This is a genomic window from Microbacterium sp. AR7-10 (genome assembly GCF_001878835.1).
In the GTDB taxonomy this organism is placed as follows: domain Bacteria; phylum Actinomycetota; class Actinomycetes; order Actinomycetales; family Microbacteriaceae; genus Microbacterium; species Microbacterium commune.
Map to the genome: position 1 here is coordinate 1 of NZ_MJIR01000036.1, position 53,988 is coordinate 53,988.

Here is a 53,988-nt window from a genome sequence, read left to right on the forward strand (position 1 = left end):
TGGCTCGACGGCCAGCGCCGACGCGGCGCGCGTGCGCCCGTTCAGGTTCAGCGCTTCGCCGCCTCGACGCACGGCGACCACCTCGACGTCGGATCGCGCGAGCAGCGCGGCGACCTCGCGGCTGAGGGTGGGATGCCCGAACACCACGACCCGCTGGATGCGGCCCCCGAGCGTCTCGTCTCGCAGCAGCTCTCGATACCCGTGCACGAGCAGGCGGCCGAAGCGCGACCCGCTGACGATCTCCGCGATGAGGGGCCAGCCTCCCGCGTGCGACAGCTCCTCGGCATCCGGCCCGGCGTCCGCCCCCGCGACGACCACCGTTCGGGGCCCGCGCGACAGCAGCACCGGCTCGACAGCGCCCGGGGTCGGCATCTCACCGGGTGTCGCCGCGACGTCGGCGGCCGCGGAGAGCGGCTCGCGACTGGGCAGGTTCAGGTGCACGGGGCCGTGGACTCCTGCCAGGCCGTCACCCTCGAGACCGAGCGCGGCGCGCACGGCTCGCTCGCCGAGCCCGGACCATGCCGTCGGCGAGGGCAGATCGGCTCTCCCTCCGCGGGCGTGTCCGGGCACGGCGGCATCGATGTGCAGGCGCACGAACGGGCCGAAGATCCCCGGCTGGATGGTCGCCTGGTTCGCGCCGACGCCCCGCAGCTCGGGCGGGCGGTCGGCGGTCAGCAGCAGCAGAGGCACCCCGGAGTGGAAGGCCTCCATGGTCGCCGGCAGCAGATTGCCCGCTGCCGTGCCCGACGTGCACACCACGGCCGCCGGAGCACCTGTCTCGCGCGCCAGCCCGAGGGCCGTGAATCCGGCCGCCCGCTCGTCGATGCGCACATGCACGCGCAGTGCCCCGCTCCGGGCGAGCGCGGTCGCCGCGAGGGCGAGGGCCTGGGAGCGCGAGCCGGGTGAGAGCACCAGGTCGCGCACACCGTGCGCGATGAGCTCGGCGATCAGATCAGCCGCCGCGTCGCTCGCCGGCGAGGCCGTCACGAGCGCGGGTCCGTGCCGTCGGTCTCATCGTCGAGGCGCGCGAGCTCCTCTTCCAGCTGACGGATGCGGGCATCCTGCTCGGCCGTGCTCATGTGCTGCAGAGCCACCGGATCGTCGTCGGGGCCCATCACGAAATCGCTGACCCGTTCTCCGCGACGACGCCGCCCGATCCAGAACCAGAGGATGCCGCCGATGACCGGCAGCAGCACGACGATCAGGATCCAGGTGCCCTTCGACACTCCGCGATGCCGGTCGGCGGGCTGCGCCGCCACGTCGACGATGCTGAACACCCAGAAGATGACAGCCAGAAAACCGCCGACGATCAGGAGACGAGCCATACTCCCAGTGTAGATCTCCCAGAGCGCGCGGGTTCGGCCGGTCGCCGTACAGCGGGTGCCTAGACCCCGCTCGTAGACTGACGGCGTGAAGTTGCCACCCCTCCTCGTGTACACCGTGCTGCGGCTGCTCGCGTTCATCGTGCCGCTGGGGATCCTGTGGCTGTTCCCCGTCTTCCGCGAGTACTGGTGGCTCGCGGCGCTGTTCGCGGCGCTGATCGGCATGAGCATCTCGCTGCTGTTCCTGCGGGCGCCGCTGTCGCGGGCATCCCGAGAGATCTACGCCAAGCGCAACCGCGATCAGGACCGGAGTCAGAGCGACGAAGACGCGGAGGACTCGGCCTCCGGCGCCTGACGTGGGCGAGGACCTGGCGGATGCCGGATCACCGGCCGTGCCGTCCGTCCGGCGTCAGCCGACCAGTGCCCAGTAGACGACCCCCGCGTAGGCGAGCGCCGTGAGCGATGTGAGTCCGAGCGCGGCGACGAGTTCGCGCGGGTCGCGGTGGAACCAGACGATCACGATCGCCACCAGCCCGGAGAGCAGCGCGAGCATCGCCAGCCAGGCGATCGGATAGAGCAGCGCGATCCACGCGGCCAGCACGAACGGGATCAGCACGAACAGGGTGAACAGCACCTGCGTGGCGCGCCTGCCGATCAGCACCGACAGGGTGCGCTTGCCGACAGCTCGATCCTGATCGATGTCGCGCAGGTTGTTGGCGAGCAGCACGGCGCACGCGAACAGTCCGGCGGCGACCGCGACGACCCAGGCGACGGTCGGCAGGTACTGCACCTGCACCCACGTCGTGCCGAGCGTTGCGACCAGCCCGAAGAACACGAAGACGAACAGTTCACCCATCGCGTTGTAGCCGTAGGGGCGCTTGCCCCCGGTGTAGAACCAGGCGGCGACGATGCACAGCGCGCCGACCGCGAGCATCCACCACTGCTGGGATCGGACGATCACGGCAAGCCCCGCCACGGCGGCGAGCGCGAAGAAGACGAGGGCGACCAGCAGCACCCGTTTGGCCGGGACGCGACCCGAGGCGGTCAGGCGGGCGGGGCCGATGCGCTCCGCGTCGGTACCGCGGATGCCGTCGCTGTAGTCGTTCGCGAAGTTGACGCCGATCTGCAGCAGCACGGCGACGGCGAGGCAGGCGAGCGCGATGGCCCAGTGGAAGAGGTGGTCGACGGTCTGCGCCGCACCCGTGCCGAGCACCACCGGGGCGATCGCGAGCGGCAGGGTGCGCAGGCGCGCGGCGCCGATCCAGTCCCGAGCGGTCACCGGCTCGAGGGCGAGCACGGGACGCTTCGCCGGGTTGCCGGTGCTGCGACGCCGCTGCGGAGCGCGCTTCTTGGTCTTCTTGGAGGAACCTGCCACGGCAGAGATCCTACTGTTCGCGTCTCTGCGCGCTGCCGCCTCGCTCAGGCGGTGGTGACGATCGGCCGGCGCTCGTAGAAGGTCTGCAGCACGACGGTCGTCCGGGTGCGGACGTTCGCCGCGCTCCTGATGTCACGCACGAGCTGCTCGAGGGCACGCGGTGACGCGACGCGCACGAAGAGCATGTAGGCGGCGTCGCCCGCGATCGAATGGCACGCCTCGATCGCACTGAGATGCTCGAGCAGCTCGGGGGCGTTGTCGGGCTGGGCCGGGTCGAGGGGCGTGGTCTCGATGAACGCCGACAGGGGCGCCCCCACCTGCTCGGGATCGAGCACCGCCTGATAGCCGACGATCACTCCGCGCGACTCGAGTCGCTTCAGCCTCGACTGCACGGCGGAGGTGGACAGGCCGACGGTCGCGGAGAGCTGCGCGAGGGTGGCTCGCCCGTCGCGGGATATGGCGGCGAGGAGCGCATGATCGACAGAGTCATCCATAGATGGAATAATAGAGGTGAAACATGTCTATCGCCGGAAATTTTCCGGTCTGTCACCCGATCGGAGGGTTCGATGTCCATCGTCACCAGCGCCACTCAGAGCCTCATCGGCGAGCCCGAGCGCCGCGCTGAGCGCGTCGAGGACGCCTCCACCGCCGAGCACAGCGCAGCGTGGGCGCTGCTCAAGGACGCCGCGATCGCGATCCGTCCGCTGCAGATCAAGGACGGCTCCATCCCGAACCCCGACGACCGCGACGCTGCGGCCGGTCACGTGGCGTCGATCGTCGCGGGCATCCGGGCTCTCGCCCCCGCCTTCCCGCACGACGCGGCCTACCTCGACGCCCTGGTCGTCGACTTCGAGCGCTGGGCCGACGACGGCTTCGGCGTGCCCGACTTCCTCGACTCGCTGATGGCGTTCCAGCCCCAGCAGCACCGCGTCGACGGCATCCGTCACCTCGTCGTCTTCCCGATGTACACGCAGAACGGCTCGAGCGACCGTCTGGTCGAGGCGCTGATCGTCGAGACCATCTGGCCCGAGTTCATCGCCGAGCTCGAGGCCGGCGATTACGGCAACAAGCTGTTCGTCTCGCTGCGCCTGATCGACTTCACCCCCGGCTACGACACCAACTCCGCGGTGCTCTTCCCCGAGACCGTCGCCATGCGCGAGATCCCCTCGTTCACGTGGGGCGCGATCTTCCAGGATCGGGAGGCGGCGCGCTACCGCCGGGTCGTGCGCGCGGCATCGGAGATCACCAACCTCGATCTGCCCGAGCGCGCGAAGGCGATGCTCGACGACCAGCAGATGACCGAGAAGACGTTCGTGATGTGGGACATCATCCACGACCGCACCCACATGCGCGGCGACCTGCCGTTCGACCCGTTCATGATCAAGCAGCGCATGCCGTTCTTCCTCTACTCGCTCGAGGAGATGCGCTGCGACATGACCGCCTTCCGCGAGTCGGTGCAGATCGAGCGCGCGTTCGACGCCCGCGTCGCGGCCGGCGAGACCCTCACCGAGACCGAGCAGGAGATGCACGACTACGCGCACCTCGTGCAGTACGCGGTCATCTTCGACCGCATCTTCCGCTTCGCGATCACCGGCACCCGGGTGCGCAACTACGACGCGGTCGGCGGGCAGCTGCTGTTCGCCTGGCTGCACCAGCGCGGCGTGCTGCACTGGACCGACACCGCTCTCGCCTTCGACTGGGACAACGTGCCCGACGCGGTCGTCGCCCTGGGAGACGCGATCGACGACCTGTACTGGCACTCGATCGACCGTCCGAAGGTGGCGCACTGGCTCGCCGCGTACGAGCTCGTGCGCGGCACGCTCACCCCGCATCCGGCATCGCAGTGGGCCCGGGGCCTGCCCGACGAGATCCTCGCCGGGGCGCCGAAGGGGTACACCGACGCCGTGCTGGATGACGAGTTCCCGCTGTCGATGTTCTTCGAGACGCTCGACAAGAAGATGAAGCCGGTCATCGAGTCGACCGTCGGCATCCGCGGCACCGACGACTGACACGCATCGGAGGGGGCGGGAGCAGATGGCCTCCCGCCCCCTCTCGCACCGAGGAGCGAACCATGACCGCGACCCGCACCGTCGTCCTCGCCGGCGCCACCAGCGACGCCGGCCTGGCCACCGCGACCGCGCTGATCGCCGCCGGAGCGCGGGTGATCGCGACGGGTCGCGCGGCGGATCGCCTGACACCGTTGCGGGATGCCGGGGCGCAGACCGAGATCGCCGACGCCACCTCCTTCGTCGAGATGACCGCGCTGGCGGCGCGGCTGGGCACCGTCGACGCGGTGATCCCGCTGGTCGGCGGCTGGCGCGGAGGCGGGGGCCTCGCAGGGCAGAGCGACGAGGACTTCGACGCGCTGCTGCCAGCCCTGCAGGCGGTGCGCGCCACGAGCCGCGCCTTCGACGCGCCACTCAGAGCGTCGGATGCCGGTCGCTTCGCGATCGTGTCGTCCACCGTCGTCACCCGACCGCTCGCCGGCGGAGCGAACTACGCGGCGATGAAAGCCGCGAGTGAGGCGTGGACGCGGGCCGTCGCACAGGGCTACGCCAAGGCCGCGCGGGATGCCGGCGCCGAGCTGCGGGCGGCATCCGCCGTCTTCCGCGCTGAGGGGGCTCTGCAACCCGATGCTCTGGCACGCGCCGTCGTCGCCCTGTGGGATCGCGATGCCGCGGAGCTGAACGACACGGTCATCGCGCTGAGCTGAGCGTGCGCGGCCTCAGCACGCCGGTCACGTCGGCTCGTCGGCATCGATCGGCGCCGGCGCCAGGGCGTACAGCTCGGTGAGCCGGCGATAGGAGCGCGTGAGGAACGCCAGCCCCGCCGCGACCACCATGACCAGGCCGGCGAACAGGCAGATCAGGGCGATGCCGCGCGTCTCTCCCTCCCCGAGCAGCCAGCCCCACCGCATCCGCCCCTCATCGCCACGCATGTACGGGATGATCAGGAACTCCGCCAGCGGCGCGATCAGGAAGGCGGTCACCGGCGCGGCGGCGGCTTCCATCGCCTGTGCGACGCCGAAGACGCGGCCCTGCCTGGTGTACGGGACGACCTTCTGGATCACGGTCTGCTCGGCCGCCTCGACCGGCGGGATCATCATCATGTACACCCACATGCCGACCACGAACAGCGGCCACCACTCACGCAGCATGAACACGGCGCCGAGCACGCCCATGCCCGCGACGACGAGCAGCATCGTGCGCACGGGGCGTCTGCCGAGTCCGAACCTCGCGACCAGCGCGCCGCCGATGAGGAATCCGGTGGATGCGAACGCCAGCGCGATGCCCCACATCTGTGCCGAGAACAGCGTGAGCCCGTATGGATCCATCAACGCCATGTAGACGCCGCCGATGAGGTTGTTGAACGTCGAGAACACGATCAGCGCGAACAGCCCCGGCGCCTCGCGGATCGCCCGCACGCTGCCGCGGAAGTCGAGCGCGCTCGGCGCATCGGGATCGCGCTGCGGCGTCTGCTCGGGGATGCGCACGAACAGCAGGTGCACGAAGGTCGCCGCCATCGCGACGATGGCGATGATCAGCGTCCACCCCATGCCGAGGAAGCCGATCGACAGCCCCGAGAACACGCTCGTCACGAGGAAGGCGATGCCCTGCACCGTGCCGAGCAGACCGTTCGCGTTGGCGTGCTTCTCCACGGGGATCAGCAGCGTCACCGTGGTCGACAGCGCGATGCTGCGCAGCTGCTCGATGACCCCGCCCAACAGGATGATCAGCGCGAACGCCCAGAACCACGGACGACCGATGTCGAGCAGCGCCGACTAGGGCTGCCACAGGTACAGCACGCCGGCCGCGGCGAACGCGACGGCGGACACGACGCTCGAGACGAGCATCACGGTGTGCTTGCGGTAGCGATCGACGATGGTGCCGAACACCATCGAGAAGAAGGCGATGAGCAGCATGTACGCACCGCCGATGATGCCGGTGGCGAGCACGGACCGGGTCTCGATGTACACCCAGAAGGTGAGCGCGAACCACAGGAAGCTGGTCGTCACATTGGCGATCAGCGTGTTCACGAGGACATTCGCGAACGCCCTCGTCTTCGCGGCTGCGGTCACGGATCGAGGGTAGTCCTGGCCGCCGACATCCGACAGGTGCGGGTCCCGGACCCGTGCATCCGCCAACGACTACAGTCGGATGGTGAGCACTCTGCATGACACGGCCGTCCGCGGCTTCGCATCCGACAACTACTCCGGCATCCACCCCGAGGTGCTGGCGGCGATCGCGGCAGCGAACGACGGACATCAGATCGCGTACGGCGAAGACCAGTACACCGAGCGTCTGCAGGAGGTGTTCCGCTCGCACTTCGGCGAGCGGACGCGGGCGTTCCCCGTCTTCAACGGCACCGGCGCCAACGTCACCGGCCTGCAGGCGATGCTTCCGCGCTGGGGCGCGGTGATCTCCGCATCCACGGCGCACATCAACGTCGACGAGGGCGGTGCCCCCGAGCGCATCGGCGGCTTCAAGCTGCTCACCGTGCCCACCGACGACGGCAAGCTCACCCCCGAGCTCGTCGACCGCGAGGCCTGGGGCTGGGGCGACGAGCACCGCGCGCAGCCGCTGGTGGTGTCGATCACCCAGTCGACCGAGCTCGGCACCCTCTACACGGTCGACGAGATCAAGGCCCTCGCCGACCACGCGCACGAGCGCGGGATGAAGCTGCACCTCGACGGCGCACGCATCTCGAACGCGGCTGCGGCCCTCGACGTGCCGCTGCGCGCCTTCACCACCGACGCCGGCGTCGACGTGCTCAGCTTCGGCGGTACGAAGAACGGGGCGATGCTCGGTGAGGCGATCGTGGTGCTGAATCCGGATGCCGCCGACGGCCTGCTGTACAGCCGCAAGTTCAACATGCAGCTGTCGTCGAAGATGCGCTTCGTGTCGGCGCAGCTGATCGCCCTGCTCGAGGGGGATCTGTGGCTGCGCAACGCCCGGCACTCGAACGCGATGGCTCAGCGGCTGCGCACCGAGGTCGAGCAGGGCATCGCCGACGGAAGCATCAAGGGCGTCGGCTTCACGCAGCCCACGCAGTCGAACGGCGTGTTCGCGACGCTGCCCGACGGCGTCGCCGACCGTCTGCGCGAGAAGTTCCGCTTCTACGACTGGGATGCCGCGCGCAACGAGGTGCGCTGGATGTGCTCGTTCGACACCCAGGAGTCCGACGTCGACGCGTTCGTCGCCGAGCTGTCGCGCCTGACCTCGGCCTGACCGTCCGGGCGGGTCAGCGCAGCAGACCGAGGTGAGCGAGGGCCTGGCGGATCAGCGTGCCGCGACCGCCCTCGAGATCCGCCGCGAGCGCATCGGAGGCGGCTTCCTCGGGTGAGAACCAGGTGACCTCGAGGGCATCCTGCCTCGGTTCGCACGTACCGGTCACCGGCACCACGAAGGCGAGCGAGACGGCGTGCTGGCGGTCGTCGTGGAAGGCGCTCACGCCGGGGATCGGGAAGTACTCGGCCACGGCGAACGGCGCAGGCGACGCGGGCAGCAGCGGGAACGCCATCGGGCCGAGATCGTTCTCGACGTGCCGGAACAGCGCGTCGCGGATGGTCTCTCCGTACCGCACGCGACCGGACACGATGGTGCGAGTGATCTCACCGAGCGGCGTGGAGCGCAGCAGCACGCCGATCGAGGTGACCTGTCCCGACCCGTCGGTGATGACGGGGACCGCCTCGACGTACAGCATGGGCAGGCGCCGACGGGCCTCCTCGAGCTCGATGTCGGAGAGCCAGCCCGGGTTCGCGTCGACCGGCCGCGCGCCGTCGAAGCCGAAGTCGTCGTCGGGCTCGGGGCCGGGATCAGGAGTGCGCACCGCCATGGCTCATTTCTACCAGCGTCGAGGCGATCGACCGCACGTCGACGCGATCCATTCCGCCGGCGTCCGAGGCGGCTGGCAGGATGGCCTCGTGACAGTCTCGATCGATCCGTCCGTGACCCTGTGGTCACCCGAACCGCGCGAGGGCAAGCCTCTTCTCGTGCTGCTGCACGGCTACGGGGCCGACGAACGCGACCTGTTCGGGCTGATCCCCTACCTGCCCGAGGGCATCGCGGTCGCGGCCGTCGGCGCTCCGCTCACACCGTCCTGGCCGATGCCGGGCCGGTCGTGGTACGCGATCGATTCGCTGACCACTCGGGATGCCGTGGGCATCACCACGGCGGCCGAGGCGCTGCTCGCATGGCTCGCCGAGGCTGCGGCCGACGCGAGCTCGGTGGCGCTGCTCGGGTTCTCCCAGGGCGCGGCCGTCTCGCTGCAGGCGCTGCGTCTGCAGCCGTCGCGGATCGACGCGGTCGTGGCGTTGAGCGGGTACGCCGCCGTGGGCGAGCTGCCGAAGGACGCTGTGCTGCAGGAGCAGCGTCCACCGGTGTTCTGGGGACGCGGAACACACGACGATGTGATTCCGGCCGGCCTGGTCGAGCACACCGCCCAGTGGCTGCCGGCGCACTCCGAGCTCTCCGGACGCGTCTACCAGGGACTCACCCACTCCATCTCGGAGCAGGAGCTCACCGACGTGCACGTCTTCCTGTCGCAGTGGAAGGACTCGGTCGAGAAGAAGACCGCGTGAGCGCGACACGCCCGGGTTGCGCTTCTTCGCGAGGCGGGGGTAATGTCGCAGAGTCCTGTCCGCCGTGTCTGGAAGTCCCTTGATCTGATTCGTCGCCTCTCCGCGTAACTCATCCACGCGCTGATCCGACGAACCCGCCTTCCGGCAGGACCCGCTCCGAATTCGAGCCCCTCTACGGGCTCTTCGATCCGACGTCGTCCGACGTCTCTCGCGAAGCCCTCTTCGTCGGCATCCGCGCACCCCACTTCCGGGAGTCGCTCATGTCATCACCGAACATCTTCACCACCGCCGCCGTCACGCTCGACCGGGTCTCCTTCGCCTGGCCAGACGGCTCCATCGCTCTCGACGCCGTCAGCGGCTCGTTCGGATCCGGTCGCACCGGGCTCGTCGGGCGCAACGGTGCCGGCAAGTCGACGCTGCTGCGCCTGATCGCGGGCGAGCTGACCCCGGCATCCGGGCAGATCCTGCGCTCCGACGAGGTCGCCCACCTGCCGCAGCGTCTCACCCTCGAGACGGATCGACGGGTCGCCGACCTGCTCGGGATCGCCGCTCCGCTCGACGCGGTGCGCGCGATCACCGCGGGCGACGTCGACCGCGCGCACTTCGATGCCGTCGGCGACGACTGGGACATCGAGGCTCGAGCCGAGGCATCCCTCGCCGAAGCCGGACTCGACCCGTCGTTCCTCGACCGCACCGTCGGAGAGCTGTCGGGCGGCGAGGCCGTGCTCGTCGCGGTCGCGGGCATCCGGCTTCGTCGTGCCGCGATCACGCTGCTCGACGAACCCACCAACAATCTCGACCGCGAGGCGCGGCTGCGACTCGCCGACATGGTGCGCACGTGGAAGGGCGCGCTCATCGTGGTCAGCCACGACGTGTCGCTGCTCGAGCTCATGGACGACACCGCGGAGATCTACGGCAGCGAGCTGAGCGTGTTCGGCGGACCTTACTCGCAGTGGCGAGCGTGGCTGGATGCCGAGCAGCGCGCAGCTCGCCAGGCCGAGCGCGACGCGGCGCAGGCGTATCGGAAGGAGAAGCGGCAGCGCATCGAGGCCGAGGCGAAGCTCGCCACCCGTGCGCAGATGGGCCGCAAGGCGTTCGATGAGAAGCGCGTGCCGAAGATCATCGCGAACGGCCGCAAGATGGCCGCGCAGGTGTCGGCCGGCAGGCTGCGCAACGAGGTGCGCGGCAAGGAAGACGCCGCTCATCAGGCCCTCGACGCGGCCGGTCGTCGCGTGCGCGATGACGACACCATGAGGATCGACCTGCCCGATCCCGAGCTGTCGGCGTCGCGGCGCGTCGCCACCATCGGCGACGGGGAGCGGTCGTGGATCGTGCAGGGGCCGGAGCGGGTGGCCCTGGTCGGCCGCAACGGGGTCGGCAAGACCACGCTGCTGCGCCGGCTGGTGGCATCCGGGGCTGACAACTCCGGAGATCGGGGCGGATCTGACCAGGAATCAGCTGTCCCGGCGCAGATCCGGCCGATTCTCCGGAGTTCCGACGCGCACACCGACCGCATCGGGTACCTATCGCAGCGGGTCGACGGGCTCGACGATCGGGCCTCGGTGGTGCAGAACATCGCGGCGGCGGCGCCGCACGTGCCGGACAGGGAGCTGCGCAACCGGCTGGCACGGTTCCTGATCCGCGGAGCGACCATGGACCGGGCCGTCGGCGATCTCTCAGGTGGCGAGCGGTTCCGGGTCGCGCTGGCGAAGGTGCTGCTCGCCGAGCCGGCGCCGCACCTGGTCATGCTCGACGAGCCGACCAACAACCTCGACCTCGACACCGTCGACCAGCTGGTCGAGGCACTGCGTGCCTACCGCGGAGCCGTGCTGATCGTCAGCCATGACGATCAGTTCCTGGAACGGCTGGGACTGGATCTCACCCTCGAGCTGGATGCCGAGGGCCGGCTCAGCGAGGTCGGCTGAGGAGCCGGCCTGCGGCGCGGTGCGCGGCCGGGCACTCCCGGCCGCCCTTCCGCCCTCCGCTCAGCTGCGCCGGCTCGAGCGCATCGCCCGCTTGTGCTCGATCGACGGATCCGCGGCGAGCGCCGCATACTCCTCGGAGTCGCGCCGGAACATCGCGACGCGGCCCTGCTCGTCGTGGTGCGTGCCCCAGCCGTAGCGCTTGCTCAGCGGCGACGCGCGCAGGCAGGCCTGACCCTTCGAGAAGAACTCGGCCCTGGCATCCGCATCAGCCGGGTCGATGCCCTTGCGCAGCGCGTGCGTCTCGAACAGCAGGTCGTCTGAGGTGCGCGTGTACGGCTCGTCGCTGAGCAGCCGGTAGTGCAGGGCGGCGATCGAGAGGTTCTCGGCGATCGGAGGCTCGACGCCGTACTCGACTGGGCAGTCGTCGCTGACCTCGATGAACGTGTTGACGTAGTTCGTCGTGTGCGTCATGCGGCCAGCATCCCCTACCCCTCCGACCTTGTCGAGAGCAAGGCAGGGCTCGATGTCGGAAGGTGGCGTCAAGATGGAGGGATGAGCGATGTGCTCGACAGATTCACGCCCGCGACGCAGGACTGGTTCCGCGGGGCGTTCGACGCGCCCACTCCCGCGCAGGCGGGTGCGTGGGACGCGATCTCCGCCGGGCGCAACGCCCTCGTCGTCGCGCCGACCGGGTCGGGGAAGACGCTGTCGGCCTTCCTGTGGGCGATCGACAGCGTGTTCCGCGAGCGGACGTCCGGTTCGGGCGAGACTCCGGATGCCACTGAGCGGGCCTCGCGCACCCGCGTGCTCTACATCTCTCCCCTGAAGGCGCTGGGCGTCGACGTCGAGCGCAACCTGCGCTCACCGCTGATCGGGATCGGGCAGTCGGCGCGGCGCCTCGGCGTCGCAGCACCCGAGATCACCGTCGGCGTGCGCTCGGGCGACACCACCTCGAGCGACCGGCGGAAGCTCGTCAGCGACCCGCCCGACATCCTCATCACCACCCCCGAGTCGCTGTACCTCATGCTCACCAGCCGGGCCGGCGAGACCCTGCAGAACGTGCACACGGTGATCATCGACGAGGTGCACGCGGTCGCGGCGACCAAGCGCGGCGCGCACCTCGCCGTCAGCCTCGAACGGCTCGACGCGCTGCGCACCGCGCGTGGTGCCGAAGGCCCGGCACAGCGGATCGGCCTGTCGGCGACCGTGCGGCCCATCGATGAGGTGGCGCGATTCCTGGGCGGATCCGCGCCGGTCGACATCGTCGCGCCGCGCGCGGTGAAGACGTTCGAGCTCGGCGTGGTCGTGCCGATCGACGACATGCGCAACCCTCCTCCGCCGCCCGGCGCGGCGGCGATGCCCGACGAGCCGGCCGAGTACACCGAGATCACCGGATCGGTGTGGCCGCACGTCGAGGAGGCGATCGTCGACAAGGTGCTCGAGAACCGCTCGACCATCGTGTTCGCCAACTCCCGCCGCCTCGCCGAGCGGCTCACCGGTCGGCTGAACGAGATCTACGCCGAGCGGATCGGGACGCCCGTGCCCGAGGCGGCAGGGCCTCCCGCGGCGAGGGCCCACGGAGCAGAGGCTCCGGGCGGCGCGCATGCGCCGGCTGGACGGGCGAACGGCGCGGCACAGGCGGGCGCCACGGCCGGCGCCGAGCCGGTGCTCGCCAAGGCCCACCATGGCTCGGTGTCGAAGGAGCAGCGGGCGATCGTCGAAGACGAGCTGAAGTCGGGCGCGTTGCGCTGCGTGGTCGCGACGAGCAGCCTCGAGCTCGGCATCGACATGGGCGCGGTCGACATGGTCATCCAGGTGGAGGCGCCGCCGTCGGCGGCCTCCGGCCTGCAGCGCGTCGGACGCGCCGGTCACCAGGTCGGCGAGATCAGCAGGGCATCCCTCTTCCCCAAGCACCGCGGCGACGTGCTGCACACCGCGATCGTCACCGAGCGGATGCTCGCCGGGCAGATCGAGGCGATCGCCGTGCCTCGGAATCCGCTCGACATCCTCGCGCAGCAGACCGTCGCGGCATGCGCGCTCGACGCCATCTCGGTCGAGGAGTGGTTCGATACCGTGCGGCGCAGCGCGCCGTTCCAGACACTCCCCCGCTCGGCGTACGAGGCGACCCTCGACCTGCTCGCCGGCAAATACCCGTCGGACGAGTTCGCCGAGCTGCGCCCGCGCGTGGTCTGGGATCGTGATGCCGGGACGCTGACCGGCCGGCCCGGGGCGCAGCGCATCGCCGTGACCAGCGGTGGGACCATCCCCGACCGCGGCCTGTTCGGGGTCTTCGTCGCCGGCGAGACCACCGGCGCCCGCGTCGGAGAGCTCGATGAGGAGATGGTCTACGAGTCGCGGGTCGGCGATGTCTTCACCCTCGGCACCACGAGCTGGCGCATCGCCGAGATCACCCACGATCGCGTGAACGTGCTGCCCGCGTACGGGCAGCCGGGCAAGGTGCCGTTCTGGCACGGCGACGGCATCGGCCGCCCGTTTGAGCTGGGTGAGGCCCTCGGCCGGTTCTCACGCGAGGTGTCGACCGCCGAGCCCGCGAAGGCGCAGCAGCGTCTCATCGACGCGGGACTCGACGAGCGGGCCCGGGACAACCTGATGGGCTACCTCACCGAGCAGCGTGAGGCCACCGGCACACTGCCCACCGATCGCACGCTCACGGTCGAGCGCGGCCGCGACGAAGTCGGCGACTGGCGGATCATCCTGCATTCCCCGTACGGCATGAAGGTGCACGCACCGTGGGCGCTGGCGTTGAACGCGCGGGTGCGGGAGCGGCTCGGCGTCGAGGGCTCGGCTGTGGCGAGCGACGACGGCATCATCGTGCGGATCCCGGATGCCGACGCGCAGCCGCCCGGAGCGGATCTGTTCGTCTTCGACGCCGACGAGCTCGAGCAGATCGTCACCGCTGAGGTGGGCGGATCGGCGCTGTTCGCCTCGCGCTTCCGCGAGTGCGCAGCCCGCGCGCTGCTGATGCCGCGGATGAATCCGAACAAGCGCACACCGCTGTGGCAGCAGCGGCAGCGCTCGGCGCAGCTGCTCGAGGTCGCGCGGCGGCATCCGACCTTCCCGGTGATCCTCGAGACGCTGCGCGAGGTGCTGCAGGACGTCTACGACCTGCCCTCGCTGCGCCGCCTCATCACCGACATCGCCGAGCGCCGCGTCCGGCTCGTCGAGACCGAGCCGGCGCAGCCCTCGCCGTACGCGCGCGACCTGCTGTTCGGCTATGTCGGCGCCTTCATGTACGAGGGGGACTCTCCCCTCGCTGAACGACGTGCCGCCGCGCTGTCGGTCGACCCGGCGCTGCTGGGCGAGCTGCTCGGCACGGTCGAGATGCGCGAGCTGCTCGACCCCGACGTCATCGCCCAGTTCGAACGAGAGGCCCAGCGCCTCGACCCGCAGCGCCGCGTGCGCGGGGTGGAGGGTGTCGCCGACCTGCTGCGGATGCTCGGGCCGCTGGACGCCGAGGAGGTGGCGCTCAGGCTCGAGGGCGTCGCGACAGCCGCCGGAGACGGTGCCGGGCACGAGACGTCGTCCGCGGCGCCCGACGATGCCGCCGCCCTCCTCGCCGAGCTGATCACCGCTCGCCGCGCCATTCCGGTCACCATCGCCGGCCGGTCACGGGTCGCCGTGATCGAAGATGCCGGTCGGCTGCGCGATGCGCTGGGTGTGGCGCTGCCCACGGGCATCCCGGTCGCGTTCCTCGACCCGGTGGCCGACCCGCTCGGCGATCTCGTCTCGCGTCACGCGCGCACGCACGGGCCGTTCACGACCGAGGACGTCGCGGGTCGCTTCGGTATCGGTGCCGCGGTCGCCAGGCACACCCTGCAGCGTCTGGAGTCGGCCGGACGGCTGACGAGCGGCTTCTTCCTACCGGCGGCGACCGCGGCCGTCGACGGGTCGAAGGAGTGGTGCGACGTCGAGGTGCTGCGCCGCCTGCGGATGCGCTCCCTCGCCGCGATCCGCGGCAGCGTCGAGCCGGTCAGCCCGCAGGCCTACGCGCGCTTCCTGCCCGACTGGCAGCACCTTACGCGCCCGACGGAGGGCGTCGACGGTGTGCTCAGCGTGATCGAGCAGTTCGCCGGCGTGCCGATCCCCGCCAGCGCATGGGAGTCGCTCGTGCTACCCGGCCGCGTGCGCGACTACTCCCCCGCGCTGCTCGACGAGCTCACGGCCTCCGGCGAGGTCGTGTGGTCGGGGCACGGCTCGCTGCCGGGTCGCGACGGGTGGATCTCGCTGCACCCGGCCGATCTCGCCCCCTTCACCCTCCCCGTGCCCGAGGAGTCGCCCGCCGCGGGATCACTGGAGGAGAGGGTGCTCGACGTGCTGAGGTTGAGCGGCGCGTCGTTCGCCGGCGCGCTCAAGGCGATGACGGGCGCCGAGAACCAGCAGTCGGTGCTCGAGGCGCTCTGGTCGCTGGCCTGGCAGGGGCACATCACCAACGACACGTTCGCGCCTGTCCGCGCCCTCATCGCCGGAGGCTCGCAGGCGCACAAGACCGCACGCCGCGCCCCGCGCACTCGCACCTATCGGGGCATCTCGCTCGCCCGGCCGTCGACTCAGCCGTCCACGGCCGGAGCGGGCGGCCGCTGGGCGGTGCTTCCGGAGACAGACCCGGATGCCGCACGGCGCGCGACCGTCACGGCGGGGCTGCTGCTCGACCGGTACGGCGTCGTCACCCGCGGCGCGGTGCAGGCCGAGGGCGTTCCCGGCGGCTTCGCGCAGGTGTATCGCGTGCTCGCCGGGTTCGAGGAGGCCGGGCACTGCCGCCGCGGGTACGTGATCGAGAAGCTGGGTGCGGCGCAGTTCGCGGCGTCCACCACCGTCGACCGGCTGCGCACCTTCGCCGGCCTGTCCGACCCGCCCCCGCTCAAGGCCGTCACCCTGGCCGCCACCGACCCGGCCAATCCCTACGGCGCCGCCCTGGCCTGGCCGCGTCTCGAAGCCGTCTCGCACCGTCCCGGCCGCAAGGCCGGCGGTCTGGTCGTGCTCGTCGACGGCGAGCTCGTGCTCTACCTCGAGCGGGGCGGTCGAACCGTGCTCGCGTTCGACGATGACCCCGACGTGCTGAAAGCCGCAGCGGCCGACCTGGGCGCGACGTCGCGAGCACGGCGACTGGAGACGCTCACCGTCGAGAAGATCAACGGCGAGGGCGTCTACGGCACTCCGTTCGCTCTTGCACTGCAGGAGGCCGGGTTCGTGGCGACGCCGCGCGGCTACGCTCTGCGCAAGGCGGTCTGATTGACTTCACGCATGATCAGCGAGTTCTTCACCGGCATCCGCTACCTCGGGCGGGGGTTCGGGTACTGGAGGCGCCGACCCGGACTCATGATGCTCGGGCTCGTGCCGGGTCTGATCGCGCTCGCTCTGCTCGCTGCGGCGATCATCCCGCTGCTGCTGAACCTCGGCGGGATGACCGCCTGGGCGACGCCGTTCGCCGACGGGTGGGATCCGTTCTGGCGGGATGCCCTGCGCACAGCGCTCGGCGTGGTGTCCGCCATCGCCGTGCTCGCCCTCGCGAGCGTCACCTTCACGGCCCTGACCCTGCTGATCGGCGACCCGTTCTACCAGCGCATCTGGCGCGCGATCGAGACCGACCTCGGCGGCGACGTGCCGGAGGGCGACGGCGGGTTCCTCGTGGCGCTCGGCGAGAGCATCCGCCTGATCGCCCTCGGCGCGCTCGTCGCACTGCTCGCCCTCGTGATCGGATTCATCCCGCTGGTCGGGGCGCTGCTCGCCGCCGTGACCGGCGTGCTGCTGACCGGCCGCCTGCTCGCCCGCGAGCTCACCGGCCACGCGCTCAACGCCCGCGACATCCCCAGCGGCGAGCGCTCCCGCCTGTTCGCCGGGCGGCGTGCGCGACTGCTGGGCTTCGGCGCCGCCGCGCAGCTGTGCTTCATGGTTCCGCTCGGCGCGGTGTTCATCATGCCGACAGCGGTGGCGGGGGCCACGGTGCTGGCGCGAGATCTGCTGCACGATCGCTCGAGTCCGGCGGTGCCCCATGCCTGAGGGCGACACGATCTATCGGGCGGCGCACCGTCTCGATGCCGCCCTGCGCGATCAGCAGGTGACGCGCTTCGATCTGCGCGTGCCGCGTCTGGCGACCGCCGACCTCACCGGGCAGATCGTGCACGAGGTCGCGCCTCGGGGCAAGCACCTGCTGATGCGCATCGGCGAGTTCACCCTGCATTCCCATCTGCGCATGGACGGCGCCTGGTTCACCTACCGCCCGGGTGAGAGGTGGCGTCACCCCGCCTTCAAGGTGCGGGCGATCGTCGGCACCGCCGAGCACGACGCGGTCGGCGTCGACATCGCCGAGGTGAAGCTCGTGCCCACCCGCGACGAGGGCGCACTGGTCGACCACCTCGGGCCCGATCCGCTCTCCGATGCCTGGGATCGCGACGAGGCGATCCGACGGCTCGGCACCGATACCCGACCGATCCACGTCGCCCTGCTCGACCAGCGCAACGTCGCAGGGTTCGGCAACGAGTACGCCGCTGAACTGCTGTTCCTCCGCGGTGTCCGCCCCGAGACGCCGACCGCGGATGTCGATGTTCCCGCCCTGCTGGACCTCGGAGTGCGCACGATCCGGGCGAACCGCGACCGGATGGATCGCACCTTCACCGGTGACGCGAGACGCGGGTTCACCGACTGGGTCTACGGCCGGGCGGGGCGCGCGTGCCGGCGCTGCGGCACGCCCATCCGCAGGGGCGAACTGGGCGCGGATCCGACCCGCGAGCGCATCACATTCTGGTGTCCGAACTGCCAACGGTGAGCTAATCCCAAACGGGGAATGAATCAAGCCCCCTCCCTGTTGTAGATATCTCCGGAAGACTCCGGACACGGGAGGAAACGTGGGTAAGAACTACATCGATATCGAGGACGACCAGGGCGCCACGCTGCGGTACCGCAAGCATGTCAACGGCCGCGGACTCGTCGCGCACGGCGCGAAGGTGCATCCGAAGGCTCTCATCGAAGCCGGCGCCTATGTCGAACCCGGCGCCCGAGTGGGGGCCGGAGCGCGTGTCGCGCGCGGCGCCTGGGTGGAGCCGGATGCCGTGATCGGCGAGAACGCGCGGATCGACGCACACGCGCACATCGGCGCCGGAGCGGCGGTCGGCGACGGCGCGTGGATCGGCGTGCGCACCGAGATCGGCGCGGGAGCGCAGGTCGCGCGGGGCACGCGCATCGGGCACGACGAGAACGTGGCTCCCGGCCTCACGATCATCACCGACCGGAAGGGGCTCTGGCTCGCAGCCTGACCCCCTCCGCCTGAGCCCGCCGGTCGGCACCGACCGGCGGGCTCTTCTGCGCTCGCAGCAGCCACCGTCACGATCGGGAAGTGGCGGGGTCCTGGAGGAGAACGGCCTGGCGGCGGGTACGCTGAACCGGTGAAGAACGACCGGCGCCGCGCTCCGAAGGGCGGGCGGCCGCGCCCCGCGAAGCCGCAGAAGCCGCAGAAGCCGGCACAGAAGCGCACCCCTCGCCCCGCGGCGCAGCCCGCGCCCACGCCGCCGGTCGACGAGACGCCGCGCAGCTTCCGCCTCGGCATCATCCCCGGCGCCACGCCCGGCAAGTGGGTGGATTCCTGGAAGCAGCGGATGCCGCACGTCGACATCGAGCTCATCCCGATCGCCGTCGCCGTCCAGCGTGCAGCCCTCGACGACCTCGACGCGGCCCTCGTGCGTCTGCCGCTCGATGACCGTGACGAGCTGCACGTGATCCCGCTCTACGACGAGGTCCCGGTGGTCCTGGCATCCATCGATTCCTTCCTGATGGCGACCGACCGGATCGAGGCCGACGACCTCGCCGGGCAGGTGCTGATCACCCCCGCCGACGACGTGCTCGGTCCGCTCGACCTGCCCACCCGGGCACCGGATTTCCCGACGATCGAGACCACCGAAGACGCCGTCGCGACCGTCGCGACCGGCGTCGGCATCCTGATCGTGCCGATGTCGCTCGCCCGGCTGCACCACCGCAAGGACGTCGACTACCGCCCGCTCGTCGGCGGGCGCACCTCGACCGTCGCCCTCGCCTGGAAGCGGGAGGCGACGACGCCGGACGTCGAGACGTTCGTCGGAGTGGTGCGGGGACGCACCGCGAACTCGTCGCGCTGACCCCGGCGGGGTCGCGGGGCTCGGGGCCAATAGAATCGGCGCATGTCCTCGGTGCTGTACGTGTGCGTTCGACCCGAGCGGATGGCGGCCGATGCCGAGCACCGTTCGTTTCGCCGTGGGCTGGACCTGACGACACTCGACCGCGTCGATCTGCTGCACGCGTCGCTCGAGACGGTGGAGTGGCAGCAATACGACGGCTTCGTCGTCGGCGGGTCGCCGTTCAACGTGACGGATGCCGAGAAGGGCGAGCACCAGCGGGCGGTCGAGCACGACCTCGAGCGCATCGCCCGCCGAGCGCTCGACGGCCACGCGACCGCCCTGTTCACCTGCTACGGCATCGGGGTGGTGACGAGGATGCTCGGCGGTGGCGTGCACACCGATCAGCCCGAGCCTGCCAGCGCGACCACCGTGGAGCTGACCGACGCCGGCGTCGCGGATCCCGTGCTCGGCCCCGGCCCTGCCCTGTCGGTGTTCACCGCGCACAAGGAGTCGGCGCGCGAGACACCTCCCGGCGCGGTGCTGCTCGCCACGAACGACGCCTGCACGGTGCAGGCCTATCGCGTCGGAGAGCGGCTGTACGCCACGCAGTTCCATCCCGAGGCGTCGCCGCAGGACTTCGCCGATCGCATGGCGGTGTACCGGGCATCCGGCTACTTCGACCCGCGCGACTACGAGCGCACCGAGCGTGCGATCCTCGACGCCTCCGTCGACGGCCACGACCTGCTCGCCCGATTCTCGCGACTGGTCGGCGACTGACCGCGCCACCCGCGGGCACGGTCAGACGGTCGAGAGATCGCTCGGGCGCCGAGGATGCGCTCAGCCGCCGAGCGCCAGGACGATCCGCTCGTCGAGATAGCCCTGCAGGGGCACGAGCGCGCCGCCCGGCGACCAGCGCACCCTCGGCACCTGATCGACCATGGCCAGCGGGCCGGACGCCCCGCCGGCGTCCACCGCCGCGACATCGAGCACCTGCCAGCCGACGTGCACGACCTCGCCCTCGGCGAAGCCTCCCCGGCGCGCCTGCGCCCGCCGCTCGGCTCTGGCACGGGCCGATTCGGCCGGGTACCCGCGGCGCACCGGCTCGGCAGCGCGCAGGATCTCGGCGGTGGACAGCACCTCGTCGTCGGTGAGCAGCAGCACGCCCAGATGCCACGCGGCACCCGCCCGCACGATCCGATCCGCGCGCCACCGGGAGGTGCGCTCGCGGCCGAGCGACTCGCGCGGGGCGCCGACGAGACGAGCCCTCGCATCCCGCAGCAGATCCTCGGTGGCGCCCATGCGTCAAGGGTAACGATTGGGCGCGCCCCGCAGGATGCGGGCAGAATCGACACACACCCCAGTTCAGGAGCATCCATGCCGCACACCGACACCGCACGCCTTCTCATCGCCTGCGACGACCAGCCGGGCATCGTCGCGGCCGTCGCCGGAGTTCTGGCGGCGCACGGGGCGAACATCATCTCCCTCGACCAGCACTCCACCGACGAGGAGGGCGGGCGGTTCTTCCAGCGCACGGTGATCCACCTGGAAGGCCTCACCGCGCGTCGTCCGGAGCTCGAGGCCTCGATCACCGAGGTCGCCGAGCGCTTCGGGATGGACTGGTCGCTGCACGACACCTCGAAGCGCAAGCGCGTGGCGATCTTCGTGTCGAAGTACGACCATTGCCTGATGGAGCTGCTGTGGCGGACGCAGCGTGGCGAGCTCGACATCGATGTGACCATGGTGATCTCGAACCATCCCGACCTGGCCGAGTCGGTGCGCTCGTTCGGGGTGCCGTTCATGCACATCCCCGCCGGCGACAAGGCCGCGATGGAGGCCCGTCAGCTCGAGCTGCTGCAGGGCAATGTCGACCTGGTCGTGCTGGCCAGGTACATGCAGATCCTCACCGACGACTTCATCGAGCGCCTCGGCGCCCCGGTGATCAACATCCACCACTCGTTCCTGCCGGCGTTCATCGGCGCGAACCCGTATGCGCGCGCCAAGGAACGCGGCGTGAAGCTCATCGGGGCCACCGCGCACTACGCGACCGCAGACCTCGACGAGGGCCCGATCATCGAGCAGGACGTCACGCGTGTCACGCACGCCGAGTCGGCGGCGGAGCTGCAGCGGCGCGGCGCCGACGTGGAGCGCTACGTGCTCGCGCGTGCCGTGAAATGGCACGCCGAGGACCGCGTGATCGTGCACGGTCGATCCACCGTCATCCTCTGAGGATCCACCGCGCGGTGGGTCAGGCGGGCAGACCCGCCACCAGCTCGGCGAACACCTCGGCGGCTGTGCGGCCGCGGGCCAGCGGAGCGGACTGGCCGAGCCACAGCGACTGCAGCTCGCCCATGCCGCGCTGAGCGGCCACGGCCCGGAAGCGGCCGGTCAGCCAGTTCTGCGCCGGGAACGGGGCGATGGTCGCGGATGCCTCGATCTGCCGCACAGCGCGATTGGCGGCTCCGCGTGACAGCCGTCCGCTCATCGCCCGGGTGAGCACGCTCTCGTCGGCGGCGGTGGAACGGATCGCCGCGCGGTGCGCGTCGTTGGCCGCCGACTCCGCGGTCACGAGGAAGGACGTGCCGACCTGCACGCCTGACGCTCCGAGCGCGAACGCAGCCGCGACGCCGCGCCGGTCGGCGATGCCACCGGCGGCGATGACGGGCACGCGCACGGCATCCGCCACCTGCGGCACCAGCGAGACCAGCCCGACCAGCGACTCCTCAGCCGGTCGCAGGAACGACACCCGGTGCCCGGCGGCCTCGGCGCCCGTAGCGACGATGGCGTCGACACCCGCCTGCTCGAGCGCGCGCGCCTCGGCGACCGTCGTCGCGGTGCCGATGACCCGGATGCCGCGGCCGCGGGCCTCGTCGACGAGCGCGTCCGAGGGCACGCCGAAGACCACGCTCAGCGCGGCGGGGGCGGCCTGCCAGATGGCGTCGAGCTGCTCGTCGAGGCTGGGCAGGTACCGCTCGGGGCGGGCCGGCACGTCGATGCCGACCTCATCGAAGAAGTCCGTGAGAGCGGCGGCGTGCCGTTCGTGCTCGTCGCCCGGTGCCACCTCGTCGCCCGTCGGCAGCCAGATGTTCAGGGCGAACGGCGCCGCGGTGGCGGCGCGCAGCGCGGCAGCGGTCTGTCGGATGCGATCGCCGTCGTATCCGTACAGACCGTACGAGCCGAGGCCACCGGCGCTGCTCACGGCTGCGGTGAGCTCGACCGACGAGAGGCCGCCGAACGGTGCGAGGACGACCGGATGCCGGATGCCCAGCAGGGCGCGCAGATCACTCATGACTCGAGGCTACGCGTCCCCCGCCGGTGTGTGTCGGTGGCCGTCCGGGCGGTTCAGAGCGGAGGGCGCCCGGGGATCGGCGTCGGCTTCTGCGACCGGTTCGACGCGTTCGCGACGGCGAGGTCCAGCGCCTCGAACAGCTGCTTGAAGCCCCGGAACCGCGTCGTCCGCGGGCACGGGGTGCGCAGCCACAGCACGTCGAGCACGCCGGTCGGCGAGCGGTCGACGTAGGCGATCAGGCAGTCGGCGTCGGCATGACGTCGCGCCGGGTCGCAGATGCGCCAGCTGTCACGACCCAGCGGCGTGAGCTCCCAGTCCCCGTGCGGGGTGGCTGGTATCGGGTCGTCGAGCATGACGGTCATAGCGCCTTACCTCCTGTCACCGCGAGCACCGTGCCCGAGGTGTACGAAGACTCGGCTGTGGCGAGATACACGTACGCTCCGGCGAGCTCGGCCGGCTGACCGGCCCTGCCCAGCGGGGTGTCGCTGCCGAACTGCTCGACCTTCGTGTCATCCCAGCCGGTGGCCGGGATGAGCGGGGTCCAGATGGGCCCCGGTGCGACGGCGTTCACGCGGATTCCGCGCTCCCCCGCCTCTGCTGCGAGCGCCTTGACGAACGCCACCTGGGCCGCTTTCGTCATGGCGTAGTCGATGAGGCCGGGCGACGGGTTGTAGGCCTGGATCGAGGAGGTCACGATGATGCTCGCGCCGGCTTCCAGGTGCGGGTACGCCGCCCGCGCCGTGAACAGGGTGCCGAGGATGTTGGTGTCGAACACGCGGCGCATCTCGTCGGTCTTCAGCGATTCGAAGCCGTCGACGTCGTGCTGGTAGGCGGCGTTGAGCACCACGATGTCCAGACCGCCCAGGGTCTCCCTGGCGCGGGCGACGGCCTGCTCTGCGAACTGCTCGTCGCGCAGGTCGCCGGCGATGCTCAGCCCCTGACGCCCTGCGTCGCCCACCTGCGCGATCGTGTCATCGGCGTCCTTCTGCTCCTCCGGCAGGTGCACGATCGCGACATCCGCGCCCTCCCGGGCGAACGCGATGGCGACCGCACGACCGATGCCTGAGTCTCCGCCCGTGATGAGCGCGCGACGCCCGGTGAGCCGACCGTGACCCCGGTATGACGACTCGCCGTGATCGGGCGTGGGCCTGGTCTCCTCGGTCAGACCCGGCTGGGTCTGCTGCTGAGGGGGGAACTTCTCATCGTGGTGCTGGTGGCGAGGATCTGGGGTGTTGTCGCTCATCGTGCGCCTCTCTGAAGTCGGTGGGGAGTGCCGGCACCTCTGCCAGTCTGCTCACCCTCTCCCCGCGCGAGCGGTCCGGCCAGGGGGTTGACAGCTCGCGCGACCCAGGGCACGCGCGAGGGCGGGCTCGACCGGATGCTGTCAAGGGGCGTGCTGCGACCACCCTGGATCGCGCACGCTGGGTGTCCACGACGAAAGGACTGCACCATGAGCAGCGATTCCCTCATTCCCGACGACGACTCCACCACCGAGGTCCCGGCGACGGATGCCGCTGTCGCGGGCCGACCGGACCTGCAGCCCGACTCGCAGGGCGACGTGCCTCTCGACGCCGAGTTGGGCGAAGACGGCCAGGGCGACCTCGCCGAGGGTGACGAACAGCTCCACTCAGGTGACGCGCCCACGGATCTGCGCACCGAGGCACCCTCGGGCGAGGTACACGAGAAGAGCGCTCAGGCGACCGACTCAGCGTCGGGCGACACCCGGAACCAGCGGAACCCGTAGCCGTCGAGCAGCTGCTCGGTGTGCTCGCACTGGGGTGCGCTGCCACGATTCTCGAGCAGCACGGTGGCCGCGCATCCCTCGTCGAGAGGCTCGAGGCGCGCGGTCACCGGCTCGGCCGAGAAGTTGTGGACGGCGATGAATGCGGCGTCTCCGTAGGTCGCCTGGTGCACGAGCACCCGCGGATCACCGGCATCCTGCACTCGCACCTCACCCCACGCGATCTCGGGCGTGGAACGGTAGCGGCTCGCCAGCATTGCGACGAACGACCACAGCGATTCCGGATCGCGTCTCTGATCGTGCACGTTCACGTGCGCGGGCGCGTATGCACCGTCGGCGATGGGCCTGCGCAGCTTCGACGGCTTCGAGGTGGTGAATCCGCCGAGCGGTCCCGCGTCCCACTGCATCGGTCCGCGAACGGCACCGCGCCCCAGCTCCACGCTCAGCTCGCCCATCCCGATCTCCTCGCCGTAGAAGATCATCGGCGCCCCCGGCAAGGAGAACAGCAGGCTGTACGCCAGGCGCAGCCGGCGGGGATCCGACTCGAGCATCGGCGCCAGGCGTCGCACGATGCCGCGGTCGTACACCCGCTGATCGGGATCGGGGGCGAACGTGTCGAACACCTCCTCCTTCTCGGCGTCGTCGAGCAGTCCGAGATTGAGCTCATCGTGGTGACGCAGGAAGATCGCCCATCCGTGCCTGGCATCCACTGTCGGACGCGCCGCGAGCGCTTCCGCGAGCGGCGTCGCCTGCTGTCTGCCCAGCGCCAGGAACAGCTTCGCCGTGGTGAGGAAGTCGAACTGCAGGTCGAGCTCGCTGCCCTGGTCGCCGAAGTAGGCGAGCTGCTCCTGGTGCGGGAGCCCCACCTCGCCGAGCAGCATCGCCGAGGCCTCCCGCCTGCTGACGAAGCGACGCAGCTCGCGCAGGAAGGCATGAGGATCCTGCTCGTCGGCGACCCCCTGACCGGTGATGAGGAAGGGCACTGCGTCGACGCGGAACCCGTCGACGCCGAGCTTGAGCCAGAACCCGATGATGCGCGCGACCTCGGCGCGCACTTCGGGGTTCGCGAAGTTCAGATCGGGCTGGTGGCGATAGAAACTGTGCCGGAAGTACTGCTCGGTGCGTTCGTCGTACTCCCACATGCTCGTTTCCTCGCCGGGGAACACGAGCTTCTCCTTCTTGCGTGGCGGCGTGTCGCGCCACACGTAGTAGTCGCGGAACCTCGAGGTGCGCGAACGCCGCGCCGAGACGAACCACGGGTGGCGGTCGGAGGTGTGGTTGATCACGAGATCGATGACGACCCGGATGCCGCGGTCGTGGGCGACCCGGATGGCCTCGACCACGCGTCCGAGGTCACCGAAGCGGGCGTCGACGCTGTAGAAGTCGGAGATGTCATAGCCGTCATCGCGCTCGGGCGTGGGCTGGAACGGCATGAGCCATATGCACGTGACCCCGAGCGCGTCGAGGTCGTCAATCCGCCTGGTGAGCCCGGCGAAGTCGCCGTGCCCGTCGCCATCGGAGTCCTGGAACGTCTCGACGTCGAGGCAGTAGAAGACCGCCGTGCGCCACCACAGATCGCTCGTGTCGGCCGGGTTCACAGCCGCTCCCTCAGCAGTGGCAGCAGCTCCCGTTCGCACCGGTCGAGGAATCCGCGCTGATCACGACCGACCTGGTGCAGGAACACCCGGTCGAATCCGGATGCGGCGGCGGCGATCCGGTCGGCGACGTCGGCGGCGTCGGATCCGACCACCACGGCGGCTCGCAGCTTCTCGTCAGTGGGGTCGGCGTGCGCCTCGAACTCCTCCGGGTCGCTCAGCTCCCACATCAGCTGGGGCGGCACCGTCGCCTGCGCCCACTGCTCGCGCGCGGCGGCCAGGGCCTGCTCGTCGGTGTCCTCGAGACTGATGTGGATCTGCAGCAGCACGTCGCCTCGGCCTCCCGCATCCCTATACGCCGTCACCGTCTGCGCCGTCGCCTCCGGGTCTGCGCCGACGGTGATCAGGCCGTCGGCCCATGCCGCGACCTGGGCGGCCGTTCGGGTGCTGATCCCCGCGGCCAGCAGCGGCGGCGGCGTCTCGGGCAGCGACCAGAGCTTCGCCTCGTGCACGCGCACCGGGCCGTCTGCGTCGACCTGCTCGCCGGACAGCAGGCGACGCATCACGTCCGCCGCGGCGTGCAGTCTCTCGTCACGCTGCTCTTTGGGGGGCCACTCGTCGCCGGTGACGTGCTCGTTGAGCGCCTCACCGCTGCCGAGCGCCGCCCACGCGCGATCCGGGAACATCTCGGCCAGGGTGGCCAGTGCCTGCGCGGTGATGACCGGGTGGTAGCGCTGACCGGGAGCGGTGACCACACCGATCGGGAAGCGCGTGAGAGCCAGTGCCGCCCCGAGCCACGACCACGCGTGACCGGACTGCCCCTGCGCCTTCAGCCAGGGGGCGAGGTGGTCTGAGCACATCGCCTCGTCGAACCCGATGCGCTCGGCGTGGGCGATGTCTCTGAGAAGCCTGCCCGGGGCGTGCTGCTCGTGGGAGGCGTGGAACCCGATGCGAGTCATCGTCTGCGGTCCTCTCGTCGGAGGACAGCAGGTTAGACAGACCGCGGATGCCGATACACGGGGTTGACCCTGGCATCGGCGCCGTGCAACGCCAGCGCGATCAGCCCTCGATGCCGGCGTTCGGGTCGTCCGGCGGCTCGGGCACCATGTGCAGGCCGGTCGGGGTGTTGGCCGTGTAGGCGAGCGCCTCGATCCAGGCGCGATTGATGGCCGGCTGACGGCTGCCGAAGTACTTGAACACCAGTGAGCTGCTGGGCTGCACCCAGACGGTGGTGCGCCCGCCGCCGACGCTGGCGTCTTCGCGCCAGCTGAACGGGAAGGGCTCACCGCGGCGCAGCTTCGCCGTCATCACGAGCTGCAGGTGGGTCAGGGCGCGGTCTTCGATCTCGGTCTTGACCGAGCCCTCATAAACGAACTTTCCCAAGGAAGTGCACCTCTCCGACGTCCGACATTGCTCTGGCGTCCCCCGAACGCCTGCAGTTAGCTTAGTCAGATGGGCATGCTCTTCTACGGCGCCAGTCCGGATCCCATCGAGATCGAGGACCGTGCGCTCGCTCACCTCAAGGTCGTCATCGCCACGAAGCTGCGCCGCAACGAATCGTTCACTCTGTCGTGGCAGCATCCGCATCTCAACCCCACCGGCCGGTCGACCATCTGGTTGCACCCGTCCATCCCCCTGCGCTTCGTCTTCGATCAACCGGAGACACCCGAGCTCAGCAGCGCGTGGATCATGGCTCTCGCGAACTCCGCCAGCAGCAGCGGGGGGCTGTGCCTGCTGCCGGAGCACCTCGAGGGCTGAACGTTCCTGCTCGGGAGATCACTCCGACTCCTGAGCGGCGACGGTATGCGGCAGCCCGGTGGGCTTCGACTCCGCCGAACCGCGCTGACGGAGGAAGATCGAGAAGGCGACCATCGTCCCCACCGCGAGGAACTCGCTCTGCCAGTTCTGCAGCGTGCGGTCCCAGAACTCGGGTGACACGACGTACTGCGCCCAGTCGATCGCGGGCTCGCCGTGCTGCGCGTTCTCCTCGTTCATCACCACCAGCCCGCTCAGCGACTGCAGCAGCCATGAGCCGAGGAAGATCGCGCCCATCACGAGCACCAGCGAGTTCTCGTACACCGTGCGCCGCAGGCCTGCGACCCGGGCCCAGCGTGGGCCGTCGGCAGGCGCGTACGCGCCGACCATCTGATTCTCATCGGTGTCGACACCCTCGTCGCCGGGCTTCTTCGACTCGGGTGAGCCGCGCTGAACCAGCCAGACGGTGGCCGCGATGAAGAGCAGGAACTGCAGGAATTCGCTCTGCCAGTTCTCGGCGACGTCGACGACGAAATCACTCGAGAGGACGAAGGAGAGATAGGTCTCGGGCGGCTGTCCGTGCTGGGCGAGCTCCTGGTTCGTGCGCAGCAGCCCGGCGACCGATTGGCCGAGCAGAGCGAGGGCGAAGAGTGCGAAGAAGAACAGGCTCAAGCCGTTGTCGCGAAGGAACCTCTTCATGATCATCGCCCGCTTCCGACCACGGCGAACATGACGGCGAAGCCGGCGACGATCGTGCCCATCCACATCCAGAACATGACCCGTGGGCCGAAAGCATCCTGTCTCGACTCGTGCTGCTGCGACATCCGCTTCTCCTCGTCGTCAGGCCCTCCCCACCTCGGTGGCTGGCCAGATCACAGCGGAAAGAGAACGGGGTTGACGAGCAGGCAGCAGGCTGTCAACCCCATTACCGCCGCGAATCAGTCTGTCTACGGTCGAGATCACTGATGGAGACAGGCGAACACCGAGGCGGGAAGGAACGCGACCATGACACGGACGCGAGACATCATGACACCGAACGCACAGTGCATCGGCGAGAACGACGCACTCTCGATCGCCGCCGAGCGGATGCTCGAGCTGGATGTCGGCGCCCTGCCGATCTGCGGAGAAGACGGCCGCCTGAAGGGCATGCTCACCGATCGCGACATCGTCGTGAAGGCGATCGCGGCGGGGCTGAACCCTGAGACGACGAACGCCGGGCGGCTCGCCGCCGGGGTGCCGGTGATGGTCTCCCCCGACGATGACATCGACCGCACTCTCGCACTCATGCGCGAGCACCGGATCCGCCGTGTCCCGGTGCTGGAGGACGACCGCCTGGTCGGCATGATCAGCCAGGCCGACATCGCCCGGCACCTCGCCCCGTCGACCACCGGCGAGACAGTGGGAGTCATCTCCCGCTGACGCCGTTCACGGGCTCCGCCCCGGACCGCCCGAAGCCCATCCCCACAGAGGAGGATCACATGACCGACCAGACCGCCGGCACGACACCCGCGCACAGCGCACCCGATGTCGATGACCAGCTCGATCAGCTCGCGAACTCGGACGGCGCGCAGCCCACGACCACGCACGCCGAGCGAGGGGCAGGGGAGCCGCACCTGCGCATCACGAGCCCGGAGGGTGATCGAAGCCGTCTCGAGCTCGTCGACGAGCGCACCACGATCGGCTCGGGCGCGGAATGCTCGCTCGTGATCGCCGGCGCAGACCCCGTGCACGCGACGATCGTGCACGATGAGCGCGACGAGTACGTCCTGACACTGCACGGCGAGGGCCTGATGAATGCGAACCCGGCCGAGGGCATCGCCGGGGACCGCAGCGAGATCTTGCGCACCGGCGCGCGATTCACCGTCGCCGACTGGATCCTCGTCTTCGGCCGCGAAGAGTTCGCCGACCACGGTCGTCCGTTCGGCGGTCGCGAGGGCGGTGAGCTCGATGACCAGCCGCCGCAGCCGGCGCGCCCCGACTATGCGGACGGCGACGCCGACGGGCAGCACGGTGACCTGGAGGTCAAGGACGGCTGAAGCCCCCGGAGGGTGAGAAGGGCGAGGGGACGGCGGTCCTCTCGCCCTTCGCATGTCCGCGACCGGATGGAGTGGTAGCGTCGGGCCGGAAGGAGGGGTGATGATCGACGCGATCGGGACGCTGCTGAGAACGCTGCTCGTGGCGCTCGGCGCCGTGCCCCTCCCCCCTGGGCTGACCGCCGGAGGCATGCTCGGCATCGCCGCGATTCTCGTCGCAGCGACCGTGCTCGCGATCGCGCTCGCTCTGCTGACCCCGCGGTTCGGCGTCCGTTCGGCGCCGTATCCGCGACGCGCCATCGGTGCGTCTGTGCTGCTCGCGCAGAGCGATCCGGACGCCGACGGTCATCCTCGTCCGCGAGCGCCGGGGGCAGCGCCCGCCGCCTGATCCGTCCTCGCACTCGCTGAGGGGCGGGTCTCGTGGCCTCCGGCCCACCCCCCTCCTGCGAACGGACGCTCATGGACATCTTCGTCATCCCGCCACTGACCCTTCTTCTCGACGCCGCGTACTCCGCTCTCCTCTCCCTCTCCGGGGTTCTCGACCCCGTCGCAAGCTCGGCGTCTGCCGCGCTGGCGGTGATGCTCGTGACCATCGGGGTGCGCGCCGCGCTCATCCCCGTCGGCATCTCCCAGGCCAGAGCCGAGCAGCTGCGCGCTCGACTCGCTCCGCGTCTGCGGGCTCTGCAGCAGCGGCACGGCAAAGACCGCGAGCGATTGCAGCGCGAGACCATGGCCCTGTACCGCGACGAGCAGACGTCACCCCTGGCCGGCTGCCTGCCGCTGATCGTGCAGGCCGCCGTCGTGGGCGTTCTGTACACGCTGTTCCTGCGCCCGGAGATCGCCGGGCACCCGAACGCGCTGCTGGCGCACGACCTGCTCGGAGCTCCCCTGGGCGACTCGCTGATCGCGGCGGTCGGCTCCGGCCTCAACGGGCAGACAGCCGCCGTCTGGGCGGTCGTGCTCGTGGTGATCGTGGTCGTCGCAGACGTCACGCGCCGCGTGTTCCGTCCGCAGGTGCCGGCGGACGGGCCGCTGGCGGCCCCGGGCATGCTCGGCGTGATGAACACGATGCACTACCTCACTGCGGTCTTCGCGGTGTTCGTGCCGCTCGCCGCAGCCCTCTACCTCGTGGTGACCGTCACCTGGACGCTCGGACAGCGCTGGGCGCTGCGACGGCGCTACCCGCTGCCGGATGCGTGACGGGCGGGCCGCATCGGGACAGGCGGATTAGGCTCGTAGCCATGCCCGTCGTCTCCGCCGCCCACACGCATGCCGCCGACCTCGCCGACTTCGTCGCCGCCTCGCCGTCGAGCTACCACGCCGCCGCGGAGGTCGCGCGTCGTCTCGAGGAGGCCGGATTCACCCGGCTCGACGAGACCGCGGAGTGGCCCGCACAGGCCGGCGGGCGGTTCGTCGTCGTGCGCGACGGCGCGGCGATCGCGTGGGCCGTTCCCGCCGATGCCGCGGCCACGACCCCGGTGCACGTTCTCGGCGCGCACACCGACTCCCCCGGCTTCAAGCTGAAGCCCAAGCCGACCACCGGGTCGCGCGGCTGGCTGCAGGCGGCCGTCGAGGTCTACGGCGGCCCGCTGCTGAACTCCTGGCTCGATCGCGAGCTGCGCCTCGCCGGGCGCCTCGCACTGGCCGACGGGCGGGTCGTGCTCGCGGCGACCGGACCGCTGCTGCGCCTGCCGCAGCTGGCGATCCATCTCGACCGCGGCGTGAACGACGGCCTGGCGCTCGACAAGCAGACCGGCACGCAGCCAGTGTGGGGACTCGGTGATGCCGAGTCCGCCGACATCCTCGCCGAGCTCGCGGCCTCAGCGGGAGTCGACGCCCTCGACATCCGCGGCTTCGATGCCGTGGTGGCGGATGCCGCTCGCGGCGCCGTCTTCGGCAAGGACGACGCGTTCTTCGCATCCGGTCGCCTCGACGACCTCGCGTCGGTGCACGCCGCGGTGGTCGCGCTGATCGACGCCGCAGGCCCGTCGACGGACGCCGCGCCCCAGGGCGACGCGGTGATCCCGGTGCTCGCCGCCTTCGACCACGAGGAGCTCGGCTCCGAGTCGCGCTCGGGTGCGGCAGGGCCCTTCCTCGAAGACGTGCTCGCGCGCGTGTACGCCTCGCTCGGCGCCGGCGTCACCGAGCAGCGCCGCGCGTTCGCCGCGTCGTGGCACCTGTCGAGCGACGTCGGCCACTCCGTGCACCCGAACTACGCGCACCGGCACGATCCGGTCGTGCAGCCGGTGCTCGGCTCGGGCCCCATTCTCAAGATCAACGCGAACCAGCGGTACGCCACCGATGCCGTCGGCGCGGCGGCGTGGGCCCGGTGGTGCGAGAGCGCCGGCGTCGGCTCGCAGGAGTTCGTTTCGAACAACGCCGTCCCGTGCGGGTCGACGATCGGCCCGATCACGGCGACGCGTCTGGGCATCCGGACGGTCGATGTCGGCATCCCGATCCTGTCGATGCACTCCGCACGCGAACTGGCGGGCGTGAGCGATCTGTACGACCTGTCGCGCGTCGCCCGCGCGTTCTTCGCCGGCTGAGCCCGACGCGCGACGGCGCGACGAGCGTGGGGCCGAGGCCAGACGGACGCTCAGACCAGCTCTCGCACCAGCGTCTCGATGCGCGAGCGGATCTCGTCGCGGATCGGTCGGACGGCGTCGATGCCCTGCCCGGCGGGATCGTCGAGCTTCCAGTCCTCGTAGCGCTTGCCGGGGAAGAACGGGCAGGCGTCGCCGCAGCCCATCGTGATCACGACGTCGGATGCCTGCACGGCCTCGGTCGTGAGCACCTTGGGCTGCTCGGCGGTGATGTCGATGCCGACCTCGCCCATCGCCTCGACGGCGATCGGGTTGATCTGCTCGGCTGGCATCGATCCGGCAGAGCGGACCTCGATGCGCTCGCCGGCGATGTCGCGCAGGAAGCCCGCGGCCATCTGGGATCTGCCGGCGTTGTGCACGCACACGAAGAGGACGGACGGCTTGGACGCGGGACTGGTCATGGGTGCTCCTCAGCGGCGGGTGATGGGAGAGGCTGGTCAGCCTGCGGTGACGGGACGAGAGCCGAGCGGGAGGAGCGCCGGAGCGCAGCATCCGCCCTGCGGCGAGTCGAAGGCGCTCGCACCCCCGCAGACACCGGTGTCGGGCAGCACGAGCTCGGTGCGCTCGGCACCTTCGTGATCGCCGGCGAGATGGGCGACGACGCTGCGCACCTGCTCGAAGCCGGTCAGCGCGAGGAAGGTGGGCGCCCGGCCGTAGGACTTCGCACCGACGATGAAGAAGCCGTCCTCCGGATGCCGCAGCTGGCGCGCACCGGTCGCCGACACGGATCCGCAGGAGTGGATGTTCGGGTCGATCTCGGCGGCGATACCGGCGACCGCGTCGAGGGAGGGGTCGACGTCGATGCGCAGCTCGCGCAGGATGCCGAGGTCGGGGCGGAACCCGGTGAGCGCGACGACACGGTCGACCCCGGCGATCTCCCGACCCGCCTCTGAGACGATCACCAGTCCGGCGCCCTCTCGTCGGAACTCCGCGACCCGGAATCCCGTGACGACCTCGACGACGCCGGCCTCGATCACCTTGCGGGCGCGCGATCCGAGCACCGCGCGCTCCGCGAGCTCGTCCCGCTCGCCGCCGCCGAACAGATTCGTCGTGCTCCCGCGGCGCAGCAGCCACGTGATGCGCATGCTCGGGTCTCGGCGGGCGAGCTCGCTGAGCCGCAGCACCGCGTGCGTCGCCGAATGACCGGCCCCGACGACGGCCACATGACGGCCGGCGCACGACGAGACATCGTCCGGGATGCGGTACGAGATCCGTCCGGATGCCGCTGCTTCGCCGACCGCCGGGAATCCGTCGGCCCCCGCGGGGTTGGGCTGGTTCCAGGTGCCGCTCGCGTCGATCACCGCTCGCGCGAGGATGCGCCCGTCACGCCCGTGCCGGTCCTGCGTGTGCACGACGAACGGCTGGCTCCTGCGGCCGCCGTCGACCACCTTGTCGCGCCCGCGACGAGCGATCCCGGTGACGGTCGTGCCGTAGCGCACGCGCTCGCCCAGGGCATCCGCGAGGGGTGCGAGGTAGTCGCGCACCCATTCCGCCCCCGTCGGGTACCCGCGATCGGGCGCCGCCCACCCCGATGCCTCGAGCAGGCGCCGAGCGGCGGCATCCATCAGCTCCGGCCACGCCGAGAAGAGCCTGACGTGTCCCCACTCCGCGACGGCGGCACCCGCGGAGCTGCCCCGTTCGACGACCACCGACGCGATCCCACGCTCGGTGAGGTGAGCGGCCGCAGCCAGCCCCTGCGGGCCCGCGCCGACGACCACGACGGGAAGTCCGGACATCTCATCTCCTCAGATCGAAGAACGTCAATATGAAACGGTGCCGCACCTATCGAAGATTGTCAATACGTGTCAGGATATCGGCATGAGCCTGCCCGCGACCATCGACGAATCCGCCTGCTGCGTGCCGCGCGTCACGTCTCCGCTGACCGCACAGCAGACGGAGCAGGTCGCCCGGGTCTTCAAGGCCCTCGGCGACCCGACCCGCGTCGCCCTCCTCTCGCTCATCGCGCGCAGCGAGGGGGGCGAGGCGTGCATCTGCGATCTCACCGATCCGGTCGGCCTCTCCCAGGCCACGGTCTCCCACCACATGAGGCTGCTCGCCGAGGCCGGGCTCGTCACCAGGGAGCAGCGCGGCAGATGGGCGTACTTCGCCGTGAACGGCAACGCACTCGCCGCGGCCGCCGACGCGTTGCGCCCCTCCTGACCTCGATCTGCCGCGCCGCGGTCCGCGGTGCCAGGATGAGGGCATGACCGACATCACGCCGCCCGCGCTCATCGAGCGAGCGGGCATCGAGATCATCCCCGAATCCCAGCGCACGGCGAGGCCCCGCGACCTGTTCTGGCCGTGGTTCGCCGCCAACGTCTCGGTGTTCGGCATGTCGTACGGCTCGTTCGTGCTCGGCTTCGGCATCTCGTTCTACCAGGCGACGGTCGTCTCGATCATCGGGATCGTCGTGTCGTTCCTGCTCTGCGGCCTGATCGCCATCGCGGGCAAACGCGGATCGACGCCCACCATGGTGCTCTCGCGGGCCGCGTTCGGCGTGCACGGGCAGAAGGTGCCCGGCATCGTGTCGTGGCTCACCTCGATCGGTTGGGAGACGTTCCTCGCGATCATGGCCGTGCTGGCCACCGCCACCGTGATCACCCGCCTCGGCGGCGACGGCGACAGCGTCACCCTGAAGATCATCGCCACGGTCATCGTCGCCGCCCTCATCGTGACCGCATCCGTGCTCGGGTATCACACGATCATGAAGCTGCAGTCGGTGCTCACCTGGGTCACCGGCGTCGTCACCGTCCTTTACGTGATCCTCGCCGCGCCCACCATCGACCTCGCCGCCGTGCTCGCCCAGCCGAGCGGCAGCGCGGCACAGGTCATCGGCGCGCTCGTTATGGTCATGACCGGGTTCGGGCTGGGCTGGATCAACATCGCCGCCGACTGGTCGCGGTATCAGAAGCGCACGGCATCCGACGGCGCGATCGTCTTCTGGAACACGCTCGGCGGGGCGATCGCCCCCGTCATCCTCGTGGTGTTCGGCCTGCTGCTCGCCGGCTCCGACGAGAAGCTCATGGCGGCCGTCGGCGCCGATCCGATCGGAGCCCTCGCCACGATCCTCCCGACCTGGGTTCTCCTGCCGTTCCTGCTGACGGCCGTACTCGCCCTCGTCTCGGGAGCCGTGCTCGGCATCTACTCCTCGGGCCTCACGCTGCTCAGCCTCGGCATCCGGATCCCGCGTCCGGCGGCGGCGGGCATCGACGGCCTCATCCTCACCGTCGTGACGATCCTCGTCGTCTTCGGCGACCAGGGCTTCCTCGGCCCGTTCCAGTCGTTCCTGATCACGCTCGGCGTTCCGCTGGCATCGTGGGCGGGCATCCTCATCGCCGACATCCTGCGCCGTCGGCGCGACTACGACGAGGCCGCGCTGTTCGATCCGAACGGACGCTACGGCGCCTGGGACTGGACCTCGATCGGCACCATGATCGTCGCGTCGGTCATCGGCTGGGGTCTGGTCGTGAACCTGTTCGCCGACGACGCGGCCTGGAACAACTGGCAGGGCTACCTGCTGCCGCTCATCGGCGGCAAGGACGGCGAGTGGGCGTACGCGAACCTCGGCGTCTTCGTCGCCCTGGTGCTCTCGTTCGTCGTCACGTGGTTCGCGCGCGCCGGACGCATCCGCCGTCAGGAGCAGGCGTGACGGAGGGCTGGCTGGTCGTCGTCGACCCGCAGAACATCTTCGCCTCGCCGCAGTCCGAGTGGGGGTCGCCCTTCTTCGCCGAGGCGATGGCGAACATCGGGCGACTGGCCGAGCGCTTCGGCGAGCGGGTGGTGGTGACCAGGTGGATGCCCACGGCCGACCGCTCCACGTCGTGGGGGGCGTACTTCACCGCGTGGCCGTTCGCCGATCAGCCGGCGGGCGACGCCCTGTTCGATCTCGTGCCCGAAGCGGTGAGCCTGTCGGCGCGACCGACTCTCGATCTGCCGACGTTCGGCAAGTGGGGCGTCGAGCTCGAGACGATCGTCGGTCGCGGCGCGCACGTCGTGCTGGCCGGGGTCTCGACCGACTGCTGCGTGCTGTCGACCGCGCTGGCCGGAGCGGATGCCGGGGCGCACCTCACCGTCGCCACCGACGCGTGCGCGGGCTCGACAGCCGAGAATCACGCCGCCGCGGTGCACGTGCTGGGCCTGTATCCACCGCAGATCACCCTCGCGACGACGGCCGAGATCCTCGCGCTCGCCGAGGGCTGAGCGCGCTCACGCCGTCCAGCTGTGCACCGGCTCGCCGGAGTGCATGCGCTCGAGGTAGTCGTCGAGCATCCCGCGCAGCGCGTCGGGACGCGACGCTCCCGCGGCCTCGCTGGCGGCGACGTTCGTGCGCTGCCAGGTGGCGCCGTTGCGGCCGGTGACGCAGCGCTGCTCGATGATGCCCAGATAGCGGTCGCGCGTCTCGGCCGAGACGCCGTAGGCGTCGAGCCCCTCCGCGGCGAGCGGCAGCAGTCGGCGCAGCACCAGCTCACGCGGTCCGACCCAGCCCAGTTCGGGCCAGTACAGCTGCGACTCGATGCCCTGGCGCGCGGCGGAATGCAGGTTCTCCCGCGCGGCGTCGAAGGTCATCTGGCTCCACAGCGGACGCTCGCTGTGCGCGAGCGAGTGCAGCAGGCCGTAGTAGAACGCGGTGTCGGCCAGGGCATCCGCCATCGAGGGCGAGGCGGGCAGCACCCGGTTCTCGAGGCGCAGGTGGCAGCCGCCGTCCTGCGTGTCGTAGATGGGTCGGTTCCAGCGGTAGACGGTGCCGTTGTGCATCCGCAGCTCGCTGAGGTCGGGGGCGGTGCCCGATCGCAGCGTCTCGAGCGGGTCCTGGTCGGAGCTCTCCGGCAGCAGCGCAGGGAAGTAGCGCGAGTTCTCCTCGAAGAGGTCGAAGATCGATGTGATCCAGCGCTCGCCGAACCACACACGCGGTCGCACGCCCTGGTTCTTCAGCTCCTGCGAGCGCGTGTCGGTGGCCTGCTCGAACATCGGGATGCGCGTCTCGTGCCACAGCGCACGGCCCGCGAAGAACGGCGAATTGGCCGCCAGCGCCACCTGCACCCCGGCGATCGCCTGCGCCGCGTTCCAGTGCGCGGCGAACTCCTCTGGCTTGACCTGCAGGTGCAGCTGCATCGAGGTGCAGGCGGCCTCGGGCACGATCGTGTCGCAGATGATGTCGAGGTCTTCCGGGTCTGCGTCGTCGGTGAGGGGAACCCCGTCGAGTCGCAGCTCGATGTCCTCGCCGCGCGCGGCGAGGATCTGCTGTCCGAGCATCTTGTAGCGCGGTTCCCGCGACAGCCAGCGCTCGGTGAAGTGCGTCTCGTCGAGAGTGGGCAGCATGCCGATCATCGCGAGGTCGCTGCCGGCGCTGTGGGCCCGCTCGTCCGCGGCGGCGAACGCCGAGCCCAGCACCTTCTCGAGCTCGGTCAGGCTGTCGCCGCCGAGCGGCCGGGGAGCCACGTTGATCTCGACGTTGAACCGCCCGAGCTCGGTCTGAAACGCCGGATTGGCGATGGCATCCAGCACCTGCTCGTTGGTCATGGCGGGGTTGCGCTCGCCGTCGACGAGGTTCAACTCGATCTCCAGACCGAGCTGCGGCTGCGAGGCCTCTTCGAACCAGCCGTCGCCGAGCATGTGCTCGAGCGCCTCCAGCCCGCGCTGCACCTGCTCGCGGAACCGCGCCCGATCCTGCCGAGTGAATCGCTGTGAGCTGATGCTGTCTCCCATGCTCGGAAGAATATCCGCTGCGGCCCGATCGCCCTGATCGGGCGGTGCCCCCTTGTCGCGGGTGCCCGATCGGTGCTAGCGAGCGGCATTTCACCGTTGTGACGACCGCAACAGAACTGATATGTTTCCGGGATGGCCACCGGCGACAACGAACGCGCGCTCGAAGACGGCATCGTCACCGACCTCGAGGATCGGATGACGTACGGCTCGTATCTCGACCTCGATCGGCTGCTCGGCGCTCAGCATCCGGTCTCGCGCCCCGAGCACCACGACGAGATGCTGTTCATCATCCAGCACCAGACCACCGAGCTGTGGCTCAAGCTCGTGCAGCACGAGCTGGGCACCGCGCGCGACCGTCTCGCCGCCGATGATCTGCGCTCGGCGCTGAAGCACATCGCCCGGGTCAAGCACATCCAGGAGGTGCTGACCCAGCAGTGGTCGGTGCTGGCCACCCTCACCCCCACCGAGTACGCGCAGTTCCGCGGCGCCCTCGGCAATTCCTCGGGATTCCAGTCGGTGCAGTACCGCGCTGTCGAGTTCGCCCTCGGCAACAAGAACGAGCGGATGCTCGGCGTGTTCCGGGGTCACCCCGAGAACCTGGCGATGCTCACGGCCGAGTGGGAGCGCCCCACCCTGTACGACGAGTTCCTGCGGTACGCGTCGCGGCGCGGTCTGCCGATCCCGACCGAGGTGCTCGAGCGCGACGTCCGTCAGCCGTACCGCGAGCACCCCGAGCTCGTGCCGGCGATCCGCGAGATCTACGAGAACCCGCACGAGCACTGGGACCTGTACGAGGCGTGCGAAGAGCTCGTCGATGTCGAGGACAACTTCCAGTTCTGGCGCTTCCGGCACCTGCGCACCGTCACCCGCACGATCGGGATGAAGGTCGGCACCGGCGGGTCGAGCGGCGTGAGCTTTCTGCAGCGGGCTCTCGATCTCACGTTCTTCCCCGAGCTGTACAGCGTGCGCACCGAGATCGGCCGCTGAATGCGGGCGGTCACGTTCTTCGACGGCGAGGGGATGCACGACGGCACCCTCGACGTGCGCGATGGCCGCCTCCGCCTCCTGCCGCGGGCCGCGCCGACCGACACCCCGCACCTGGATGGCGTGATCACCGGCCTGTTCACCGACCATCACGTGCATCTGCAGCTCGTCGACCCCGACCTGCTTCCCGCGTCGCGGCTGGGCCGCGTGATCGACCTGGGCGCCGACCCGGACTGGATCGCCCAGGTGTCGCGGCACCGTGTGACCGTGCACTACGCCGGGCCGTTCCTGACCGCGCCTGGCGGGTACCCGTCGGATCGCGCGTGGGCTCCGACCGGTTCGGTGCGGGAGATCGCGGATGCCGAGCACGCCGCGCGCACGGTCGACGAGCTCGCGGCGGCCGAGGTGTCGCTGATCAAGGTCGTGGCCCACAGCGACGCGGGCCCGGCGATCGACGACGACGCGTTCCGCGCCGTGGTGCGCCAGGCGGCCGTGCACCGCCTGCCCGTCGTGGCTCACGCCGAGGGTGCCGGTCAGGCGCAGCGTGCGGTGCGGCTCGGCGCCACCCGACTGGCACACGCCCCGTTCAGCGAGCGCCTGACCGATACGGAGATCGCCGCGCAGGCGGCATCCGCATCCTGGATCTCGACCCTGGCGATCCACGACGACGACGCGCGCGCCGTCGCGATCGACAACGTGCGCCGCTTCGTCGCGGCCGGCGGCGAGGTGCTCTACGGCACCGACATGGGCAACGGCGCCACGCCGGTCGACCTGCGCGAGGCGGAGATCGACGCGCTGCGCGCCGCCGGGCTCGACGGGCTCGATCTGCTGACCGCCCTCTCGCCGGCCGACCCGCTCGCGGGCGGCGCCCTGCTGCTTCTCCCGGATGGCGACCCGAACCGGGCTCGCCGCCTCACCGCCGCCGACATCGACACCGACACCGACACCGACAGCACGGAGCCGTGACATGACCGACCTCATCGACGACCTGCTCGCCGAGGCACGCAAGCTCGACCAGGCCGACCCGCTCGCCCATCACATCGCCGAGTTCGCCGACGCCCCTGGCGTCACCGCGTACCTCGACGGGAATTCCCTGGGCCGTCCGCTGCGCGATCTGCCCGAGAAGGCCGCCGCCTTCATCCGCGACGACTGGGGCACGCGCCTCATCCGCTCGTGGGACGAGCAGTGGATGGCGCTGCCGATGCGGCTCGGCGATCGCATCGGCGCGATCGCCCTCGGGGCCGCGGCCGGACAGACGGTGGTCGCCGACTCCACCAGCGTGCTGCTCTACAAGCTCATGCGCGCCGGTGTCGCCGCGCGTCCCGGGCGGGACGAGATCGTGATCGAGGCCGGCAACTTCCCCACCGACCGATTCATCGCCGCCGGCGTCGCGAACGAGACGGGCACCACCCTGCGCTGGGTCGAGCCCGATCCGATCCTCGGTGTCACCGCAGACCAGGTGGCGTCGGTCGTCTCCGAGCGCACCGCGCTCGTCGTGCTCAGCCACGTCGACTACCGCTCCGGCTCTCTGGCGGCGATGCCCGAGATCACCGCCGCGGTGCGGGATGCCGGCGCGCTGATGCTCTGGGATCTGTGCCACTCGGCCGGCGTCGTGCCGATGTCGCTCGACGAGTGGGGAGTCGACATGGCCGTCGGCTGCACGTACAAGTACCTGAACGGCGGGCCGGGCTCGCCGGCGTTCGGCTATCTGCGCGCCGAGCACCACGGTTCGATCGTGCAGCCGATCCACGGCTGGTGGGGCGCCGCCGACATCTTCGCGATGGGTCCCGAATACGCCCCGGTCTCCGGCATCCGGCAGCTGCTCAGCGGCACTCCCCCGGTGCTGTCGATGCTCGCGATGCAGGGCATGCTCGATCTGATCGAGCTCGAGGGGATCACGGCACTGCGGGTGAAGTCGATCACGCTCACCGAGTTCGCGATCCGCGCGTACGACGCGCTGCTCGCCCCGCTCGGGGTGCGGCTGCTGTCGCCGCGCGAGGCGTCGCGTCGCGGCGGACACGTGACGATCGGGCACGACTCGTTCCAGGAGGTCACGACGCGGCTGTGGGCCGACGGGGTCATCCCCGACTTCCGCTTCCCCGACGGCATCCGGCTCGGCCTGTCGCCGCTGAGCACCTCGCACGAGGAGACGCTGCGCGGCGTGATCGCCGTGCGCGACGCTCTGCAGTCATGACCGCGCACGCGAGCACGGACATCGTGCTCGACGACATCGAGGCGCGTCCCGGCAGCACGACCTCGCTGCTGCGCACGGTGATCGGACTGTACCTGCGACCCCTCGGCGGGCAGATCACCTCTGCCGCGCTCGTGCGCCTGGCCGGCGATCTCGGCATCCCGGCCGCTCGCGCGCGCACCGCGATCACCCGGCTCAAGCAGCGCGGCCTGCTGCTCGCCACCGCGGATGCCGGGTACGCCCTCAACCCGGCGGCGCTGCCCATGCTCGAACGCGGTGACCGACGCATCTTCGCGGTGCGCACGATGGCTGCGGACGACGAGTGGCTGCTCGTCTCGGCGACCATCCCCGAGACCCGACGCGACCTGAGGCATCAGCTGAGGCGGCGGCTGCAATTCCTGGGTGCCGGGGCCGTCACGGCCGGACTGTGGATCCTTCCCGGCCACCTGGCCGATGAGGCCGAGCAGCTGCTGGCAGAGCTCGATGCCCGCGTCTACGCCACCCTGTTCCGCACGAGCGACCCGATGCCCGCCGATCCGCTCGCCTGCGCCGCCGCCCGATGGTGGGACCTCGACGCGCTGCGGGCGGAGCACGAGCGGTTCCTGGCATCCCTCGCCGATCTCGAGCACGCCGAGCCGTTCGCCGCGTACGTCCGCCTGATCGACAGCTGGCGTGTGCTGCCGTACATCGACCCCGGTCTGCCCCGCACACTGCTGCCCGACGACTGGCCCGGCGAGCGCAGCGTGCGCGAGTTCGAGCGCCTGTCGCTCGCGCTCGCCCCGGCGGCGCTCGCCCACGCGCGGGATGCCGTGCCGCGAGCTGACAGGATCGAGACATGAAGAACTCCGTCAGAGCCGTCATCATCACCGGCGGCCTGGTCATGGTGCTGCTGATCGGCGTGCTGGTGTGGGCCGTGGCGCAGCGCGCCGAGTCCGAGAACGACCCGAAGCCGCAGGTGCTGCGGGAGGAGTCGCACGTGCTCGACGACGGTGGAGCCGATGCCGTGACCGTGGTGGAGTTCCTCGACTTCGAGTGCGAGGCGTGCGGCGCGTTCCACCCTGTGGTCGAGGATCTGCGGCAGAGGTACGACGGGCAGATCACCTACGCCGTGCGGTACTTCCCGCTGCCGGGGCACGTGAACTCGATGGACGCGGCACTCGCCGCCGAGGCCGCAGCCCAGCAGGGCGAGTTCGAGGCGATGTACCTGCGGCTGTTCCAGACGCAGGCCGAGTGGGCCGGTGCCACCGAACCGACCCCGGCGGTGTTCCGTGCGCTGGCCGAGGAGATCGGCCTCGACATGGCGGCATACGACGAGGCCGTCGCCGATCCCGCCACCGCCGAGCGCGTGCGGCGCGACAGATCTGAGGGCACCTTCCTCGGTGTCGAGGGCACACCGACGTTCTTCGTCGACGGGCGGATGGTCGCGATCAGCGCGCCCGATGATCTCGAGAGGGCGATCGTCGAGGCGCAGTCGCGCTGACCGCCGAGCGAGCACCGGGGGTGTGTTTCGCCGCGTGTCGGCGGTGATCGACGCATCACCGAGGCCGGACGTATTCTCGGTGCACCCGATCGTGAGGAGACCCACCGTGAACACGCCGCCGACCCGCCTTTCGCCCCTCGAGGTGCGTGAGCGTGCGGCGTGCATGTGCGACCACGGCGACGTGTGCTCCTCGTACGCGCCCGGTCACGCCCTGCACCTGATCCAGGCGCGGATGGCGGCGGCGACGCCCCTGGGCTGGACGGATGCCGTGGTGGAGACCGCCGACGCGGCATCCGGCGTCCTGGGTCTGCGCACCCTCGCCGGCGATGCGGTCTCGATCTGGAGCGCGGCCGGAGCCTCACTCGAGGCACCGGCGGGCACACCGGTCGCGCTGCATGCCGCGTACGACGTGCTGGCCGTCGGCCGCGTGCTCTACAACGTCGCGCGCTGACGCGAATCGCTTTCGAATCGCTCGAATGGCGGCGTACGGCGGCCGAGGGCGACCAGATGAGCGATTCGAACGTGGCTTGCCTGCTTCGTCAGGAGGCCATCTTCGTCATGGCGTCGCGCATCTCCATGCAGGCGTCCATGCACGCCTTGCAGGCCTGAGAGCACATCCGGCAGACGTCGCTGTGCTCAGCGTGCGCCTGGCAGTCGTCCATGCACATCCGGCACATCGCGATGCAGGCATCGAGCATCGACATCATGACCGGTGCGGTCATGCCCTGCATCCGCAGCATCGTGCGCATCATCGTGCCGCACATGTCGGCGCAGTTCATGCACGCGACGCTGCAGTCCATCATCTGCGTCGAGCAGACCGTGCACGCCTGCTCGCACGCCGCGCACGCGTCGATGCACGCCTGCATGACGGCCATGTCCATCATCTCCATGCCGGAGGTCTTCATCTCGGACGCCATCGCGTCCATCATCATCGAATCCATGGTTCGCACCGCTCTCGTCATCGGCGTCACGCCGGGGGCCGCAGGCGGGGCAGGTCGTCCCGCCTGCGGCCAGGGTACGCCTGCTCGCCCCACGCGTCGATGGCGGGAGTAGGGTCACCGTGTGCCCTCGTCCACCCCGGTGCCCGGATTCGACACCGTGCAGCGACTCGTCATCGCGGTCGCGGTGCTGGCCTCGTTCGTCACCTTCCTCGACGGCACGGTGGTCACCGTCGCACTGCCGGCGATCAGCAGCGAGCTGGGCGGCGGCATCGCCACCCAGCAGTGGGTGGTCGACGCGTACCTGATCACGCTGAGCGCGCTGATCCTGCTGGCGGGGTCGCTGTCGGATGCCTACGGCCGCGTGCGCGTGATGCGGATCGGTCTCATCGCCTTCGGCGTCGCCTCGGTCGCGGTCGCCGCGGCTCCTGACCCGCTGGTGCTGATCATCGCCCGCGCGGCGCAGGGAGCCGCGGGCGCGCTGCTCGTGCCGAGTTCTCTCGCGCTGATCACGGCGACCATGCGCGGCGAGCTGCAGTCCCGGGCGATCGGGGTGTGGACGGCATTCACCACCGCCGCGCAGCTGGCCGGCCCGCTGATGGGCGGTCTGTTCGTCGACCTGCTCTCGTGGCGTCTCGTCTTCGTCATCAACGTGCTGCCGATCGCCGTGACGCTGGTGCTGCTCGGCCGGCTGGATCTGCCTGAGCACGAGCGCGACGTGGACGTGGATTGGACGAGCGGCATCCTCTGCGCGCTGGGCCTGGGAGCAGTCGTCTTCGCGCTGATCGAGCAGGAGCGACTGGGCTGGTCGAGCCCGGCGATCTGGATGCCAGGTCTCGCCGGCGCAGCGCTGCTCGCGGTCTTCCTGTGGCGCCAGGCCCGGTCGGCGCATCCACTGCTGCCGCTGTCGATGTTCGCGGTGCGCAACTTCGGGTGGGGCAACGTCTCCACCCTGTTCGTCTACGCGGCGCTCTCGCTGAACGGGTTCGTCATCGGCGTCTACCTGCAGCAGGGGCCGGGGCTCAGTGCGACGGCGGCGGGGCTCGCGAGCCTGCCCGTGACGGTGCTGATGATCCTGCTCTCGTCGCGCGCCGGGGCGTGGGCGGGCCGGTTCGGACCCCGCCTGTTCATGACGGTCGGCCCGATCCTGATGGCGATCGGCGCCCTGCTGCTGCTCACCGTCGGCCGCGACTTCGACTACTGGTGGCAGGTGCTGCCGTCGATGCTCGCGCTCGGTCTGGGCCTGGCGCTGACGGTCGCCCCGCTGACCTCGGCGATCCTCGGCGCCATCGACGAGCGTCGCAGCGGCATCGCCTCGGCCGTGAACAATGCCGTCTCGCGCGTCGCCGGGCTGCTCGTGGTCGCGCTGCTGTCGACCATCGTCGGCGGGTCGCTCGACCTCGACGGCTTCCACAGCGCCGCGGTCGTCACCGCCGCCCTGTTCGCGGCAGGCGGCGTGGTGTCGTGGATCGGCATCCGGCGCAGTCCCGCCGAGCCTGCGGACCCGACTCCCGCTGCCGAGACGACTCGCTGAGCGATCCGGGGGTGCGCACCGCGGGCGAGCGCAACCCCTCGCGCCGGATGCCCGCGGCATGATGTGCTGATCCCATGACACGCAGGCGGCGCGCACCACGGCACCGAGGTCGCGTGTCGGCCGCGTTCCTGGCATCCGGTCTCTGCTATACCGCCAACTGCGCGCTGGGCGCGGCGGTCGCGACCCGGATCATCGACACCAGGCGGTTCCGCTGGGTGCATCACGCCCTGTACATCGCGACGGTCTCGACGACGATCCTCGCGCTGATCGTCGGCGTGCGCAGCGACCGGAGGGCCGCGCTCGCCCTCGCTCCTGCGCTGGCCCCCCTCGCCGTCATCCCCTATGCGGGAACGCACACCCGCAGGCATCCCGTCATCGCCCTCACCGCCGCGCCGTTCATCGCCGCCGGCGTCTTCACCTCCCGCCGATAGGAGCAGCATGGAATTCCTCGACGTCGTCCGTCGCCGCAAGACCACGAACGGGCCGTTCCTGCCCGATCCGGTGAGCGAAGAGCACCAGCGGCTGCTGATCGAAGCTGCCAGTCGCGCGCCCTCGCAGCTGAACAGCCAGCCGTGGCGCTTCGTCGTGATCGAGCAGCGCGAGACCATCGAGCGGATCGCCCAGATCTCGGGCGAGAGCATGACCGAGGTGATGTCGAACGGCACGTTCTTCGAGCGGTACAAGCCGTACTTCCGCTTCAGCCAGGCCGAGATGGAGCAGAAGCGCAGCGGGATGCTGTTCGACAAGCTGCCTGCGGTGCTGCGCCCGTTCACGAGTCAGGTGTTCACCTCGCGCGGGCAGAAGCTGATGAACTCCCTCGGCGTGCCGAAGACGCTCGGCGCCGAGAATGCGAAGCTCGTCGCCGGCTCCCCGCTGCTGCTCGCCGTGATGCTCGACCGCAGCGAGTACCGCCCCGGCGAGCTGTCGTCGTTCTACTCGGTGTTCAGCATGGGCGCCGCGATGGAGAACATCTGGCTGACGACGGTGGAGCTCGGCATGGGCATCCAGTTCATCTCGTTCCCGATGGAGGCGCCGGGCCGCTGGGACGAGATCATCGAGCTGCTGCATGTGCCGGGCGATCTCGAGCTGATGGCCGTGTACCGTCTCGGCTACCTGCCCGCCGAGCAGCGCCGCCCGGCCATCGACTGGTCGAGCTCCCAGCGCAAGCTGCCGTCGCAGTTCGTGTTCCGCGAGACGTGCGAGACGCCGGAGCAGCGCTGGGACGGGTAGCGGTGGCGGCTCGCGAGTCGGATGGGCCCGCGGATGCCCTGATCGCGCCACCCGAACCGCCCGACGTGCACGTCATGACGTTCAACATCCGCCGCGCCGCAGACGGCATGCTGCACCGCCGGGCCGACCGCTGGTCGTGGCGCGCACCTGCCGTGCAGCAGCTGCTGGCCTCGGAGCGCCCCACGCTCATCGGTCTGCAGGAGGCCCTGCCGCGCGTCATGCCCCTGATGCGCGAGGCACTCGGGCCCGATCACCGTGCCATCGGCGCCGGACGGGCCGCCGGGGGACGCGGCGAGGGCACCCCGATCCTGTACGACAGCACGCGTCTCGTGCTGCACGACGGGGGTCAGCGCGCTCTGTCCGACCGGCCGGAGCGGGCGGGCTCGATCGGATGGGGCAACCTCATCCCCCGCATCCTGGTCTGGGCCGAGTTCATCGAGCGCGGCACCGGCACGCGATTCCTCGCGATCAACACCCACCTCGACCACCTCTCCGCGTCGTCGCGGCGACGTTCCGCCCTCAGCATCCGCCGGCTCGTCATCGAGCGCGCCCTGCCCGCGGTCGTCATGGGCGACCTCAACGCCGGCGCCGACTCCCCTGCGCTGCGCGAGCTGCAGGCCGGCCGTGCGCTGCTCGACAGCTGGGATGCCGCGGAGCGGAGGGCCGGTCCGCGATGGGGCACGTACCCTGGATACCGACGCCCTCGTGCCGGCGGGCGCCAGCTCGACTGGATCATGACGACGCCGGACGTACGGGTGCGCACGGTCGGCGCCAACGCCCGCACTCCCGGCGGGCGCCGGCCGTCGGATCACCTGCCCGTGCAGGCCGTGCTGCGATTCGGAGAGGATGCCAGATGAAAGAGGACTTCCTTCGCCCGCCGGCCACGGCCGCGGAGTGGACGGCAGATGCCCTGCGCGTCATCGGCATCCTGGGTGTGATCGCGGCCGCCATCTGGCTGAAGCCGACGGATGCCGGGATCACGGCCCTGGCTCTGCCCGCGCTGATGCTGCCGCGCATGCTGGGCATGCGCGCCCGGTTCGACACCGCATCCGGAGTCACCGTCCTCGCCGCAGCGTGGAGCAACGTGTTCGATCTCTATGCGGCGATCTCCCAGTGGGATCTCGTGGTGCACTTCGCGTGCACCGCGGTGCTGACGATCCTCGCGGCGGAGATCCTGACGCGAGCCGGCGTCGTCGGCATCACCGCATCGGCGCGCCCGAGGGCGCGGACCCCGCTGGTTCTCGCGCCGCTGATCGCCCTGGCTCTGAGCGCGGTCTGGGAGATGATCGAGTGGTTCGGGTCGGTGTACATCAGCGACCAGATCCACGTCGGCTATCAGGACACGATCGGCGACATGGTGCTCGGCGGCGTCGGTGGACTCGTGGCCGGCGGCATGCTGGCGCTGATCGATGTGCGTCGCTCACCCGGTCCGACGCAGCCTGCTGCGGAGCCGCAGCTGTCGGGGCGGCGCGGATGATACCCCTAGAGGTGCCGGCCGTCACGGCCCTGCCCCGATCACCCTCGGTCGGCTGATACTCGGGGCATGACTCACCACGACGGAAACCCTGACGACCTGCACGACGACGCCGCGGCGGACTCCCCCGACGCTGCGGGCGGAAACCCGCCGACCGCTGCCGAGGCGCAGCCCGACGGACAGTTCGACAGTCAGAACATGCCGACCACGGATGGCGAGCCGGCGTCCGGCGACGATTCCGCCGCGAGCGCCGGTGCGGAATCGCCCGAGGAGGGCGAGGCTGCCATGCGCGCGGCCGAAGAGGCGACGACGAACGACTGACCGTCCGCGCGATAGGGTCGCTCGCATGAGCGGAGCGGGCGACCTCGAGAAGATCGCCGCCGAGCTGTACGCCGGGTCGCCTGACGCGTTCATCGCCGCGCGGAATGCGCGCGCCGGTGCCGTCGACGACCCGGTGCTCTCGGCTGCGGTCCGAGCGCTGCGCAAGCCCAACGTCGCCGCCTGGGTGGTGAACCTCTTCGCCGGGGAGCGCACCGCCCGGCTGGAGCAGGCGCTGCAGCTCGCCGCCGAGCTGCGCGACGCCCAGGAGGATCTGGATGCCGCGACGCTCTCGCACCTCGGGCGGCAGCGACGAGCGCTGACCGACCAGCTCGCGGCGGAGGCCGCGACGCTCGCCACCGCGCGGGGTGCGCGGGTGAGCGACGCCACGCGGGAGGCGGTGCGGCGCACGATCTCTGCGGCGTTCTTCGATCCCGATGCGGCCGCGGCCGTGGCATCCGGACGCCTGGTGCGCGACCTCGAGCCGACCGGCTCGGTCGACCTCGAGGCGATCGTCGCGGGCGGGCGGCCGAGACCGCCGGCCTCGCAGGGCCGGCCGAACGACGAGGTGGGCGCCAGACGTCGGCAGCGCGCCGCCGAACGCACTCTGCGCGAAGCGGAGAAAGCACACGAGCGGGCTCTGCGAGCAGAGCGGCGTGCGGAGGACGAGGCGAGGGATGCCGTGCAGCGTGCCGGACGCCTCACGGAGCGCATCGCGGAGCTCGAGCAGGAGCTCTCCCGCGTCCGGGAGGATGCCGCCCACGCCAGGGAGGACGCCGACGCCGCCGACCGTCGCCGGCGCCGGGCCGCCGATGAGCTCTCGACCGCGGAGAAGACGCTCGCGGATGCTCGGCGTGCGCGAGACGCGCTCCGAGGTGACGCGAGCACGTGACGCTATCACCAGACCATGCGCAGGCGCCGAGCGCAACCCGCTCTGCCGATCCGGCGGAGCGGGTTAGCGTCGGAGAAACCGACAGGGGCGGCTGAGAGGCGTCGGCCCGATCAGGGAGGAATGAGCGATGGCCCGGAATGTGAGGGTGCTGCACTGCGCACCGGAAGACGTGTTCGAGGTGCTGAGCGACGGCTGGCTGTACCCGACGTGGGTGGTGGGTGCGTCGCGCATGCGGGCCGTGGATCCGACCTGGCCGATGCGCGGATCGCGGCTGCACCACTCGTTCGGCGTGTGGCCGATGCTCATCAACGACGAGACCATCGTCGAAGAGCACGACCCGCCGCGCAGCATGGTCATGCGAGCGCGAGGATGGCCGATGGGCGAGGCGCGGGTGACGATCGAGGTGCGACCGCGGGGAGACGACTGCTTCGTGCGCATTCAGGAAGAGCCCATCGCAGGCCCCGGCCGGTTCGTGCCCCGCCCGATCATGAACGCGCTGGTGCGCTGGCGGAATGCCGAGACTCTGCACCGCCTGGCCTATCTCTCCGAAGGCAGGGCGGCCGTTCGATCCCGGCGCGACTCGCCGTCGCCGTCGCCCTCGCCTTCGGCTTCGCCGGGACGGGCTTCGGATGCAGAGGCACAGCGATCGTGATCGACCGGCGTCGCCCCGGCGCGGATGACCTCGACGTCGTCGTCGTCGGCGCCGGGCCGAACGGACTCGCCGCCGCCGTGACGCTCGCCAGGGCCGGCCTGCGCGTGCGCGTCTACGAGCGCGACAGCCGGGCAGGGGGCGGGGCCGCCACGCGTGAGCTCACGCTGCCCGGCTTCCAGCACGACGTCTGCTCCGCCGTGCATCCGCTGGCGTTCGAGTCGCGCTTCTTCCGCGACTTCGGGTTGCGCGACCGCGTCGAGTTCGTCACCCCGGATGTGTCGTTCGCCCAGCCGCTGGACGGCGGCCGCGCGGGCATCGCCTACCGGGACCTCGACCGTGCCGCCGACGCGCTCGGTGCGGACGGCCGGGCGTACGCACGACTTCTGCGGCCGCTGGTCGAGCGGGCGACCCGAGTGGCCGACTTCACCGGCTCGTCCCTGCTTCGCATCCCGCCCGACCCGCTCACCGCCGTGCTGTTCGGGCTGCGCTCGCTCGAGCAGGGCACCCCGGCGTGGAATGCGCGCTTCCGCGACGACGTCGCCCCCGCCATGCTCACCGGCGTCGCCGCGCATACGATCCTCGCGCAGCCCAGCATCGCGGCCGCCGGGGCTGGCCTCGCCCTCACCACGTACGCCCACGCGCAGGGCTGGCCGATACCGATCGGCGGCAGCCAGGCGATCGCGGATGCCATGGTGGACGACCTGCGCCGGCACGGCGGCGAACTGGTGCTCGATCACGAGGTCGAGTCGCTGAGCGACTTGCCGGATGCGTGGGCGACGCTTCTCGACGTCACTCCCAGGGCGCTCCTGCGCCTAACGGCCGATGTCGTGCCGCCCGGCTACCGGCGGGCGCTGCAGCGCTTCCGATACGGCGATGGCGTCGCGAAGGTCGACTTCGCTCTGAGCGAGCCGGTGCCGTGGACGAATCCCGAGCTGCACCGCGCCGGCACCCTGCATGTCGGCGGCACGCGGGCGGAGATGGCGGATGCCGAGAATCAGGTGCACCGTGGTCGGCTGCCCGAGCATCCCTACGTGCTGGTGTCGCAGCCGACGCTGTTCGATCCCGGTCGCGCTCCGGCGGGGCAGCACACGCTGTGGGCCTACACGCACGTGCCGGCGGGCAGCACGGCGGACCGCCAGGACGCGGTGATCCGCCAGATCGAGCGCTTCGCCCCCGGCTTCCGCGACACCATCGTGGCGATCAGCTCGCGCAGCGCCCACGAGGTGCAGCAGCACAACCCGAACTACCCGGGCGGCGACATCGCGGCGGGCGCTCCGAACCTCTGGCAGCTGTTCCGACGGCCGGTGCTCAGTCCAGATCCCTGGCGCACTCCGATCCCCGGCGTCTACCTCGCCTCCGCCTCTGCAGCGCCCGGGCCGGGTGTGACCGGCATGCCGGGGTGGCTGGCGGCGCTGAGCGCGCTGCGCCACGAGTTCGGGATCCGGGAGCTCCCCGATCTGTCCATCTGACTTACACCGTAAGCCAGATGAGTGCAAGGGGCCTGCCGTGGTGGCCGCACGGGCTTAGACATGGGTCACCGATCCTCGGATCGGTCCGCGAAAAGGAGCACTCATGTCGGACAATTTCGAGACGACCAGCCCGAGCGGTTCGGGAACGCCCGGGTACGGGGCTGGCGCACATTCGTACGATTCGACCTCGCAGCCTTCGGGCTCGCAGGGCAAGGTCGATGCCGCCAAGCACGAGGCATCCGACCTCAAGGACAGCGCCACCGGCCATGCGAAGGATGTGCTGGGTGCCGCCAAGGACGAAGCCTCAGGCGTCGTCGGCGAAGCCAAGATGCAGGCGAAGGACCTGTACGCGCAGACGCAGCGCGAGCTGCGCGACCAGGCGAACACGCAGCAGCAGCGGCTGGCGACGGGCCTTCGCTCGGTCGGTGACGAGCTGGGATCCATGGCGTCCAACTCAGACGGCAGCGGGATCGCCGCCGACCTGGTTCAGCAGGCATCCGGGCGGGTGTCGGCAGCGGCGAACTGGCTCGGCGACCGGGATCCGGGCGCTGTGCTGACCGAGGTCAAGCGTTACGCGCGCCGCAAGCCCGGAACCTTCATCCTCGCCGCGGCGATCGGCGGGGTCATCATCGGACGGCTGACGCGTGCACTGGCATCCGACGCGGCCGACCAGAAGCACGCCACCGGCCAGGGGCACGCGTCNNCGGTCACGCAGGCGCCGGCGGTGCCGCCGGCCCCGCCGGTGCCCCCGGTCGCCCAGGTGCACCCGGATCACTCGGTGCCCACCCCCGTGAGCGACAGCTCGACCGCTGCTGCGGAGACGCCGCTGTACAGCCAGACCCGCTCGACCAGGGCGGATGCCAGCGGGGAGGACGGCTATGACCGACCACACACCGTCTGAGCAGAGAGCCGCCTCGGCCTCTCTCGGCGAGCTTCTCGGGGAGGTGTCGCGCGACATCTCGACCTTGATGCGCCAGGAGGTCGCGCTCGCGAAGGCAGAGCTGAAGGAGTCGGCGGCGAAGTCCGCCAAGGGAGCAGGCCTGATGGGCGCCGCCGGATACGGCGCGCTGATGGCCGTGTTCTTCCTGTCGATGGCGCTCTGGTGGGCGCTGGGCACCCTCATCGGCGGCGGGTGGTCGGGCGTCATCGTCGCCATCATCTGGGCGCTGATCGCCCTGGTCCTCTTCCTGGTCGGACGTGGCCAGCTGCAGGAGGTCGAAGGAGCACCGCAGACCGTGGAGACCCTCAAGGAGATCCCGGACACGCTGAAGAGAAATGAGGAGAACCGATGAGCAATTCAGCCGATGAGATCCGCTCGGACATCGAGCGGACACGTCAGGACCTCGGTATGGACGTCGACGCGCTGGCAGACAAGGTCACGCCGTCGAAGATCGTCGACCGCCAGATGGGCAAGGTGCGGGGTGCGTTCGGGTCGGTGCGCGACCGGGTGATGGGCGCCGCCGACGATGCGAGCTCGTCGGTGTCCGACGCCGGGGCCCACGCGGGCGACGTCGCCGGCGACGTGAAAGACCGCGTCGTGGCGAAAGCGGAGGGCAACCCGCTCGCGGTCGGGCTGATCGCCTTCGGCGCGGGGCTCGTGCTCGCGTCGCTGATCCCCGCCTCGTCGAAGGAGAAGGAGCTCGCCTCGACGGTGAGGGATCAGGCGCAGCCCCTGATCGATGAGGCCTCCGACGTCGCCAAGGAGGTCGGCGAGCACCTGAAGGAGCCGCTGGCCGCGTCGGTCGACTCGGTCAAGGCGTCCGCACAGGACTCCGTCGCCGCCGTCAAGGACGAGGCGCAGTACGCCGCGAACGAGGTGAAGCACGACGCTCAGGATGCCCGCGACAACGTCACGAACAGCTGACGCGTTCTCGCACGAGCGGGTGGGTTCCGAACGCGGAGCCCACCCGCTCTTCGCTGTCAGCGATGCAGCGCGAGGCTGTTCTCCAGCCGGTCGAGCAGCGACTCCAGCGCGGCCTCGAACTCCTCCCGGCTGTGGTCCTCGCTCAGCCTCTCGCGCAGGCGGAAGACCTGTGGGGCGCGTGCCTCGACATCCGGCCCGTCGTGCTCGGCGGTAGTGCCGGGCGCGGGCTCATCGGCCGTCTCGTGCGCGGCGGCTTCGAGCAGCAGCTGGCCGAGCAGGAAGCTCGAGAACGAGCGATACGTCGCGACTGCCTGGGCGTCGCTGAAGCCGCGGGCGAGAAGTGCGGCGAGGAAAGCGTCGACCACCTCGACGCTGCGCATGGGCGGACGCAGCCAGGGAGCCGCGGGGTTCTGCGATGCGACGAGCGGGAAAGCGCGAGGATGCTCGATCGCGATCCTGCGCATCTCGTGGGCCATCGCCTGCAGCAACCCCTGCCAGTGCTCGGCGACCTCGTCATCGAGGGAGTCCATCAGGTCGCCGGTGAGCACGTCGACGACCCCCTCGAGCAGGTCTTCCCGGCCACGCACGTACCGGTAGAGCGACATGGCCTCGACGCCGAGTCGCTCGGCGAGCGAGCGCATCGAGAGGGCGCTCACGCCGGCCTCGTCGATCTGCGCGAGCGCTGCGGTGACGATCGAATCGCGGGTCAGGCCTCGCCCGCGCGAGCCGCTTCGCGATGGGTCTTCCGGATGCTCGACCACGCCCCGATCCTACCTTCGGCGAGTCGGCGCCCGCTGGTCAGAGCGCGCGGATCGGCCGCTCATGCACGGTGGTGCTCAGGTGCACGCCGTTGAGCTCGAGATAGATCTGACGCTCGGTCACAGAGACGGTCATGGTGTTGCGACGGGCGAGCGCCGCCGCGGCATCATCGAGGAA

General features: G+C 70.6%; 61 protein-coding genes and 2 pseudogenes (1 of these 63 only partly in view). 42 read left to right on the top strand and 21 right to left on the bottom strand.

The annotated features are described in order from the left end of the window. Positions 1–987: 2-succinyl-5-enolpyruvyl-6-hydroxy-3-cyclohexene-1-carboxylic-acid synthase (gene menD, locus BFN01_RS03285; protein ID WP_071641543.1), on the bottom strand; the 987-nt coding region annotated here is incomplete at its 3' end. Continuing rightward, positions 984–1,325: a PLD nuclease N-terminal domain-containing protein gene (locus tag BFN01_RS03290; RefSeq protein ID WP_071641546.1), complete on the bottom strand. Its 342-nt coding sequence runs from the start codon at positions 1,323–1,325 to the stop codon at positions 984–986. The genes menD and BFN01_RS03290, both read right to left, overlap by 4 nt. 85 nt (positions 1,326–1,410) lie before the next feature. Between BFN01_RS03290 and BFN01_RS03295 the strand changes: the two genes are divergently transcribed. Further along, positions 1,411–1,677, top strand: a complete 267-nt coding sequence (locus tag BFN01_RS03295; protein ID WP_071641549.1) for a DUF4229 domain-containing protein — start codon at positions 1,411–1,413, stop codon at positions 1,675–1,677. Positions 1,678–1,731: 54 nt separating this feature from the next. On the opposite strand, the gene BFN01_RS03300 is transcribed toward BFN01_RS03295, so the two are convergent. Continuing rightward, positions 1,732–2,697: a 1,4-dihydroxy-2-naphthoate polyprenyltransferase gene (locus tag BFN01_RS03300; RefSeq protein WP_071641551.1), complete on the bottom strand. Its 966-nt coding sequence runs from the start codon at positions 2,695–2,697 to the stop codon at positions 1,732–1,734. Between the two features lie 44 nt (positions 2,698–2,741). Beyond that, the gene (locus tag BFN01_RS03305; protein ID WP_071641553.1) at positions 2,742–3,191 is read right to left on the bottom strand and encodes an Lrp/AsnC family transcriptional regulator; all 450 of its coding nucleotides are present in this window, start codon (positions 3,189–3,191) and stop codon (positions 2,742–2,744) included. 72 nt (positions 3,192–3,263) lie between these two features. On the opposite strand from BFN01_RS03305, the gene BFN01_RS03310 reads away from it, so the two are divergent. Next, entirely contained in the window at positions 3,264–4,706 is a 1,443-nt protein-coding gene (locus tag BFN01_RS03310; protein WP_071641555.1) for a DUF6421 family protein, read from the top strand. Between the two features lie 62 nt (positions 4,707–4,768). Further along, on the top strand, positions 4,769–5,410 hold the full coding sequence (locus tag BFN01_RS03315) for an SDR family NAD(P)-dependent oxidoreductase (RefSeq protein ID WP_071641557.1): 642 nt from the start codon (positions 4,769–4,771) through the stop codon (positions 5,408–5,410). Between the two features lie 24 nt (positions 5,411–5,434). Here BFN01_RS03315 and BFN01_RS03320 read toward each other — a convergent pair. Next, positions 5,435–6,811, bottom strand: a pseudogene (locus BFN01_RS03320) (MFS transporter). A gap of 43 nt (positions 6,812–6,854) precedes the next feature. Between BFN01_RS03320 and BFN01_RS03325 the strand changes: the two are divergent. Then, complete coding sequence (locus BFN01_RS03325) at positions 6,855–7,925, top strand: low specificity L-threonine aldolase (protein ID WP_071641559.1); 1,071 nt, start codon at positions 6,855–6,857, stop codon at positions 7,923–7,925. A gap of 13 nt (positions 7,926–7,938) precedes the next feature. Here BFN01_RS03325 and BFN01_RS03330 read toward each other — a convergent pair whose 3' ends face one another. Beyond that, complete coding sequence (locus BFN01_RS03330) at positions 7,939–8,532, bottom strand: NUDIX hydrolase family protein (RefSeq protein WP_071641561.1); 594 nt, start codon at positions 8,530–8,532, stop codon at positions 7,939–7,941. Here BFN01_RS03330 and BFN01_RS03335 point away from each other — a divergent pair. After that, positions 8,531–9,277 carry an alpha/beta hydrolase gene (locus tag BFN01_RS03335; protein ID WP_083428630.1) on the top strand — a complete coding sequence of 249 codons (747 nt, stop codon included), beginning with the start codon at positions 8,531–8,533 and terminating at the stop codon, positions 9,275–9,277. The genes BFN01_RS03330 and BFN01_RS03335 overlap by 2 nt on opposite strands. A 260-nt stretch (positions 9,278–9,537) precedes the next feature. Next, a complete protein-coding gene (locus tag BFN01_RS03340) occupies positions 9,538–11,202 on the top strand; it encodes an ABC-F family ATP-binding cassette domain-containing protein (protein WP_071641563.1) in 1,665 nt (554 codons plus the stop codon). Between the two features lie 60 nt (positions 11,203–11,262). Here BFN01_RS03340 and BFN01_RS03345 read toward each other — a convergent pair whose 3' ends face one another. Beyond that, positions 11,263–11,673: a DUF6157 family protein gene (locus tag BFN01_RS03345; protein WP_071641565.1), complete on the bottom strand. Its 411-nt coding sequence runs from the start codon at positions 11,671–11,673 to the stop codon at positions 11,263–11,265. Between the two features lie 81 nt (positions 11,674–11,754). Here BFN01_RS03345 and BFN01_RS03350 point away from each other — a divergent pair, with 81 nt between their 5' ends. From BFN01_RS03350 to BFN01_RS03375, 6 genes are all read left to right on the top strand, one after another. Beyond that, positions 11,755–16,452 carry an ATP-dependent helicase gene (locus BFN01_RS03350; RefSeq protein ID WP_071641567.1) on the top strand — a complete coding sequence of 1,566 codons (4,698 nt, stop codon included), beginning with the start codon at positions 11,755–11,757 and terminating at the stop codon, positions 16,450–16,452. 12 nt (positions 16,453–16,464) lie between these two features. After that, positions 16,465–17,220 carry an EI24 domain-containing protein gene (locus BFN01_RS03355; RefSeq protein WP_071641569.1) on the top strand — a complete coding sequence of 252 codons (756 nt, stop codon included), beginning with the start codon at positions 16,465–16,467 and terminating at the stop codon, positions 17,218–17,220. Further along, positions 17,213–17,986: a DNA-formamidopyrimidine glycosylase family protein gene (locus tag BFN01_RS03360; protein WP_071641571.1), complete on the top strand. Its 774-nt coding sequence runs from the start codon at positions 17,213–17,215 to the stop codon at positions 17,984–17,986. Before BFN01_RS03355 ends, BFN01_RS03360 begins: the two co-directional genes overlap by 8 nt. Positions 17,987–18,065: 79 nt before the next feature. Next, positions 18,066–18,473, top strand: a complete 408-nt coding sequence (locus BFN01_RS03365; protein WP_071641573.1) for a transferase — start codon at positions 18,066–18,068, stop codon at positions 18,471–18,473. A 129-nt stretch (positions 18,474–18,602) separates the two neighbouring features. Next, on the top strand, positions 18,603–19,328 hold the full coding sequence (locus BFN01_RS03370) for a LysR substrate-binding domain-containing protein (protein WP_071641575.1): 726 nt from the start codon (positions 18,603–18,605) through the stop codon (positions 19,326–19,328). A 42-nt stretch (positions 19,329–19,370) separates the two neighbouring features. Continuing rightward, the gene (locus BFN01_RS03375) at positions 19,371–20,084 is read left to right on the top strand and encodes a GMP synthase (RefSeq protein WP_071641577.1); all 714 of its coding nucleotides are present in this window, start codon (positions 19,371–19,373) and stop codon (positions 20,082–20,084) included. A 60-nt stretch (positions 20,085–20,144) separates the two neighbouring features. Here BFN01_RS03375 and BFN01_RS03380 read toward each other — a convergent pair whose 3' ends face one another. Next, entirely contained in the window at positions 20,145–20,606 is a 462-nt protein-coding gene (locus BFN01_RS03380; protein WP_071641579.1) for a glutaminase, read from the bottom strand. 75 nt (positions 20,607–20,681) lie between these two features. Here BFN01_RS03380 and purU point away from each other — a divergent pair, with 75 nt between their 5' ends. Further along, positions 20,682–21,533, top strand: a complete 852-nt coding sequence (purU, locus tag BFN01_RS03385) for a formyltetrahydrofolate deformylase (protein ID WP_071641581.1) — start codon at positions 20,682–20,684, stop codon at positions 21,531–21,533. A 19-nt stretch (positions 21,534–21,552) separates the two neighbouring features. Here the strand turns inward: purU and BFN01_RS03390 are convergent, their stop codons facing one another. The 3 genes from BFN01_RS03390 to BFN01_RS03400 are packed head-to-tail and all read right to left on the bottom strand — an operon-like array spanning position 21,553 to position 23,836. Continuing rightward, a complete protein-coding gene (locus BFN01_RS03390; RefSeq protein WP_071641583.1) occupies positions 21,553–22,593 on the bottom strand; it encodes a nitronate monooxygenase family protein in 1,041 nt (346 codons plus the stop codon). A gap of 53 nt (positions 22,594–22,646) precedes the next feature. Beyond that, a complete protein-coding gene (locus BFN01_RS03395; RefSeq protein WP_071641585.1) occupies positions 22,647–22,955 on the bottom strand; it encodes a hypothetical protein in 309 nt (102 codons plus the stop codon). Then, a complete protein-coding gene (locus BFN01_RS03400) occupies positions 22,952–23,836 on the bottom strand; it encodes an SDR family oxidoreductase (protein WP_071641587.1) in 885 nt (294 codons plus the stop codon). Before BFN01_RS03400 ends, BFN01_RS03395 begins: the two co-directional genes overlap by 4 nt. Positions 23,837–24,043: 207 nt before the next feature. On the opposite strand from BFN01_RS03400, the gene BFN01_RS03405 reads away from it, so the two are divergent. Beyond that, on the top strand, positions 24,044–24,337 hold the full coding sequence (locus BFN01_RS03405; protein WP_071641589.1) for a hypothetical protein: 294 nt from the start codon (positions 24,044–24,046) through the stop codon (positions 24,335–24,337). On the opposite strand, the gene BFN01_RS03410 is transcribed toward BFN01_RS03405, so the two are convergent. The 3 genes from BFN01_RS03410 to BFN01_RS03420 all read right to left on the bottom strand — a co-directional run bounded on the left by BFN01_RS03410 (position 24,286) and on the right by BFN01_RS03420 (position 27,312). Continuing rightward, a complete protein-coding gene (locus BFN01_RS03410) occupies positions 24,286–25,932 on the bottom strand; it encodes an alpha-amylase family protein (RefSeq protein ID WP_071641591.1) in 1,647 nt (548 codons plus the stop codon). The genes BFN01_RS03405 and BFN01_RS03410 overlap by 52 nt on opposite strands. Then, on the bottom strand, positions 25,929–26,888 hold the full coding sequence (locus tag BFN01_RS03415) for a TIGR03885 family FMN-dependent LLM class oxidoreductase (protein ID WP_071641595.1): 960 nt from the start codon (positions 26,886–26,888) through the stop codon (positions 25,929–25,931). The genes BFN01_RS03410 and BFN01_RS03415 overlap by 4 nt, the downstream gene beginning before the upstream one ends. A gap of 100 nt (positions 26,889–26,988) precedes the next feature. Continuing rightward, the gene (locus BFN01_RS03420) at positions 26,989–27,312 is read right to left on the bottom strand and encodes an ATP-dependent DNA ligase (protein WP_071641600.1); all 324 of its coding nucleotides are present in this window, start codon (positions 27,310–27,312) and stop codon (positions 26,989–26,991) included. A 69-nt stretch (positions 27,313–27,381) separates the two neighbouring features. Here BFN01_RS03420 and BFN01_RS03425 point away from each other — a divergent pair, with 69 nt between their 5' ends. Then, positions 27,382–27,687, top strand: coding sequence for a hypothetical protein (locus BFN01_RS03425; protein ID WP_071641605.1), 306 nt, complete (start codon positions 27,382–27,384; stop codon positions 27,685–27,687). 18 nt (positions 27,688–27,705) lie between these two features. On the opposite strand, the gene BFN01_RS03430 is transcribed toward BFN01_RS03425, so the two are convergent. Continuing rightward, a complete protein-coding gene (locus BFN01_RS03430) occupies positions 27,706–28,383 on the bottom strand; it encodes a DUF6766 family protein (RefSeq protein ID WP_071641810.1) in 678 nt (225 codons plus the stop codon). Positions 28,384–28,385: 2 nt separating this feature from the next. Further along, positions 28,386–28,508 carry a hypothetical protein gene (locus tag BFN01_RS15730; RefSeq protein WP_256221014.1) on the bottom strand — a complete coding sequence of 41 codons (123 nt, stop codon included), beginning with the start codon at positions 28,506–28,508 and terminating at the stop codon, positions 28,386–28,388. Positions 28,509–28,689: 181 nt separating this feature from the next. Here BFN01_RS15730 and BFN01_RS03435 point away from each other — a divergent pair, with 181 nt between their 5' ends. The 5 genes from BFN01_RS03435 to BFN01_RS03455 all read left to right on the top strand — a co-directional run bounded on the left by BFN01_RS03435 (position 28,690) and on the right by BFN01_RS03455 (position 32,263). Continuing rightward, positions 28,690–29,103 carry a CBS domain-containing protein gene (locus BFN01_RS03435; protein WP_071641607.1) on the top strand — a complete coding sequence of 138 codons (414 nt, stop codon included), beginning with the start codon at positions 28,690–28,692 and terminating at the stop codon, positions 29,101–29,103. A gap of 59 nt (positions 29,104–29,162) precedes the next feature. Further along, entirely contained in the window at positions 29,163–29,720 is a 558-nt protein-coding gene (locus BFN01_RS03440; RefSeq protein WP_071641609.1) for an FHA domain-containing protein, read from the top strand. Between the two features lie 100 nt (positions 29,721–29,820). Beyond that, entirely contained in the window at positions 29,821–30,105 is a 285-nt protein-coding gene (locus tag BFN01_RS03445; RefSeq protein WP_071641610.1) for a DUF6412 domain-containing protein, read from the top strand. Positions 30,106–30,176: 71 nt separating this feature from the next. Next, positions 30,177–30,917 carry a membrane protein insertase YidC gene (locus BFN01_RS03450; RefSeq protein WP_071641611.1) on the top strand — a complete coding sequence of 247 codons (741 nt, stop codon included), beginning with the start codon at positions 30,177–30,179 and terminating at the stop codon, positions 30,915–30,917. 41 nt (positions 30,918–30,958) lie between these two features. Continuing rightward, positions 30,959–32,263, top strand: coding sequence for a M18 family aminopeptidase (locus BFN01_RS03455; RefSeq protein WP_071641612.1), 1,305 nt, complete (start codon positions 30,959–30,961; stop codon positions 32,261–32,263). Between the two features lie 50 nt (positions 32,264–32,313). Here BFN01_RS03455 and BFN01_RS03460 read toward each other — a convergent pair whose 3' ends face one another. Both BFN01_RS03460 and BFN01_RS03465 read right to left on the bottom strand, forming a co-directional pair. Next, positions 32,314–32,721 (bottom strand): arsenate reductase ArsC, encoded by a 408-nt coding sequence (locus tag BFN01_RS03460; protein WP_071641617.1) that lies wholly within the window; start codon positions 32,719–32,721, stop codon positions 32,314–32,316. Between the two features lie 36 nt (positions 32,722–32,757). Further along, entirely contained in the window at positions 32,758–34,056 is a 1,299-nt protein-coding gene (locus BFN01_RS03465) for an NAD(P)-binding domain-containing protein (RefSeq protein ID WP_071641619.1), read from the bottom strand. 82 nt (positions 34,057–34,138) lie between these two features. Here BFN01_RS03465 and BFN01_RS03470 point away from each other — a divergent pair, with 82 nt between their 5' ends. The 3 genes from BFN01_RS03470 to BFN01_RS03480 are packed head-to-tail and all read left to right on the top strand — an operon-like array spanning position 34,139 to position 36,520. After that, on the top strand, positions 34,139–34,480 hold the full coding sequence (locus BFN01_RS03470; protein ID WP_071641620.1) for a helix-turn-helix transcriptional regulator: 342 nt from the start codon (positions 34,139–34,141) through the stop codon (positions 34,478–34,480). Positions 34,481–34,523: 43 nt separating this feature from the next. Beyond that, complete coding sequence (locus BFN01_RS03475; RefSeq protein WP_071641622.1) at positions 34,524–35,969, top strand: cytosine permease; 1,446 nt, start codon at positions 34,524–34,526, stop codon at positions 35,967–35,969. Further along, entirely contained in the window at positions 35,966–36,520 is a 555-nt protein-coding gene (locus tag BFN01_RS03480; RefSeq protein ID WP_071641626.1) for a cysteine hydrolase family protein, read from the top strand. Before BFN01_RS03475 ends, BFN01_RS03480 begins: the two co-directional genes overlap by 4 nt. Before the next feature lie 6 nt (positions 36,521–36,526). Here BFN01_RS03480 and BFN01_RS03485 read toward each other — a convergent pair whose 3' ends face one another. Further along, positions 36,527–38,026, bottom strand: coding sequence for a glutamate-cysteine ligase family protein (locus BFN01_RS03485; RefSeq protein WP_071641628.1), 1,500 nt, complete (start codon positions 38,024–38,026; stop codon positions 36,527–36,529). Positions 38,027–38,158: 132 nt separating this feature from the next. Here BFN01_RS03485 and kynA point away from each other — a divergent pair, with 132 nt between their 5' ends. The 19 genes and pseudogenes from kynA (at position 38,159) to BFN01_RS03580 (ending at position 53,052) form a co-directional block, all read left to right on the top strand. Next, positions 38,159–39,013, top strand: coding sequence for a tryptophan 2,3-dioxygenase (gene kynA / locus BFN01_RS03490; protein ID WP_071641630.1), 855 nt, complete (start codon positions 38,159–38,161; stop codon positions 39,011–39,013). Beyond that, a complete protein-coding gene (locus BFN01_RS03495; protein WP_071641632.1) occupies positions 39,014–39,976 on the top strand; it encodes a hypothetical protein in 963 nt (320 codons plus the stop codon). A gap of 1 nt (position 39,977) precedes the next feature. Then, complete coding sequence (locus BFN01_RS03500; RefSeq protein WP_071641634.1) at positions 39,978–41,204, top strand: kynureninase; 1,227 nt, start codon at positions 39,978–39,980, stop codon at positions 41,202–41,204. After that, positions 41,201–42,040: a PaaX family transcriptional regulator C-terminal domain-containing protein gene (locus tag BFN01_RS03505; RefSeq protein ID WP_071641637.1), complete on the top strand. Its 840-nt coding sequence runs from the start codon at positions 41,201–41,203 to the stop codon at positions 42,038–42,040. The genes BFN01_RS03500 and BFN01_RS03505 overlap by 4 nt, the downstream gene beginning before the upstream one ends. Then, positions 42,037–42,681, top strand: a complete 645-nt coding sequence (locus tag BFN01_RS03510; protein WP_071641639.1) for a thioredoxin domain-containing protein — start codon at positions 42,037–42,039, stop codon at positions 42,679–42,681. The genes BFN01_RS03505 and BFN01_RS03510 overlap by 4 nt, the downstream gene beginning before the upstream one ends. A gap of 106 nt (positions 42,682–42,787) precedes the next feature. Further along, positions 42,788–43,132, top strand: a complete 345-nt coding sequence (locus tag BFN01_RS03515; RefSeq protein WP_083428621.1) for a hypothetical protein — start codon at positions 42,788–42,790, stop codon at positions 43,130–43,132. Between the two features lie 209 nt (positions 43,133–43,341). Then, entirely contained in the window at positions 43,342–43,734 is a 393-nt protein-coding gene (locus BFN01_RS15375) for a hypothetical protein (RefSeq protein WP_177243792.1), read from the top strand. A gap of 9 nt (positions 43,735–43,743) precedes the next feature. Then, a complete protein-coding gene (locus BFN01_RS03525) occupies positions 43,744–45,153 on the top strand; it encodes an MFS transporter (RefSeq protein ID WP_256221015.1) in 1,410 nt (469 codons plus the stop codon). A gap of 113 nt (positions 45,154–45,266) precedes the next feature. Then, positions 45,267–45,584, top strand: a complete 318-nt coding sequence (locus BFN01_RS03530; protein ID WP_256221016.1) for a hypothetical protein — start codon at positions 45,267–45,269, stop codon at positions 45,582–45,584. A gap of 7 nt (positions 45,585–45,591) precedes the next feature. Beyond that, entirely contained in the window at positions 45,592–46,383 is a 792-nt protein-coding gene (locus tag BFN01_RS03535; protein WP_071641645.1) for a nitroreductase family protein, read from the top strand. A 2-nt stretch (positions 46,384–46,385) separates the two neighbouring features. Beyond that, complete coding sequence (locus tag BFN01_RS03540) at positions 46,386–47,240, top strand: endonuclease/exonuclease/phosphatase family protein (protein WP_071641646.1); 855 nt, start codon at positions 46,386–46,388, stop codon at positions 47,238–47,240. Further along, complete coding sequence (locus BFN01_RS03545; RefSeq protein ID WP_071641648.1) at positions 47,237–47,860, top strand: DUF2238 domain-containing protein; 624 nt, start codon at positions 47,237–47,239, stop codon at positions 47,858–47,860. Before BFN01_RS03540 ends, BFN01_RS03545 begins: the two co-directional genes overlap by 4 nt. A gap of 66 nt (positions 47,861–47,926) precedes the next feature. Then, positions 47,927–48,178, top strand: a complete 252-nt coding sequence (locus BFN01_RS03550; RefSeq protein WP_071641650.1) for a hypothetical protein — start codon at positions 47,927–47,929, stop codon at positions 48,176–48,178. A 25-nt stretch (positions 48,179–48,203) separates the two neighbouring features. Next, complete coding sequence (locus tag BFN01_RS03555) at positions 48,204–49,067, top strand: hypothetical protein (RefSeq protein WP_071641652.1); 864 nt, start codon at positions 48,204–48,206, stop codon at positions 49,065–49,067. Between the two features lie 127 nt (positions 49,068–49,194). Continuing rightward, the gene (locus tag BFN01_RS15105) at positions 49,195–49,719 is read left to right on the top strand and encodes an SRPBCC family protein (RefSeq protein ID WP_071641654.1); all 525 of its coding nucleotides are present in this window, start codon (positions 49,195–49,197) and stop codon (positions 49,717–49,719) included. Continuing rightward, positions 49,716–51,188: an NAD(P)/FAD-dependent oxidoreductase gene (locus tag BFN01_RS03565; protein ID WP_256221017.1), complete on the top strand. Its 1,473-nt coding sequence runs from the start codon at positions 49,716–49,718 to the stop codon at positions 51,186–51,188. The genes BFN01_RS15105 and BFN01_RS03565 overlap by 4 nt, the downstream gene beginning before the upstream one ends. A 103-nt stretch (positions 51,189–51,291) precedes the next feature. After that, positions 51,292–51,890, top strand: a pseudogene (locus BFN01_RS03570) (hypothetical protein); the annotation flags it as partial. A gap of 176 nt (positions 51,891–52,066) precedes the next feature. Continuing rightward, complete coding sequence (locus BFN01_RS03575; RefSeq protein ID WP_071641658.1) at positions 52,067–52,480, top strand: phage holin family protein; 414 nt, start codon at positions 52,067–52,069, stop codon at positions 52,478–52,480. Next, positions 52,477–53,052 carry a DUF3618 domain-containing protein gene (locus BFN01_RS03580; RefSeq protein ID WP_071641660.1) on the top strand — a complete coding sequence of 192 codons (576 nt, stop codon included), beginning with the start codon at positions 52,477–52,479 and terminating at the stop codon, positions 53,050–53,052. The genes BFN01_RS03575 and BFN01_RS03580 overlap by 4 nt, the downstream gene beginning before the upstream one ends. 56 nt (positions 53,053–53,108) lie before the next feature. On the opposite strand, the gene BFN01_RS03585 is transcribed toward BFN01_RS03580, so the two are convergent. Together BFN01_RS03585 and BFN01_RS03590 are read right to left on the bottom strand one after the other, a co-directional pair. Then, entirely contained in the window at positions 53,109–53,813 is a 705-nt protein-coding gene (locus BFN01_RS03585) for a TetR/AcrR family transcriptional regulator (protein WP_071641662.1), read from the bottom strand. Between the two features lie 37 nt (positions 53,814–53,850). Further along, positions 53,851–53,988: the 3' portion of a YaeQ family protein gene (locus BFN01_RS03590; RefSeq protein ID WP_071641664.1), read on the bottom strand. 408 nt of this gene lie beyond the right edge of the window; only the last 138 of its 546 coding nucleotides appear in the window; the start codon falls outside the window, past its right edge; its stop codon occupies positions 53,851–53,853.

What these genes read in the sequence shown, in the direction of transcription:
- BFN01_RS03450 (WP_071641611.1), top strand. Translation starts at nt 30,177, where the DNA reads ATGGACATCTTCGTCATCCCGCCACTGACCCTTCTTCTCGACGCCGCG.
- BFN01_RS03470 (WP_071641620.1), top strand. Translation starts at nt 34,139, where the DNA reads ATGAGCCTGCCCGCGACCATCGACGAATCCGCCTGCTGCGTGCCGCGC.
- BFN01_RS03485 (WP_071641628.1), bottom strand. Translation starts at nt 38,026, where the DNA reads ATGGGAGACAGCATCAGCTCACAGCGATTCACTCGGCAGGATCGGGCG.
- BFN01_RS03460 (WP_071641617.1), bottom strand. Translation starts at nt 32,721, where the DNA reads ATGACCAGTCCCGCGTCCAAGCCGTCCGTCCTCTTCGTGTGCGTGCAC.
- BFN01_RS03290 (WP_071641546.1), bottom strand. Translation starts at nt 1,325, where the DNA reads ATGGCTCGTCTCCTGATCGTCGGCGGTTTTCTGGCTGTCATCTTCTGG.
- BFN01_RS15105 (WP_071641654.1), top strand. Translation starts at nt 49,195, where the DNA reads ATGGCCCGGAATGTGAGGGTGCTGCACTGCGCACCGGAAGACGTGTTC.
- BFN01_RS03465 (WP_071641619.1), bottom strand. Translation starts at nt 34,056, where the DNA reads ATGTCCGGACTTCCCGTCGTGGTCGTCGGCGCGGGCCCGCAGGGGCTG.
- BFN01_RS03435 (WP_071641607.1), top strand. Translation starts at nt 28,690, where the DNA reads ATGACACGGACGCGAGACATCATGACACCGAACGCACAGTGCATCGGC.
- BFN01_RS03580 (WP_071641660.1), top strand. Translation starts at nt 52,477, where the DNA reads ATGAGCAATTCAGCCGATGAGATCCGCTCGGACATCGAGCGGACACGT.
- BFN01_RS03575 (WP_071641658.1), top strand. Translation starts at nt 52,067, where the DNA reads ATGACCGACCACACACCGTCTGAGCAGAGAGCCGCCTCGGCCTCTCTC.
- BFN01_RS03415 (WP_071641595.1), bottom strand. Translation starts at nt 26,888, where the DNA reads ATGACTCGCATCGGGTTCCACGCCTCCCACGAGCAGCACGCCCCGGGC.
- BFN01_RS03335 (WP_083428630.1), top strand. Translation starts at nt 8,531, where the DNA reads ATGGCTCATTTCTACCAGCGTCGAGGCGATCGACCGCACGTCGACGCG.
- BFN01_RS03500 (WP_071641634.1), top strand. Translation starts at nt 39,978, where the DNA reads ATGACCGACCTCATCGACGACCTGCTCGCCGAGGCACGCAAGCTCGAC.
- BFN01_RS03425 (WP_071641605.1), top strand. Translation starts at nt 27,382, where the DNA reads ATGGGCATGCTCTTCTACGGCGCCAGTCCGGATCCCATCGAGATCGAG.
- BFN01_RS03355 (WP_071641569.1), top strand. Translation starts at nt 16,465, where the DNA reads ATGATCAGCGAGTTCTTCACCGGCATCCGCTACCTCGGGCGGGGGTTC.
- purU (WP_071641581.1), top strand. Translation starts at nt 20,682, where the DNA reads ATGCCGCACACCGACACCGCACGCCTTCTCATCGCCTGCGACGACCAG.
- BFN01_RS03315 (WP_071641557.1), top strand. Translation starts at nt 4,769, where the DNA reads ATGACCGCGACCCGCACCGTCGTCCTCGCCGGCGCCACCAGCGACGCC.
- BFN01_RS03375 (WP_071641577.1), top strand. Translation starts at nt 19,371, where the DNA reads ATGTCCTCGGTGCTGTACGTGTGCGTTCGACCCGAGCGGATGGCGGCC.
- BFN01_RS03400 (WP_071641587.1), bottom strand. Translation starts at nt 23,836, where the DNA reads ATGAGCGACAACACCCCAGATCCTCGCCACCAGCACCACGATGAGAAG.
- BFN01_RS03555 (WP_071641652.1), top strand. Translation starts at nt 48,204, where the DNA reads ATGAGCGGAGCGGGCGACCTCGAGAAGATCGCCGCCGAGCTGTACGCC.
- BFN01_RS15730 (WP_256221014.1), bottom strand. Translation starts at nt 28,508, where the DNA reads ATGTCGCAGCAGCACGAGTCGAGACAGGATGCTTTCGGCCCACGGGTC.
- BFN01_RS03345 (WP_071641565.1), bottom strand. Translation starts at nt 11,673, where the DNA reads ATGACGCACACGACGAACTACGTCAACACGTTCATCGAGGTCAGCGAC.
- BFN01_RS03405 (WP_071641589.1), top strand. Translation starts at nt 24,044, where the DNA reads ATGAGCAGCGATTCCCTCATTCCCGACGACGACTCCACCACCGAGGTC.
- BFN01_RS03305 (WP_071641553.1), bottom strand. Translation starts at nt 3,191, where the DNA reads ATGGATGACTCTGTCGATCATGCGCTCCTCGCCGCCATATCCCGCGAC.
- BFN01_RS03445 (WP_071641610.1), top strand. Translation starts at nt 29,821, where the DNA reads ATGATCGACGCGATCGGGACGCTGCTGAGAACGCTGCTCGTGGCGCTC.
- BFN01_RS03510 (WP_071641639.1), top strand. Translation starts at nt 42,037, where the DNA reads ATGAAGAACTCCGTCAGAGCCGTCATCATCACCGGCGGCCTGGTCATG.
- BFN01_RS03340 (WP_071641563.1), top strand. Translation starts at nt 9,538, where the DNA reads ATGTCATCACCGAACATCTTCACCACCGCCGCCGTCACGCTCGACCGG.
- BFN01_RS03360 (WP_071641571.1), top strand. Translation starts at nt 17,213, where the DNA reads ATGCCTGAGGGCGACACGATCTATCGGGCGGCGCACCGTCTCGATGCC.
- BFN01_RS03535 (WP_071641645.1), top strand. Translation starts at nt 45,592, where the DNA reads ATGGAATTCCTCGACGTCGTCCGTCGCCGCAAGACCACGAACGGGCCG.
- BFN01_RS03390 (WP_071641583.1), bottom strand. Translation starts at nt 22,593, where the DNA reads ATGAGTGATCTGCGCGCCCTGCTGGGCATCCGGCATCCGGTCGTCCTC.
- BFN01_RS03330 (WP_071641561.1), bottom strand. Translation starts at nt 8,532, where the DNA reads ATGGCGGTGCGCACTCCTGATCCCGGCCCCGAGCCCGACGACGACTTC.
- BFN01_RS03550 (WP_071641650.1), top strand. Translation starts at nt 47,927, where the DNA reads ATGACTCACCACGACGGAAACCCTGACGACCTGCACGACGACGCCGCG.
- BFN01_RS03495 (WP_071641632.1), top strand. Translation starts at nt 39,014, where the DNA reads ATGCGGGCGGTCACGTTCTTCGACGGCGAGGGGATGCACGACGGCACC.
- BFN01_RS03430 (WP_071641810.1), bottom strand. Translation starts at nt 28,383, where the DNA reads ATGAAGAGGTTCCTTCGCGACAACGGCTTGAGCCTGTTCTTCTTCGCA.
- BFN01_RS15375 (WP_177243792.1), top strand. Translation starts at nt 43,342, where the DNA reads ATGCACATCCGGCACATCGCGATGCAGGCATCGAGCATCGACATCATG.
- BFN01_RS03545 (WP_071641648.1), top strand. Translation starts at nt 47,237, where the DNA reads ATGAAAGAGGACTTCCTTCGCCCGCCGGCCACGGCCGCGGAGTGGACG.
- BFN01_RS03325 (WP_071641559.1), top strand. Translation starts at nt 6,855, where the DNA reads ATGGTGAGCACTCTGCATGACACGGCCGTCCGCGGCTTCGCATCCGAC.
- BFN01_RS03475 (WP_071641622.1), top strand. Translation starts at nt 34,524, where the DNA reads ATGACCGACATCACGCCGCCCGCGCTCATCGAGCGAGCGGGCATCGAG.
- BFN01_RS03440 (WP_071641609.1), top strand. Translation starts at nt 29,163, where the DNA reads ATGACCGACCAGACCGCCGGCACGACACCCGCGCACAGCGCACCCGAT.
- BFN01_RS03380 (WP_071641579.1), bottom strand. Translation starts at nt 20,606, where the DNA reads ATGGGCGCCACCGAGGATCTGCTGCGGGATGCGAGGGCTCGTCTCGTC.
- BFN01_RS03395 (WP_071641585.1), bottom strand. Translation starts at nt 22,955, where the DNA reads ATGACCGTCATGCTCGACGACCCGATACCAGCCACCCCGCACGGGGAC.
- BFN01_RS03350 (WP_071641567.1), top strand. Translation starts at nt 11,755, where the DNA reads ATGAGCGATGTGCTCGACAGATTCACGCCCGCGACGCAGGACTGGTTC.
- BFN01_RS03310 (WP_071641555.1), top strand. Translation starts at nt 3,264, where the DNA reads ATGTCCATCGTCACCAGCGCCACTCAGAGCCTCATCGGCGAGCCCGAG.
- kynA (WP_071641630.1), top strand. Translation starts at nt 38,159, where the DNA reads ATGGCCACCGGCGACAACGAACGCGCGCTCGAAGACGGCATCGTCACC.
- BFN01_RS03455 (WP_071641612.1), top strand. Translation starts at nt 30,959, where the DNA reads ATGCCCGTCGTCTCCGCCGCCCACACGCATGCCGCCGACCTCGCCGAC.
- BFN01_RS03505 (WP_071641637.1), top strand. Translation starts at nt 41,201, where the DNA reads ATGACCGCGCACGCGAGCACGGACATCGTGCTCGACGACATCGAGGCG.